Origin of the sequence: Sphingomonas sp. ACRSK (genome assembly GCF_022346685.1) — a bacterium.
Lineage (GTDB): Bacteria > Pseudomonadota > Alphaproteobacteria > Sphingomonadales > Sphingomonadaceae > Sphingomonas > Sphingomonas molluscorum.
On sequence record NZ_JAKRNR010000018.1, the window covers coordinates 1 to 55,720 of the forward strand.

Annotated in this window: 50 protein-coding genes and 1 pseudogene (1 of these 51 cut by a window edge); 19 read left to right on the plus strand and 32 right to left on the minus strand. The window is 70.5% G+C overall.

Features of this window, described 5'->3' with window-relative positions:
• Positions 1-602: 602 nt before the first annotated feature.
• Entirely contained in the window at positions 603-2,084 is a 1,482-nt protein-coding gene (locus MHZ35_RS10890) for a M23 family metallopeptidase (protein ID WP_239435616.1), read from the plus strand.
• A 251-nt stretch (positions 2,085-2,335) separates the two neighbouring features.
• On the opposite strand, the gene MHZ35_RS10895 is transcribed toward MHZ35_RS10890, so the two are convergent.
• The 7 genes from MHZ35_RS10895 to MHZ35_RS10925 form a co-directional block, all read right to left on the minus strand.
• Complete coding sequence (locus MHZ35_RS10895) at positions 2,336-3,985, minus strand: ATP-binding protein (RefSeq protein ID WP_446741044.1); 1,650 nt, start codon at positions 3,983-3,985, stop codon at positions 2,336-2,338.
• Between the two features lie 80 nt (positions 3,986-4,065).
• Positions 4,066-4,830 (minus strand): TIGR02186 family protein, encoded by a 765-nt coding sequence (locus MHZ35_RS10900; protein WP_239435617.1) that lies wholly within the window; start codon positions 4,828-4,830, stop codon positions 4,066-4,068.
• Complete coding sequence (locus tag MHZ35_RS10905; protein ID WP_239435618.1) at positions 4,827-5,741, minus strand: sulfite exporter TauE/SafE family protein; 915 nt, start codon at positions 5,739-5,741, stop codon at positions 4,827-4,829. The genes MHZ35_RS10900 and MHZ35_RS10905 overlap by 4 nt, the downstream gene beginning before the upstream one ends.
• A 40-nt stretch (positions 5,742-5,781) precedes the next feature.
• Positions 5,782-6,795 carry a hypothetical protein gene (locus tag MHZ35_RS10910; protein ID WP_239435619.1) on the minus strand — a complete coding sequence of 338 codons (1,014 nt, stop codon included), beginning with the start codon at positions 6,793-6,795 and terminating at the stop codon, positions 5,782-5,784.
• Entirely contained in the window at positions 6,792-8,180 is a 1,389-nt protein-coding gene (locus tag MHZ35_RS10915) for a glycosyl transferase family protein (protein ID WP_239435620.1), read from the minus strand. The genes MHZ35_RS10910 and MHZ35_RS10915 overlap by 4 nt, the downstream gene beginning before the upstream one ends.
• Positions 8,181-8,514: 334 nt before the next feature.
• Complete coding sequence (locus MHZ35_RS10920) at positions 8,515-9,003, minus strand: RcnB family protein (protein WP_239435621.1); 489 nt, start codon at positions 9,001-9,003, stop codon at positions 8,515-8,517.
• A gap of 125 nt (positions 9,004-9,128) precedes the next feature.
• On the minus strand, positions 9,129-9,620 hold the full coding sequence (locus MHZ35_RS10925; RefSeq protein ID WP_125959084.1) for an outer membrane protein assembly factor BamE: 492 nt from the start codon (positions 9,618-9,620) through the stop codon (positions 9,129-9,131).
• Between the two features lie 113 nt (positions 9,621-9,733).
• On the opposite strand from MHZ35_RS10925, the gene MHZ35_RS10930 reads away from it, so the two are divergent.
• From MHZ35_RS10930 to MHZ35_RS10950, 5 genes and pseudogenes are all read left to right on the plus strand, one after another.
• A complete protein-coding gene (locus MHZ35_RS10930) occupies positions 9,734-10,243 on the plus strand; it encodes a ubiquinol-cytochrome C chaperone family protein (RefSeq protein ID WP_125959083.1) in 510 nt (169 codons plus the stop codon).
• Entirely contained in the window at positions 10,240-10,761 is a 522-nt protein-coding gene (locus tag MHZ35_RS10935) for a YceD family protein (RefSeq protein ID WP_239435622.1), read from the plus strand. Before MHZ35_RS10930 ends, MHZ35_RS10935 begins: the two co-directional genes overlap by 4 nt.
• Positions 10,762-10,813: 52 nt before the next feature.
• Positions 10,814-11,849: pseudogene (locus MHZ35_RS10940) on the plus strand (spinster family MFS transporter).
• Positions 11,850-11,919: 70 nt separating this feature from the next.
• Complete coding sequence (locus MHZ35_RS10945; protein ID WP_239435623.1) at positions 11,920-13,113, plus strand: acetyl-CoA C-acyltransferase; 1,194 nt, start codon at positions 11,920-11,922, stop codon at positions 13,111-13,113.
• 22 nt (positions 13,114-13,135) lie between these two features.
• A complete protein-coding gene (locus tag MHZ35_RS10950; protein ID WP_239435624.1) occupies positions 13,136-14,146 on the plus strand; it encodes an SMP-30/gluconolactonase/LRE family protein in 1,011 nt (336 codons plus the stop codon).
• A gap of 318 nt (positions 14,147-14,464) precedes the next feature.
• On the opposite strand, the gene MHZ35_RS10955 is transcribed toward MHZ35_RS10950, so the two are convergent.
• Positions 14,465-15,244: an SDR family oxidoreductase gene (locus MHZ35_RS10955; RefSeq protein WP_239435625.1), complete on the minus strand. Its 780-nt coding sequence runs from the start codon at positions 15,242-15,244 to the stop codon at positions 14,465-14,467.
• A 106-nt stretch (positions 15,245-15,350) separates the two neighbouring features.
• Here MHZ35_RS10955 and MHZ35_RS10960 point away from each other — a divergent pair, with 106 nt between their 5' ends.
• Positions 15,351-17,510, plus strand: a complete 2,160-nt coding sequence (locus MHZ35_RS10960) for a histidine kinase dimerization/phosphoacceptor domain -containing protein (protein WP_239435626.1) — start codon at positions 15,351-15,353, stop codon at positions 17,508-17,510.
• On the opposite strand, the gene MHZ35_RS10965 is transcribed toward MHZ35_RS10960, so the two are convergent.
• The 15 genes from MHZ35_RS10965 to MHZ35_RS11035 form a co-directional block, all read right to left on the minus strand.
• On the minus strand, positions 17,507-18,025 hold the full coding sequence (locus tag MHZ35_RS10965; protein WP_239435627.1) for a biliverdin-producing heme oxygenase: 519 nt from the start codon (positions 18,023-18,025) through the stop codon (positions 17,507-17,509). The two genes, MHZ35_RS10960 and MHZ35_RS10965, sit on opposite strands and share 4 nt — an antisense overlap.
• 249 nt (positions 18,026-18,274) lie before the next feature.
• Positions 18,275-19,672: a UdgX family uracil-DNA binding protein gene (locus tag MHZ35_RS10970; protein ID WP_239435628.1), complete on the minus strand. Its 1,398-nt coding sequence runs from the start codon at positions 19,670-19,672 to the stop codon at positions 18,275-18,277.
• Position 19,673: 1 nt separating this feature from the next.
• Positions 19,674-20,159 (minus strand): hemerythrin domain-containing protein, encoded by a 486-nt coding sequence (locus tag MHZ35_RS10975; RefSeq protein ID WP_125959072.1) that lies wholly within the window; start codon positions 20,157-20,159, stop codon positions 19,674-19,676.
• Positions 20,160-20,226: 67 nt separating this feature from the next.
• A complete protein-coding gene (locus tag MHZ35_RS10980) occupies positions 20,227-21,474 on the minus strand; it encodes a putative DNA modification/repair radical SAM protein (protein ID WP_239435629.1) in 1,248 nt (415 codons plus the stop codon).
• A 162-nt stretch (positions 21,475-21,636) separates the two neighbouring features.
• The gene (locus tag MHZ35_RS10985) at positions 21,637-23,127 is read right to left on the minus strand and encodes a hypothetical protein (protein WP_239435630.1); all 1,491 of its coding nucleotides are present in this window, start codon (positions 23,125-23,127) and stop codon (positions 21,637-21,639) included.
• A 75-nt stretch (positions 23,128-23,202) separates the two neighbouring features.
• Positions 23,203-23,607: a hypothetical protein gene (locus MHZ35_RS10990; RefSeq protein WP_125959068.1), complete on the minus strand. Its 405-nt coding sequence runs from the start codon at positions 23,605-23,607 to the stop codon at positions 23,203-23,205.
• A 40-nt stretch (positions 23,608-23,647) separates the two neighbouring features.
• On the minus strand, positions 23,648-24,184 hold the full coding sequence (locus tag MHZ35_RS10995) for a demethoxyubiquinone hydroxylase family protein (RefSeq protein WP_239435631.1): 537 nt from the start codon (positions 24,182-24,184) through the stop codon (positions 23,648-23,650).
• A complete protein-coding gene (locus MHZ35_RS11000; protein ID WP_239435632.1) occupies positions 24,181-24,657 on the minus strand; it encodes a disulfide bond formation protein B in 477 nt (158 codons plus the stop codon). The genes MHZ35_RS10995 and MHZ35_RS11000 overlap by 4 nt, the downstream gene beginning before the upstream one ends.
• Position 24,658: 1 nt before the next feature.
• Positions 24,659-25,996: a S41 family peptidase gene (locus MHZ35_RS11005; protein ID WP_239435633.1), complete on the minus strand. Its 1,338-nt coding sequence runs from the start codon at positions 25,994-25,996 to the stop codon at positions 24,659-24,661.
• Positions 25,997-26,077: 81 nt separating this feature from the next.
• On the minus strand, positions 26,078-27,259 hold the full coding sequence (locus MHZ35_RS11010; protein ID WP_239435634.1) for a murein hydrolase activator EnvC family protein: 1,182 nt from the start codon (positions 27,257-27,259) through the stop codon (positions 26,078-26,080).
• Positions 27,259-27,681: a 23S rRNA (pseudouridine(1915)-N(3))-methyltransferase RlmH gene (locus tag MHZ35_RS11015; RefSeq protein ID WP_239435635.1), complete on the minus strand. Its 423-nt coding sequence runs from the start codon at positions 27,679-27,681 to the stop codon at positions 27,259-27,261. Before MHZ35_RS11015 ends, MHZ35_RS11010 begins: the two co-directional genes overlap by 1 nt.
• A gap of 12 nt (positions 27,682-27,693) precedes the next feature.
• Entirely contained in the window at positions 27,694-28,098 is a 405-nt protein-coding gene (gene rsfS / locus MHZ35_RS11020) for a ribosome silencing factor (protein WP_125959062.1), read from the minus strand.
• An 8-nt stretch (positions 28,099-28,106) separates the two neighbouring features.
• On the minus strand, positions 28,107-28,802 hold the full coding sequence (locus tag MHZ35_RS11025) for a nicotinate-nucleotide adenylyltransferase (protein WP_274615876.1): 696 nt from the start codon (positions 28,800-28,802) through the stop codon (positions 28,107-28,109).
• 266 nt (positions 28,803-29,068) lie between these two features.
• Positions 29,069-30,097 (minus strand): aldo/keto reductase, encoded by a 1,029-nt coding sequence (locus MHZ35_RS11030; RefSeq protein WP_239435637.1) that lies wholly within the window; start codon positions 30,095-30,097, stop codon positions 29,069-29,071.
• A gap of 241 nt (positions 30,098-30,338) precedes the next feature.
• On the minus strand, positions 30,339-31,622 hold the full coding sequence (locus MHZ35_RS11035; protein WP_239435638.1) for a glutamate-5-semialdehyde dehydrogenase: 1,284 nt from the start codon (positions 31,620-31,622) through the stop codon (positions 30,339-30,341).
• An 84-nt stretch (positions 31,623-31,706) separates the two neighbouring features.
• Here MHZ35_RS11035 and MHZ35_RS11040 point away from each other — a divergent pair, with 84 nt between their 5' ends.
• On the plus strand, positions 31,707-32,768 hold the full coding sequence (locus MHZ35_RS11040; protein WP_239435639.1) for a DUF3667 domain-containing protein: 1,062 nt from the start codon (positions 31,707-31,709) through the stop codon (positions 32,766-32,768).
• Positions 32,769-32,971: 203 nt separating this feature from the next.
• Here MHZ35_RS11040 and MHZ35_RS11045 read toward each other — a convergent pair whose 3' ends face one another.
• The 8 genes from MHZ35_RS11045 to MHZ35_RS11080 all read right to left on the minus strand — a co-directional run bounded on the left by MHZ35_RS11045 (position 32,972) and on the right by MHZ35_RS11080 (position 42,774).
• Positions 32,972-34,147, minus strand: coding sequence for a hypothetical protein (locus MHZ35_RS11045; RefSeq protein WP_239435640.1), 1,176 nt, complete (start codon positions 34,145-34,147; stop codon positions 32,972-32,974).
• A complete protein-coding gene (locus MHZ35_RS11050; protein ID WP_239435641.1) occupies positions 34,144-34,419 on the minus strand; it encodes a PadR family transcriptional regulator in 276 nt (91 codons plus the stop codon). Before MHZ35_RS11050 ends, MHZ35_RS11045 begins: the two co-directional genes overlap by 4 nt.
• Before the next feature lie 315 nt (positions 34,420-34,734).
• Positions 34,735-36,699, minus strand: coding sequence for an ATP-dependent zinc metalloprotease FtsH (ftsH, locus tag MHZ35_RS11055; protein ID WP_132882619.1), 1,965 nt, complete (start codon positions 36,697-36,699; stop codon positions 34,735-34,737).
• Positions 36,700-36,767: 68 nt separating this feature from the next.
• Complete coding sequence (gene tilS / locus MHZ35_RS11060; protein ID WP_239435642.1) at positions 36,768-37,823, minus strand: tRNA lysidine(34) synthetase TilS; 1,056 nt, start codon at positions 37,821-37,823, stop codon at positions 36,768-36,770.
• Positions 37,795-38,748: a tetratricopeptide repeat protein gene (locus MHZ35_RS11065; protein ID WP_239435643.1), complete on the minus strand. Its 954-nt coding sequence runs from the start codon at positions 38,746-38,748 to the stop codon at positions 37,795-37,797. The genes tilS and MHZ35_RS11065 overlap by 29 nt, the downstream gene beginning before the upstream one ends.
• Positions 38,749-38,876: 128 nt before the next feature.
• Entirely contained in the window at positions 38,877-39,737 is an 861-nt protein-coding gene (locus MHZ35_RS11070) for a helix-turn-helix domain-containing protein (RefSeq protein ID WP_239435644.1), read from the minus strand.
• Between the two features lie 111 nt (positions 39,738-39,848).
• Positions 39,849-42,125, minus strand: a complete 2,277-nt coding sequence (gene ptsP, locus MHZ35_RS11075; protein WP_239435645.1) for a phosphoenolpyruvate--protein phosphotransferase — start codon at positions 42,123-42,125, stop codon at positions 39,849-39,851.
• Positions 42,126-42,210: 85 nt separating this feature from the next.
• Positions 42,211-42,774: a helix-turn-helix domain-containing protein gene (locus tag MHZ35_RS11080; protein ID WP_125959050.1), complete on the minus strand. Its 564-nt coding sequence runs from the start codon at positions 42,772-42,774 to the stop codon at positions 42,211-42,213.
• Positions 42,775-42,865: 91 nt separating this feature from the next.
• Here MHZ35_RS11080 and MHZ35_RS11085 point away from each other — a divergent pair, with 91 nt between their 5' ends.
• Positions 42,866-43,342, plus strand: coding sequence for a DUF6456 domain-containing protein (locus MHZ35_RS11085; RefSeq protein ID WP_125959048.1), 477 nt, complete (start codon positions 42,866-42,868; stop codon positions 43,340-43,342).
• Here the strand turns inward: MHZ35_RS11085 and MHZ35_RS11090 are convergent.
• The gene (locus MHZ35_RS11090) at positions 43,296-45,785 is read right to left on the minus strand and encodes a DUF2339 domain-containing protein (RefSeq protein ID WP_239435646.1); all 2,490 of its coding nucleotides are present in this window, start codon (positions 45,783-45,785) and stop codon (positions 43,296-43,298) included. The two genes, MHZ35_RS11085 and MHZ35_RS11090, sit on opposite strands and share 47 nt — an antisense overlap.
• Positions 45,786-45,901: 116 nt before the next feature.
• Between MHZ35_RS11090 and dapF the strand changes: the two genes are divergently transcribed.
• The 10 genes from dapF to MHZ35_RS11140 form a co-directional block, all read left to right on the plus strand.
• Positions 45,902-46,852 (plus strand): diaminopimelate epimerase, encoded by a 951-nt coding sequence (gene dapF / locus MHZ35_RS11095; RefSeq protein ID WP_239435647.1) that lies wholly within the window; start codon positions 45,902-45,904, stop codon positions 46,850-46,852.
• Between the two features lie 274 nt (positions 46,853-47,126).
• Positions 47,127-48,977, plus strand: coding sequence for a dihydroxy-acid dehydratase (gene ilvD, locus MHZ35_RS11100; RefSeq protein WP_239435648.1), 1,851 nt, complete (start codon positions 47,127-47,129; stop codon positions 48,975-48,977).
• A gap of 374 nt (positions 48,978-49,351) precedes the next feature.
• Positions 49,352-49,807, plus strand: coding sequence for a YbgC/FadM family acyl-CoA thioesterase (locus MHZ35_RS11105; protein WP_239435649.1), 456 nt, complete (start codon positions 49,352-49,354; stop codon positions 49,805-49,807).
• A gap of 7 nt (positions 49,808-49,814) precedes the next feature.
• Positions 49,815-50,507: a protein TolQ gene (tolQ, locus tag MHZ35_RS11110; RefSeq protein ID WP_239435650.1), complete on the plus strand. Its 693-nt coding sequence runs from the start codon at positions 49,815-49,817 to the stop codon at positions 50,505-50,507.
• A 4-nt stretch (positions 50,508-50,511) separates the two neighbouring features.
• A complete protein-coding gene (gene tolR / locus MHZ35_RS11115) occupies positions 50,512-50,952 on the plus strand; it encodes a protein TolR (RefSeq protein WP_125959043.1) in 441 nt (146 codons plus the stop codon).
• A 28-nt stretch (positions 50,953-50,980) separates the two neighbouring features.
• Entirely contained in the window at positions 50,981-51,967 is a 987-nt protein-coding gene (locus MHZ35_RS11120; RefSeq protein WP_125959042.1) for a cell envelope biogenesis protein TolA, read from the plus strand.
• Between the two features lie 11 nt (positions 51,968-51,978).
• Positions 51,979-53,322 carry a Tol-Pal system beta propeller repeat protein TolB gene (tolB, locus tag MHZ35_RS11125; protein ID WP_125959041.1) on the plus strand — a complete coding sequence of 448 codons (1,344 nt, stop codon included), beginning with the start codon at positions 51,979-51,981 and terminating at the stop codon, positions 53,320-53,322.
• Between the two features lie 104 nt (positions 53,323-53,426).
• Positions 53,427-53,948 (plus strand): peptidoglycan-associated lipoprotein Pal, encoded by a 522-nt coding sequence (pal, locus tag MHZ35_RS11130; RefSeq protein ID WP_239435651.1) that lies wholly within the window; start codon positions 53,427-53,429, stop codon positions 53,946-53,948.
• Positions 53,949-53,999: 51 nt separating this feature from the next.
• Positions 54,000-55,016: a mechanosensitive ion channel family protein gene (locus MHZ35_RS11135; RefSeq protein ID WP_239435652.1), complete on the plus strand. Its 1,017-nt coding sequence runs from the start codon at positions 54,000-54,002 to the stop codon at positions 55,014-55,016.
• A 277-nt stretch (positions 55,017-55,293) separates the two neighbouring features.
• On the plus strand, positions 55,294-55,720 hold the 5' end (the start) of the coding sequence (locus MHZ35_RS11140; protein WP_239435653.1) for an SPFH domain-containing protein. Its footprint extends 461 nt past the window's final position; 427 of the gene's 888 nt are visible here — the first part of the coding sequence; its start codon is at positions 55,294-55,296; its stop codon lies beyond the right edge, outside the window.

Sequence of the window (55,720 nt, forward strand, 5' to 3'; positions counted from 1 at the left end):
GGGGTGACCATCGTTCCGTCCTTTCGCGTGCGCCGGGCGCGGGTTGTGGCAGGTGGGCGGGCGGTAGGACAGCCTGCTTGGTTCGCGGTGGGGGCGAGGTGTCTTGGGGCATGGGGAGGTCGGCTCCTGACCTGCGCTTTTGCCTTCGCGTGACTCCGCGAAAGAGGAGCCACCGTCCATTGGCCACACTCGTATTCCTGCGCAGGCAGGAATCCAGGGCCAGGCAGACCAACGCCTTGTGGTGCTTGGGGCCCTGGGCTCCTGCCTTCGCAGGAGCACGGTCGGGGATTTGGCAAGGGGGCTTGCCTGCGCGAGAGTTCGCCAAGGGTGGCGCGGGCATCCCCGGCTTTCCTGAGGTCAGCCGATGAGGGGCGCGCGTCTCACCACCGCCTTCCCAACTGGGCCCCGGCCTTCGCCGGGGTACCGAGGTGAGCGAGTGGTTCCTTCCGGATCGCGGGTTTTTCTGCTGCTGGCCGTTTGCGCGCCACGGCTGGCCGCGGAGCGGGGCGCGCCGGACGGCCGTTAGTTTGACTTTAAGGGTCTGGTTGCACAGGGGAATGGCTCGACCGGGTCGGGCGGTCGACACAAGGGGCGCGCCTTTCTTGTTCTTGCGCAGCGATCACGAACTGCAATTCGCCGGCGGCGCCAGCGCGCGCTCGTTCGGACGCATGGAGGCGCCGGCGCGCGCCGCGACGCTGGGCGATCGGCTGCAGCTGCGCTTCCCCCATTTCGAACTGGCGCCGGACCTGGGGTCGCAGATCGGCTCGCGCGAATGGTGGCGGGGCGCCGCCACCTGTGCCGCGCTGCTGGCGGTCGGCTGGATGCTGTCGCCGGGGATCGGGCGGCCGATCCGGGCGGCGGTTCCTGCCGCCCTCGACGGCCGCGACTGGGAAGAGGCGCGGGCGCAGGCGTTCGGTGCGCGGGCGCTGGGCGCCACCAGCGGCATGCGGATGGCGGCGACCACAGGCGTGCGGCCGCTCGCCGATACGCCGGAGCGGCCGATCCTGGAGCTGACCGCGACGCTGGGGAACGGCGGCGGGCTGGCGGGCGTGCTCAAGCGATCGGGCGTCGGGGCCGAGGATGCGGTGCGCGCGGTGGCGCTGATCGGCAGCCGGGTGAGCCCGGGCGAGCTCAACCCGGGCACGCGCCTGGACATCACGCTGGGGCGGCGCGAGAGCAAGGCGCAGCCGCGGCCGCTGGAGAAGTTGGCGTTCCGGGCGCGCTTCGACCTGGCGCTGGAGCTGGCGCGGGCCGAGGGCGGGCTTGCGCTCAAGCCCATTCCGATCGCGATCGACCACACGCCGCTGCGCGTCCAGGGCCGGGTGGGGAGCAGCCTCTACCACGCTGCCCGTGCTGCCGGCGCGCCGGCCAAGGCGGTCGAGGCCTATATCAAGTCGCTTTCCACCCGCGTGCCGATGGGCCGGGTAGGGGGCAACGACCGGTTCGACATCATCATCGAGCGCCAGCGCGCGGAGACGGGCGAGGTCCAGCTCGGCAAGCTGCTCTACGCCGGGCTGGACCAGGGCAAGCGATCGGTGCGGCTGCTGCGCTGGGAAGAGGGCAGCAAGGTCCAGTGGTACGACCCCAAGGGGATCGGCCAGCGCCGCGGCGGCATGACCATGCCGATCAACGGGCGGCTGACCTCCAACTTCGGCTGGCGCGTGCACCCGCTGCTGCGCTTCCGCCGGCTGCACAAGGGGCTCGACATCGCCGCACCGACCGGCACCCCGATCCGGGCGGCGGCGGACGGCGTGGTGGCGCGCGCGGGGCGGGCCGGCGGCTACGGCAATTTCGTGAAGCTCAACCACAGCGGCGGGCTCGCCACCGGCTATGGCCACATGAGCCGGATCGCGGTGCGTGCGGGCCAGCGCGTGCGGCAGGGCTCGGTGATCGGCTATGTCGGGTCGACCGGCATCTCGACGGGGCCGCACCTCCATTACGAGCTGTGGAAGAACGGCGCGGCGGTGAATCCGCGCTCCGTGTCGCTGGCGAGCGTGCAGCAGCTGAGCGGCGAGGACCTGCGCCGGTTCAAGGCGACCTATGCGCGGCTGATGGCGGTGCCGACGGGGGCTGCGAAGGACTGAGGGCCGTACCGGCGTGACGCCGTGCTCCTGCGCAGGCAGGAGCCCAGAGCCAGGAACGGTGTCGCTTGGTACCCTCGGCTCCTGCCTTCGCAGGAGCACGGCAGTGTTTTGGGCGCGCTGCGGGGATCTCCTTTTCGTACCCCGGCGGAGGCCGGGGCCCAGGTGCGGTGGTCCCTAAGGTCGTGAACACCAACTGCGGCCATCCCAACTGGGCCCCGGCCTTCGCCGGGGTACGCTGCGGGTAGCTTCCGCTACCGCCCTGCGCGCCAGCGGCGGATGGTGCGTTCGAGGATGGCTTCCTCGCCGCCCGTCTCCCGCCAGAGCTGGGAGAAGAGCGGGTCGCCCGAGGCGGGGCGCTGGGCCTCGTCGAGCGAGTCGAAGCGGACGCGCACGGGGGTGGTGACGCCTTCGCCCGAGATGATGCACTCGCGGTTGCGCAGCGCCGGGATGGTATCGAGGAAGCCGCGCGCGCCCTCCGGCATCGCCGCCCGCACGAACGCCTGGTCGCGATCGTTGTTGAGGCGCATCGAGAGGATGGTGCCGCATTGCGACAGCACGCCTTCGGCCAAGTCCGATGGCCGCTGGGTGATGAGGCCGAGCGACACGCCGTACTTGCGGCCTTCCTTGGCGATGCGGCTGAGGATGCGGCCGACCGAGGAGGCGTCGGCGTTGCGCTCGTTGGGGACGTAGCGATGCGCTTCCTCGCACACGAGCAGGATCGGGCGCTGCGGCTCGTTGCGCGACCAGATGGCGAAGTCGAACACCATGCGGCTCAGCACCGCGACCACCACCGAGGTGATCTCGCTCGGCACGCCCGAGACGTCGATGATCGAGATCGGCTTGCCGTCGGAGGGCAGGCGGAAGACGCGCGACAGGAACGAGGCCATCGTGTCCGCGACCAGCATGCCGGAGAACATGAAGGCGTAGCGGGGATCGGCCTTGATCTCGTCGATCTTGCCCTTGAGCCGAAGGTACGGCGCGGTGTCGCCTGCGCGGTCCATCTTGCCCATTTCCTGGGCGAGGATGTTGGTGAGGTCCGACAGCAGGTACGGGATCGGCGCGTCGACGGTGAGCTTGCCGATCTCCTGCGCCAGCCGGTTCTTGGAACGGGCGGCGAGCAGGCATTTGGCGAGGATGTCGGCATCCACCTGCCGCTCGGAGCCGGAGGTGGTGAGCAGCACCTCGCAGTGCTCCTCGAAGTTCATCAGCCAATAGGGCATCTGCAGGTTGGACACGTCGTAGAGGGCACCGATCCCCTCAAACGCGGCGGAATATTCGCCGTGGGGGTCGATCATCACGATGTGCCCTTCCGGGCTGAGATCGCAGATGCGGTGGAGGATCAGCGCGGCGGCGGTCGACTTGCCGGTGCCGGTGGAGCCCAGCAGCGCGAAATGCTTGCCGAGCATGGCGTCAACCTGGAGCGCGGCGCGGATGTTGTCGGTGGGGTAGACGGTGCCGATCTCGATGTGCGCGCGCTCGTCGGCGGCGTACATCTGGTGGAGGTCGGCGGTGGCGAGCGGATAGACGGGCGTGCCCGGCATCGGATAGCGGGTGACGCCGCGGCGAAAGCCGTGGAGGCCGCCGGTGGTGCGGTCCTCGTCCGCCTCGCCCAGGAAGTCGATGGTGGCGAGCGCCTGGCGCTCCTCTTCGGGCGCGGCGCGGATCGCGCGGACGTTGGCGATCAGCCAGTTGCCGCCGGCGCGGATCTTCACCTGGCTGCCGATCTGGCCGGCGGCGGCGATGGCCGGATCGGGATCGTTGGTGAGGGTGTTCACCGTTTCCAGGTTGAGCAGGATCTGGCTGGCCGATCCGGCGATCTCCGTCACCGCGCCGATCGCGCGCAGCGGCGCTGCCCGTGCGGCGGCATCATGGAAGGATCGCGCACCCGTGGCTTCTGTCACCTGCAACTCCTCGGTCTTTGGGTCGAGCGATGCGCGGGCGATGGTAAAGAATGCGTTCCCTTGAGGCGCGCAGTGCGCCGTCAGAAGCGCCGCCACAAGGAGCCGGCGGCCCAGCCGAACAACACCGACAGCGCGACCGCGACCAGGCCGTAGGCGAGCGAGTCGTGCTCGGCGGCCTGCTCGACGAAGCGTTCGAAGCCCGACTTGCGGATGTCGATCTCGCGCACCGCGGCGGCCAGCACGCGGCCGTCGCGGATCAGGAAGGTCTCGGCGGTGAAGCGGCCGACCGGCACGCGCGCGGGGATGTCGACGGCCGCGCGGTAGAGGACGCCGTCGGTGATCTCCACCGCGCCCGGCGCCTCGTAATAGAGGCCCTGGCGGCGCTGGAGGTCGACCAGGCCGGCGGCGAAGCGCGCCTGTTCCTCCGCCGTGGCGCCCGAGGCGGGGGAAAGCTGGAGGCTGTCGAGCCCGAGTTCGTAGATGGCGCGGGTGCGGTCGTCGACCAGCTGCCCAATCGGCTTCGAGGAGGCGATGGCGTAGAAGGACGGAGCCGAGCGGAAGCGGGTGCGCGCGGCGTTCACCCAGATGCCGGCGACCTTTTCCTTTTCCCGCATGACGATCGACTGGGCGGGGCCCTTCACCACCACCACCACGTCGGCGGGGTGATCGGCATCGGGCTCGCGGCCGCCGGGATAGAGGATCGCGCCGAACAGCAGCAGCTCGGCGCCGGTGAAGCTGTAGGCGATCTGGATGTCGCGGCGCGACACGTCCGGGACGAGCACGGGCTTCGCCGCGGTGGCGCCCAGCAGCAGCGGCGCCAGCAGCAGGGCGAGCGCGCGCCTCACGACAGCTCGATCGTGTAGATCTCGTCGGGCCGCCAACCGAGCCCGAGCGCCATGCGGAAGGCGACCGCCAGCACCATCAGCGCCAGGATCAGGCGCAGATATTCGGGCTTCATCACCTGGGCGAACCGGGCGCCGATCTGGGCGCCGGTGACGGAGCCGATCAGCAGCAGCACGGCGAGCACGATGTCGACCGCCTTGGTGGTCATCGCATGCACCAGGGTCGCCGCGGCGGTCACGAACAGGATCTGGAACAGCGAGGTGCCGACCACCACGCGCGTGCCCATGCCGAGCAGGTAGAGCATGGCGGGCACCAGGACGAAGCCGCCGCCGACGCCCAGCAGCACCGTCAGAATGCCGACGCCGAAGCCCAGCAGCAGCGGCGCGAGCGGCGAGATGTAGAGGCCCGAGGCATAGAAGCGCCAGCGCAAGGGGAGCGCGGCCACGAACGGGTGGTGGCGGCGACGGGCGGCGGGCGGAGCCTTTGCACCGCGCAGCACGCGGATGCTGCCGACCGCCTCCTTCAGCATCAGCCCGCCGATCGAGCCCAAGAGCAGCACATAGATGAGCGCGATCACCGTATCGATCTGGCCGCTCGCCTGGAGCAGCCGGAAGATGCCGGCGCCCGCGATCGAGCCCATGACGCCGCCGACCGTCAGCACCGCGCCCATGCGCACGTCGACGCCGCCGCGGCGGAAGTGCGCGAAGACGCCCGACACACTGGCGCCGGTCACCTGGCTGGCGGCCGAGGCAGCGGCGACCGTGGGCGGGATGCCGTAGAAGATCAGCAGCGGGGTGGTGAGAAACCCGCCGCCGACCCCGAACATGCCCGACAGGAACCCCACGCCGCCGCCGAGCAGCACGATCACGAGCGCGTTGACCGACAGGTTCGCGACGGGGAGGTAGAGGTCCATTGTCCTGTCGATAGCCGTTTGGCCGGGCGGGACAAAGCCTTCAGAAATCCGTGCCGAGGGTCAGCGCCGGGCCGGAGCCCGGGGCCGCGTTGCCGGCAACGCGCTGGCGCCATTCGGCGGCGAGCCGCAGCTTCGGCCCGCCGGTGGGCACGGTGGCGACGAGCGAGGGGCCGATGTCGAGCCGGTTGGCGCCGCGCTGGGCGCCGCCCCAGGCGCCGGCGCCGAGCGCCAGCTGGAGGCGCTTGCCGCTAGAAACCGGGTGGAGCAGCCGGACGGCACCGTCGGCATAGGGCTCCCGCCGCGCGCGCAGAACGACGCCGGCTTGGCCATAGCCCTCCACCTGCAACCTGCCGAAGACCGGGGTGGGGTTGATGCCCGCGATCGCGCCGAGGCCGGTCCCGTCCGGGCCGGAGTCGAGCGCGATCCGCCGTTCGAGCAGGATCGAGACCGGGAGCGGAAGCTTGAGCGGCTGCCATTCGACGCCGAGTCCGGCCTCCTTGCCGACGCCGCGCAATGGGCTGGAGAGGCGGCCGGAAAGCGCGAGCGTGCGGGTGAGCGCATAGCGGATGCGGGCGCCGGCCTGGCTGCCGCCGAGCTGGGCCGGGCCGAACGCACCGTCGCCCGCCATGCTGCCGCCGCGCGCGACCAGCCAGGCGCTCGCCGACCAGCGGCGCGGCGCCTGGGGCTGGGTAACCAGCGCCAGAGCAGGTTCGGGTGAGGTGGCGACCTGCGGCGTGCGCGTCGCGCCCGGAGCCGACTCGGGGATGGACGAGATCGTGGCCGCAGCCGAGTGGAAGACAAGCGAGACGCCGGGGTCGCGCAGACTGGGCAGCACGCGTTCCGGCGACATCGCGTCGACGAAGCGCGGGTGCGCGGACGGCTGGGGAAAGGCAAACAGCGGCGCTGCGGGCATGGGGCTGAGCCCGGCGGGCGTCTCCGAGGCTTCCGCGACGGCGGCGAGTTCGGCGCCCGGCCACAGCAGCGTCGCGCGCGCGCCGGTCCAGCCGACCAGCACGAGCAGCAGGAACTTGATCGGCCTTCCCGCGCCCGTCATGCGGCGGCTTCGCCGGCAAGGCTGGGGAAATGGTGCGCGGTCTTGTCCCAGCGCAGCTCGGCGCCGCGCAGCATGGCGAGATAGCGAAAGATCGCGCGGCGGGCGGCGAGCAGCGCCACCAGATTGGCGATGATGGCGCGCGGGACCGAGCGGGCCCCCTCCTTCCAGCCGCAGCGCCTGCCGACGAAATGGGCGCGCATCGCGATCCGCCAGAGCAGCAGCGCGCTGTTGAGCATCAGCAGCAGCCGCATCGCGGGCGTGGCGTCGGCGCGGCTGGTGCCGATCAGCCAGTGGATGCTCTCCGAAATGCCCCAGCAGACCAGCGCCACATAGGCGGCGGCGAGCACCGGCACGGCCAGGATCGTGCGCCGGTCGCGCATCCGCATCCAGTGATCGGTCGCGCGGCCGCGCGCCGCCCAGCCGATCCGGTCCCAGCCGGCGAGCGCGATGCCGATCATCCAGCGCGCCTTTTGCCGCACGGCGGCGTCGAGCGTGGCGGGGAAATAGGCGCGCACCCCCACCGGCTGGTCGCCGCCGGTCTCCCGCACGTTCAGGAACAGCCCGCGCCCGCCGAGCATCGCGATGGTGAGGCCGAGCTCATAATCCTCGGTGAGGCTCGCCTCGTCGAACGGCACGCCGCCACGGGCGATGGCGATGCGCGCGAGCATCGGCACGGCGATCGCACAGCCGGTGCCGGCAAGCGGCAGCCCGGCGCCGAGTGCCTGGCGCACCGGCATCAGCTTGCCATGCGCCTCCGCAAATTCGTCGATGTAGTGGCCGGAAATCCAGCGCGAGCGGGGGTCGGCGAGCGGCAGCACCGGCAGCTGCACGGTGGTGGCATGGTCTAATCCCTGGTCGAGCAGCCGGAGCTCCTCGGGGTGGACGAGGTCCTCGGCATCGTGGAGCACCACGCCCTTGAACGGATGCCCTTCCGCGCGCTGGTCCGCCAGCAGCGCATGCCACAGCGCGTTCAGGCAGTCGGCCTTGGTGGTCGGGCCGGCGCGCGGGCAGACCACCAGGCGGACGCGCGGGTCCTCCTGCGCGACGGCCTGCACGGCGGCGACAGTCGCCGGGTCGTTGGGATAGGTGCCGGCATAGATGCGGTAGTCGGGATGGTCGAAGCGGGCGAGCGCGCTGCGCAGCATCAGCCCGATGACGGCCGCCTCGTCCCAGGCGGGGACGAACACCGCCAGCCGTCCCGGGGTGTAGGCACCTGGAGGCGTGGGCTCGGCGGCCTTGCGCCTGGGGCGCAGGCGACGCCCGAAATGGACCAAATCGGTCGCCAGATCGTCGGCACCGCCGATGAGAAAGCTGAACGCTGCGAACAGCACGACTTCGTGCAGCACGCCATCGAGCACTCCGATTGCCGTCGCCAGGCCCCCCACAGCGAACTCCCCCGATTCGGATGCGGTGACTATGTAGTAAACGCGAGGTTAGGCAAGTTGGTACGTAGTAGTAGGTGTTTACGTACTTCGCGCTTCGGGGAAGTACGTGCTTTCCTTCAGGTGCGACTTGAGAAGTCCTGGTAAAAATAGGTGCCGCATCTTTGGAGTTGCCCGCACCTGAACTATGGCCTCCGCCGGACTACGGCGAGCGCGGAGGCTGTTGGGGGCAGTGTTCCGCAGGGCGGAATAGTTCGTCCAGGCTGCGCCTGTGCGCCCGCGAAGGCGCCGGCGGCGAGGCGGGGCAGGCATCGCAGCCTGCCCCGGGCGGTGCGCGTTACCAGTAGAAGTTGCGGATCACGTCCACCACGCGGCCGCGGCGATAATCGACCAGCAGCACGTCGTCATAGTGGCGCACCCAGCGCAGGCCCGGGCGGGCCGGCGGCAGGCGGTAGCGCCACGGATCGGCGATCACATAGCGGCCGCCGTAATAGGGCGGGGCGATGCGGCCGCCGACGCGGAAGCTGGAATAGCGGAACGGCGCCTGCCAGGGGCCGCGGGCGTAGAGCCGCCGGTTGCCGTTGCGGTACGCGCGCCAGTCGTCGCGGCCCCAGCGATGATCGCGGGCATAGCGGGGCGGCGCCGGCCGCACGCCCGGACGGACGTCGTGGCGGTCGTAGCGGCCGCGGGTCTCGTGGCGGCGGTCGTCGCGATGATCCCGGCGATCCCAGTGCTCGCTGCGGGGCTGGGCGCTGGCGGCAACCGGGGCGACCACGCCGGACAGGACGGTCGTGGCGGCAAGGGCTGCAAGGATAAGGCTACGCATGGGGGCTCCTCTACACTGCGGGCATTGCCCGATGTGGAGGGGATAGCGCCCCGTCGCTGAACGGCCCGCAAACCGGTTCGTCAGGGAAACGAAAGCTGCGCGTCCGCCGCGCAGCCCCCGAAAGCTTACTGGTTCGGGTTGCCGCCGCCCGGGCCGCCGCCCATGCCGGCCGCGCCCACGCTGCCGATGTTGCCGAACAGATCCTGGAAGAAGCTCTGATGGCGACCAAGCGTCGGCGTCTTCTTGCCCGACGGGCTGATCGAGGCGACCTGTTCGATGCCGGTGCGATCGATCGACTGGACGGTGCCGTTCTGGTCGAAGCGGACGCGGATCGTGGTCTGCTCCTTTGGGTTCGGGCGATTGAAGGCCAGGTTGCGGCTGTCGCGCGACAGATAATACCATTCGGTGTTGCCGCTGCCGAACTGGCCGGTGAAGGTCGGGTGGCCGAGTGTGCTGGTCACCGACTCGCGATTGTCGACGCCCGGCTGGACGGCGTTCACGAGATCGGCGTCGATCACATAGCCCTGGTGCGTGCGCACGCGCGTGCAGCCCCCCAGGCCCAGCGCGGCCAGCGCCACGGCGGCAACGGCAATGCCGTGGTGCGCAAACAGCTTCATCGACTTCCTCCAGCAAACCCGGCGGGCGATTGCATCACGCGCCGATCGCCTCAATATGCGGGCCGGCGGTGCGCGACAAGGCCGCCCTCCGTTTCCGTCTTTCGAAAGCCGTCATGCGCCTGCTCGACCTGTTCCGTTCCCCGCCGCCCGATCCGCTCGCCCCCCTGTACGACGCCGTGATCGCGCGGGCGCGCCAGCCGCACTGGTATGTCGAGGGCGCGGTGCCCGACACCACCGACGGCCGGTTCGACATGCTGGCGGCGGTGCTGTCGATGGTGCTGCTGCGCCTGGAGGACACGCCCGAGGGGGCGATGCCGGCGGTGCGGCTGGCCGAGCGGTTCGTCGACGACATGGACGGGCAGCTGCGCCAGTCCGGCATCGGCGACATCGTGGTCGGCAAGCACATCGGGAAGATGATGGCGATGCTGGGCGGAAGGCTGGGCGCCTATCGCGAAGGGCTGGCGACGGGCGCGCTCGCGCCGGCAGTGCTGCGCAACCTCTATCGCGGCGAGGACCCGGGTGCTGCCCCGCTCGCGCATGTGGCGGGCGGGCTGGAGGCGCTGCACCGCGCGCTCGGAGAGACCGCGATCGACACATTGCTTGCTGGAAGGCTTCCCGAATGACCCCGACCCCTGAATTCAGCCGGCCGCACCGGCTCGACCGCATCGGCACGGGCGACAGCGACGTGCGGGTCGAGGCGAGCCCGGAGGAGCGGGCGGCGCTCGCCAAGCGCTTCCGCCTCGTGTCGATCGACGTGCTGGCGGCGGACTTCACGCTGCGCCGGGATGCGGCGGGCGTGGTGGCGCGCGGCACGCTCAAGGGCGCGGTGGTGCAGAGCTGCGTCGCGACCGCCGAGCCGGTGCCGGCGACGATCGACGAGAGCTTCGCGCTGCGCTTCCTGCCCGAAGGCACGCCCGAGGGCGACGAGATCGAGCTGTCGTCCGAGGAATGCGACACCATGTTCTTCGAGGGCGGCGCGATCGACCTGGGCGAGGCGGCGGCGGAGACGCTGGCGCTGGCGCTCGATCCGTTCCCGCGCGCGCCCAACGCCGATGCGATCCTGCGCGAGGCGGGCGTGGTGGGCGAGGACGAGGTGCAGCCGTTCACGGCCTTTTCGGTGCTCAAGGACAAGCTGAAATAGGGTGCCCGGGACCGCCGGTTCGTCGCCCCGCCGCCCGGGCGTGGTGCTGGCGATGCTGCTGCTCGTCTACAGCTTCAACTTCCTCGACCGGCAGATCCTGAGCATCCTGGCGATGCCGGTGAAGGCGGACCTGAAGCTCTCCGACTCGCAGCTAGGGATGCTGGGCGGGCTGGCGTTTGCGACGCTCTACTGCACGCTCGCGATTCCGCTGGCGATGCTGGCCGACCGGACGAGCCGCAGCTGGGTGATCACCGTGAGTCTCGCGGTGTGGAGCGGGTTCACGGCGCTGTGCGGGACGGCGCAGGGCTTTGCGCAGATGTTCCTGTTCCGGGTCGGCGTGGGCGTGGGCGAGGCGGGGGGCGTGGCGCCCTCCTACGCGCTGATCGCCGACACCTTTCCCCCCGGCAGGCGCGCGCGGGCGCTGGCGATCTATGGGCTGGGCATCCCGATCGGATCGGCCGTCGGCGTGCTGCTGGGCGGCGCGATCGCGGCGGCGGTCGAATGGCGCACGGCGTTCGTAGTGATGGGGGTGGCGGGGCTGCTCACCGCGCCGGTGTTCCGGTTGCTGGTGCGCGATCCGCCGCGCACGCGTACCGGACAGGCGCCGCTGCTGCCGGTGTTCGGGATGCTGGCGCGCAAGCCGAGCTTCTGGCTGCTCTCGCTGGGCGGGGCGGCAGGATCGGTTGCGGGCTATGGCATCGCCTTCTGGATGCCGAGCCTGATGATGCGCAGCTTCGGGCTCGACCTGGCGGAGACGGGGCGGTTCGTGGGTCGCGGCCTTCGCGCTGTTCCTCCTGCCGCAGGCGCTGGTCTATGCCTGGCCCGGGCCGCTGCTGACGGCGGTGCAGCAGCTGGTGCCCGCCGCGATGCGCAGCACCGCCAGCGCGTGCTTCCTGCTCATCAACAACCTGATCGGGCTGGGGCTGGGATCGTGGCTGGTGGGCGCGCTGTCGAAGGCGCTGACGCCGCAGCTGGGCGACGAGGCGCTGCGCTATGCGATGCTGGCGGCGCTCGGCTGCTACCTGATCGCGGGCGCGTTGATGGCGGCGGCGGCGCGGGTGCTGCCGGGCGACTGGGTCGACGAGTAGCGACAGCGGGGGCGCGGCGCCCTATATCGGCCGGGCCGGCGCAACGACGCCGTGCACGCAGGAGAGATGTATGACCGCCGCCGACCCGACCGTGATCCTGTCCTATGCCCGCACGCCGATGGGCGGGTTCCAGGGGGCGCTCGCGGCCGTTCCCGCCACCCGATTGGGCGCTACCGCGATCCGCGCGGCCGTGGAGCGCGCCGGCGTCGCCCCGGAAGACATCGAGCGCGCCTATATGGGCTGCGTGCTGTCGGCAGGGCTGGGCCAGGCGCCGGCGCGGCAGGCGGCGCTCCATGCCGGGCTGCCGCAGTCGGTCGAGGCGACCACGGTCAACAAGATGTGCGGATCGGGCATGAAGGCGGCGATGATGGCCGCCGACGCGCTGGCGGCCGGGTCGTGCGACCTGATCGTGGCGGGCGGCATGGAGAGCATGTCCAACGCGCCGTACCTGATGACCAAGCATCGCGCCGGCGCGCGCATCGGCCATGACACGATCTACGACCATATGATGCTCGACGGGCTGGAGGACGCCTATGAGCCCGGCCGCGCGATGGGCACCTTTGCCGAGGACAGTGCCCGCGAATACCAGTTCACGCGGGAAGCGCAGGACGCGTTCGCGATCGAATCGCTCACGCGCGCGCAGGCGGCGCAGACGTCGGGCGCGTTCGACCGGGAGATCGTTCCGGTCGAGGTGGTCGGCCGCAAGGGCAGCGTCACCGTGACCGCCGACGAGCAGCCGGCGAAGGGCGACGTGGCGCGCATCCCCACGTTGAAGGCCGCCTTTGCGAAGGAAGGCACGATCACCGCGGCCAATGCGTCGTCAATCTCCGACGGGGCGGCGGCGCTGGTGCTGGCGCGCCAGTCGGTGGCGGAGGCGCGTGGGTTGAAGCCGATCGCGCGCATCGTCGCGCATGCCGCGCATGCGCGTGCGCCTGCGCAGTTCACCACCGCGCCGGTGGGGGCCGTGCAGCGCGTGCTCGACAAGGCGGGCTGGTCGGTGGCCGACGTCGACCTGTTCGAGATCAACGAGGCGTTTGCGTGCGTGGCGATGATCGCGATGCAGGATTTGGGGATCGCGCATGACCAGGTGAACGTGCACGGCGGCGCCACCGCGCTGGGGCACCCGATCGGCGCGTCGGGCGCGCGGGTGCTGGCGACGCTGTTGTCGGCGATGGAAGCGCGCGGCGCCCGGCGCGGGGTCGCCACGCTGTGCATCGGTGGGGGCGAGGCGACCGCGATGGCGGTCGAGCGGATCGATTCATGATTGCTGGGGGGAGGAACTGCCGATGCGTCGTCGCGACCTGTTGGGGGCCGGCATGGCCCTGCCGCTAGCTTCCAGCGCGCTTGCGGCGCCTGCACCGGCGCTCCCCAGGGGCATCCGGCGGCTGTCGCCCAAGCTCGACGCGATCCTGGATGCCAACGCGCCGGTGGAGATACTGGGCGGTGGCTATCAATGGTCGGAGGGGCCGGTGTGGGTGCCGCGCGGCGGCGGCATGCTGCTGTTCTCCGACGTTCCGGCCAATCGCATGTGGCGCTGGCGGCGGGACAAGGGCTTCGACCTGTTCCTGGAGCCGTCGGGGCTGGTGGGGCCGATCCCCAAGTCGATCCGGGAGGCGGGATCGAACGGGCTGGCGCTCGACGGGCGCGGGCGGCTGCTGATCGCGGACAGCGGCAGCCGCCTGGTGGCGCGGCTCGACTTCGCCACCAAGCGCAAGACGACGGTGGTCGACCGGTTCGAGGGCAAGCGCTTCAACAGCCCCAACGACGTGATCTGCGCCAGCGACGGCGCGCTCTATTTCACCGATCCGCCCTATGGACTGGCGGACGAGGGCGAGTCGCCATTGCGCGAGCTCGACTTCTGCGGCGTGTATCGGCTGGCGCCGGACGGGCGGCTGGAGGTGCTGGACCGCAGCCTCACGCGGCCGAACGGCATCGCGCTCTCGCCCGACGAGGGCACGCTCTACGTCGCGGTGTCGGACCCGAAGGGGCCGGTGCTGGTCGCCTACACGCTCGACGCGCGCGGCATGCCGACCGCCAAGCGCGTGCTGGTCGACTTCGCCGCCGATGTGGCGGCCGGCCTGCCGGGGCTGCCGGACGGCATGAAGGTCGCGGCGGAGGGGCATCTGTTCGCGAGCGGCCCCGGCGGCATGCACGTGCTGAGCCCGGAGGGCGAGCGGCTGGGGCTGATCCAGAGCGGCGACGTCATATCCAACTGCACGATCGGCGAGGGCGGGGCGGCGCTGTACATGTCGTCCAACCATGCGATCGCGCGGGTCTCGCTGAAGCCGCGGGGGTAGGTGGGGGACGGGGGTGACCTCAACTTGTACCCCGGCGGAGGCCGGGGCCCAGTTAGCGTGGCCTCTGAGGTTGGCCGCTCCCCTTCGCCGCTTTCCCACCTGGGCCCCGGCCTTCGCCGGGGTACGAGGGGAGGGGGGATGGGATGGCGTCGTTTCGCTTTTTCGTGCTCCCGCGCAGGCGGGAGCCCAGGGTGTCGATCGCGGGCGGTGGTTTGCTTGGCCCTGGATCCCCGCCTTCGCGGGAATACGGTGGGGGCGCGTCGTCCGCCCAAAGGCGAGAAGGGGTAACCGGGCCCTCGCCGCGAGGCAGAGCGCGAGTCAGAGGATGCCCGGGAAGGTGCCGCCGTCGATCAGCAGGCTCTGGCCGGTGATGTAGCCGGCGTGGGTGGAGCAGAGAAAGGCGCAGGTGGCGCCGAACTCGGCCGGGGTGCCGAGCCGCCTGGCGGGGATCGAGGCTTCGCGCTTGGCGCGCTCCTCGGCCTCGCTCGCACCGGACTTGGCCGCGGCCTGCGCGACGATGCTGGCGATACGGTCGGTGTCGAAGGAGCCCGGCAGCAGGTTGTTGATCGTCACATTAGCGTGGGCGACCGAGCGGGCGACGCCGGCGACCAGGCCGGTGAGCCCGGCGCGCGCCCCGCTCGACAGGTCGAGGCCGGGGAGCGGCATCTTCACCGAGCCCGACGTGATGTTGACGATCCGGCCGAAGCGCCGCTCGACCATGCCGGGCAAGAGCGCGTGGATCAGCAGCGTCGGGGTGACGAGGTTGCTTTCCAGCCCGGCGCGGATCTTGTCGGCGTCGAGGTCCTCGAACGGGCGGAGCGGCGGGCCGGCATTGTTGTTGACCAGGATGTCGGCATCCGGCGCGGCGGCGAGCAGCGCCTGGCGCCCTTCTTCGGTGCCGACGTCGGCCGCCACCGCGATCACCTCCGCGCGCGTCGACTGCCGGATCACCGCGGCCGTCGCCTCGAGCTTTTCGGCGTTGCGGCCGTTGAGGATGATGCGCGCGCCCGCCTGGGCCAGCGCCTCCGCGCAGCCGCGGCCGAGCCCGGCGCTGGAGGCACAAAGGATGGCGGTGCGGCCGGCGATGCCCAGGTCCATGGTCTTGCTCCTTTTTCCGCGCGCCTGTCCGTTCCCGTTGGCGGCGGATTTGCGTTGAAACCGCGCATGGTCCATTTTGGGGCCCGGACAAAGGGTTGAGTGGCGCGTGACGACGGTAGAGCAACTGCAGGAAAGCGCGCCGATCGGCCATGACCTTTCGGCCTGCGATCGGGAGCCCATCCACCTCTCCGGGGCGATCCAGCCGCACGGGCTGCTGCTGATCGTCGATGCCGCGACGCTCAGGACCGTCGCCGGTGCGGGCGACCTGGAGGCGCGGCTTGCGCCCGACTGGCTCGACCGCCCGATCGCGGAGCTGATCGGCCAGGACATCGCCGCGCTGCTGCGATCGGCCGACATGGGACCGGGCGGCACGCTGCGCCTGGCGCCGGTGGCCGGCACCGAGGGACCGCTGGAGGCGAGCCTTCACCGTTCGGGCGACATGCTGATCGTCGAGCTGGAGCCGCAGCCGGAGCCGGTGCGACCGGCGATCGAGGTGCTGGTCGGCCTGGAGCGCGCGGCCGCGACCTTCGAGCGGGCGGCCGACCTGGTCCAGCTGTGCGAGCGTGCGGCGGTCGCCTTTCGCCAGCTCACCGGCTTCGACCGGGTGATGCTCTATCGCTTCCTGGACGATGGCGCCGGGGTCGTGCTGGCGGAGGACCGGGCGCCGGGGCTCGACAGCTTCCTCAACCATCATTTTCCCGCCTCCGACATCCCGCGCCAGGCGCGCGCGCTCTATGTGCGCAACCGCGTCCGCGTGATCCCGGACGCGCACTATACGCCCGCGCCGATCCGGCCGGAATCGGCGAACCAGGGCGGGATCGACCTGTCGGACGTGGCGCTGCGCAGCGTCTCGCCGATCCACCTCCAGTATCTGCGCAACATGGGGGTGGAGGCGTCGGCGTCGATCTCGATCGTGCGCGACGGCGTGCTGTGGGGGCTGGTCGCCTGCCATCACGACAGCCCGCGCCGGATGGATCCGGAACTGCGCGCCGCCGCCCGCGCGCTGGCGAGCGGCCTCGCCCGCCAGATCCGCGCGCAGGAGGAAGCCGAAAGCTATCGCGAGCGGCTGCGGCTGCATGCGGGCGAGGACCTGGTCACCGCGCGGCTGGGCGGCGAGCAGCCGATCCGGGTGCAGCTGGCCCAGTGCGGCAAGGAGCTGGCGGAGCTGCTGGATGCCGACGGCTTTGCGCTGGTGTGCGGCGATACCGTGTCGCGCGAGGGGCACTGCCCAGACGATGCGGACCTGCTGCGGCTGGCCGAGTGGGTCGACGGGCAGGGCGGCGGGCTGGTGGTCAGCCGGGAGCTTTCGACGTTGTTCCCGCCGGCAGAAGGCTATGCCGGCGTCGGCAGCGGGCTGCTGGGCATGCCGATCGACGGCACCGAATGCATGGCGCTGTGGTTCCGGATGGAGGAGGTCGAGCGCGTCAACTGGGCCGGCAACCCGCACAAGGCGGTGGAGGTGGAGCCCGGCGCGGTGCTGACGCCGCGCGCCTCGTTCGAAAGCTGGTCGCAGATCGTGCGCGGACGCGCGCGCCGCTGGACGCTGGAGGAGGTCAAGGCCGCGCACCGACTGCGCGGCGTGCTGCACGACCTGCGCCAGCGGGTGCGGCTGCGCGAGCTCAACGGGCAGCTGTCGGCGGCGAACCGCGAGCAGGAGCTGCTGCTGCGCCAGAAGGACGTGCTGATGCACGAGGTGAACCACCGCGTGCAGAACAGCCTGCAGCTGGTTTCCGCCTTCCTGGGCATGCAGGCGCGCGCGGTTGGCGATGCCGACCTGACGAGCCACCTGACCGAGGCGCAGGCGCGGCTGTCCGCCGTGGCGCTGGTCCACCGCCGCCTCTATCGCGACGACCAGGTCGAGGCGGTGGAGCTCAGCCGATACCTGGACGAGCTGATGACCGACATGCGGGCGTCGCTGGGGGCGGACTGGGGATCGGCGCTGCGCGTCTATCTCGCGCCGGTGCTGGTGCCGACGGGCCGCGCGGTGGACATCGGGCTGATCACGACCGAGCTGGTCATCAACGCGACCAAATACGCCTATCCGGGCACCACCGGCCCGATCACGGTGATGCTGGAGCAGCACCGCGCCAACCTGCGGCTGATCGTCGAGGACCAGGGCCGCGGCAAGAGCGGCGCCGGCGAGGGCTTCGGCAGCCGGATGATGAAGGCGCTCGTCGGCCGGCTGGGCGGCGAACTGGCGTTCGAGGACAATGCGCCCGGACTGCGCGTGATCCTGACCGCACCGATCGAGGAAAGCGGCCGCTAGGCGGCTTCGGCCGCCTGCTGGTAGAGCGCGAAGCCGGCGGCGGCCCCGGCAAGCGCAGCCTCGATCCAGCCGGGGCCGCCGGCCTCGCCCGCCTGGTCGAGCCAGGCGAGGAAGGCGCGCCATTCGCCCTTCCCATGCGCGGCGGAGAGGTAGCGCGCGGGGAGCCCCGCGCCGACCTGCCGCGCGAGATAGACGCCGCCGAGGCGCGATCCCTCGACCACATAGGCGAGGCCGGCGATTGCAGCGTCACTTTCCGGCAGCGCGAGCGGCAGTTCGGGCGGCAGCGGCCGGCCGAGGTCTGCGAGGTCCTCGGCCAGCAGCGGGGTGCGCGGGCGCCAACGGAAAAGCGCCGGGGCCGCTGCCATCGCCGCCTCCGCCACCGGCAGCGCGCGGGCGTGGGCGACCAGCATCGCGGCATAGCTGTCGCGGTCGGCGAGATCGAAGCGTGCGAAGGCGGCGTCGACGCGCTCGTGCGCGGCGCGGGTGGTCTCGCGAAGAAGGGCGCTGGCGTGCATCGCGGCGGCTGTAGCGCCGGGGCCGCACCGGGTCGAGCCTGCGGGTCGCGTGGCCCAGTGCGTGCGCTTGCGGCCTACGGCTTCGTGCTCCCGCGTAGGCGGGAGCCCAGGGTAGCGGGAACAGGCGGGGGTTGTTTTGCTTGGCCCTGGATCCCCGCCTGCGCGGGGACACGGGGTGCGCTTTGCTTCCGGGGACGTTCCAACTGGGCCCCGGCCTTCGCCGGGGTACGGAGGAGAAGGGGGCTGCCCCTAGGCCAGCCGGGCGGCGGCGGTGCGGAGGTCTTCGACGAAGCGGGCGTATTCGTCTTCGGCCTCGGCCCGGTCGGGGATGCGCAGGAGGTAGCTGGGGTGGACGGTGATCCAGGCTTCGCCGCCGCTGGGGAGCGCGATCGCCTGGCCACGTTCGCGGCCGATGGTGACGGTGCGGCCGAGCAGCGAGCGCGCGGCGGTGGCACCGAGCGCGACCGTGACCTCCGGCTTCACCAGCGCGGTCTCCTGCTCAATCCACCAGCGGCAGGCGTCGATCTCGCCGGCATCCGGCTTGCTGTGGATGCGGCGCTTGCCGCGCGGCTCGAACTTGAAATGCTTGACCGAATTGGTGACGTAGACGGTGCTGCGGTCGACACCGGCTTGGGCGAGCGCGCGGTCGAACATTTGGCCGGCGGGGCCGACGAAGGGCTTGCCGGCCAGGTCCTCCTGGTCGCCGGGCTGTTCGCCGACGAACATCAGCCGCGCGTCGACGGGGCCTTCGCCGAACACCGTCTGGGTCGCGGGCTTCCAGAGGTGGCAGCGCTTGCAGCCCAGCGCCTCCTCGCGCAGCGCCTCCCAGGCGGCCTGGATGTTGCCGCCGACCTGGGTGCGGGCCTTGTCGATCATGCCAGCCTCTCGTGCCTGGGCGCCCGCGATCAGCTGTCCGACCAGCGCGGTCTCGGGCATGTTCTTCCAATATTTGCGCGGCATCTCCTTGAGCATCGCGCCCTTCTTGAGCCGCGCCGGGTTGAAGATGGAGGCGTAATAGGTCTTCCATACCTCCTCGACCGGATCGCCCTCCGGCGCGTCGGCGCGGGTGGCGCCGGGGCCTTCGGTGAGCAACTCGCCGTCCCAGTGCAGCGACACCTCCGGCGTCAGGATCGACCAGCGCATGCTGGCGAAGCGGTTGACGAAGAAGGCGGCGTTGGCGCGCACGATATGGTGCTCGGGCTCGAACCAGGCGACGTAGCGGCTGGTGCCGTCCTCCTCCGCCACTTCGCGAAAGCGCAGGAAGGCGCGCATCTTGTGGATGTCGCGGCGAACTTCCTTGGTGAGCCCTTCCAGCTTGCGGACGAGCGGGTCGGCCCGGTCCTCGATCAGCCGGGGCTGGGTGCGCAGGCGACACAGCAGCGTGTAGAGCAGCGCGAAGCGATCGGGCGCCGAGGACATCACCACGTCGCGGGCGAGGTCGAGAAAGGCGCGCGGGACCGAGAAGCCGGGACCGGCGGCGGACGCTGTTGGTGCAGCTTCGGGAGCGGTCTGCGCGAACAGGTCCGCGACGCCGTCGCCGGTGCGCCACACCACCTGGTCGGGCGCCACCCCCTCGGCCGCGAGCCCGCGCGCGACGTCGCGCCACGCGTCGAAATCGTCGGGGGCCGGGAGGGTGACGCCGCGCACGTTATTCGCGCTCGTCGCTACCGGGCGGGTTGTCGCGGGCTTCCTCCAGCTCCTTGGGCTTGCGGTCCTCGTAGATGTCGGCGAGCTTTTCCTCGGTCGCGTCGTCGAGCTCCTCGGCGGCGGCGGGGAACATCTCTTCCTCCTCCTCGTCGATGTGGTGCTCGTAGCGGCGGCGCATGTGGAAGAACTTCTCCTTCCACTCGTCGGAGTCGAACTCGAGGTTCATGAGCTCGCCGAGCACATCGTCGACTTCCTTGTGCTCGGAGACGGAGTGGCGGGCGTCGTCGCGAAGCTCCGGGTCGCCGAGCATGGTCGCGTAAAGCGATTCCTCCTCGGCCGCGGCGTGGCTCTGCAGCTCGAGCCGGAACTCCTCGAACAGCTGCTGGCGCTCTTCGGCAGGCGTGGAGAAATCGGCCAGTCGCGCGAGCATGCCGCGCTGCTTGTCGTGGTCGCGCTTCAGGTCCTGGTAGATGCGGGCGTCCGCCATGATGGTCCTCCCTGGGTTCGAGGGGACAACCGGCGGCAAGGCGCGGCGTTTCACCCGCGAATCACTCTCAGGCGGCGAACAGCTCCAGCTGCTGCTTCTTGGGGGCGACCAGCGGCTTTAGCTCGGCGCGATCGGCGAGCGCGAGCGGGCGCCAGTCGTCCGCGATCAGGAAGGGGCGGAGCTTCTTGATAGAGACGGTGAGGCGCGCGACGTCATCGAGGCGCAGGCGGCGCCAGCGGCGGGCGGAGAGGATCGCGTTGACCGCCTTTACGCCCAGCCCGGGCACGCGCAGCAGCGCCTCACGCGGCGCGCGGTTGACGTCGACGGGGAAGTTGTCGCGGAATTTGAGCGCCCAGGCGAGCTTGGGATCGATGTCGAGCGGCAGCATGCCGGTGGCGTCATCGGCGGCGGCGCGCACCTCGTCGGGCTTATAATCGTAAAATCGCATCAGCCAGTCGGACTGGTAGAGCCGGTGCTCGCGCATCAGCGGCGGGCGCTGGAGCGGCAACACCGCCGACGCTTCCGGGATGGGGCTGAAGGCGGAGTAATAGACGCGGCGCAGCTCGAACCGGTCGTAGAGCGTGGCCGCGCGGCCGACGATGTCGCGGTCGGTCGCGGCATCGGCGCCGACAATCATCTGGGTGGACTGGCCGGCCGGCGCGAAGCGGGGGGCGCTGCGATAGCGCTTGCGCGCATCGGTGCCGTCGGTGATCGCGGTGCGCATGCCGGCCATCGCGCCCTCGATCTGGGTCTCTGACTTTTCGGGGGCGAGGCGCTTCAGGCCGCTGGTGGTGGGCAGCTCCACGTTGATCGAGACGCGGTCGGCGTGGAGCCCGGCCTGATGGATCAGCTCGGGATCCGCGTCGGGAATGGTCTTCAGGTGGATGTAGCCGCGGAAATCATGGTCTTCGCGCAGGGAGCGGGCGACCTCGACCAGCTGCTCCATCGTGTAGTTGGAGGAGCGGATGATCCCGGAGGAGAGGAACAGCCCCTCGATATAGTTGCGGCGGTAGAAGCTGAGGGTCAGGCGCACGACTTCCTCGGCGGTGAAGCGGGCGCGGCGGACGTTCGAGCTCTTGCGGTTGATGCAGTAGTGGCAGTCGAAGATGCAGCTGTTGGTCAGCAGGATCTTGAGCAGCGAGATGCAGCGGCCGTCGGGCGCATAGGCGTGGCAGATGCCCATGCCCTCGGTCGAGCCCAGGCCCTTGCCGTCGCGCGAGTTGCGCTTGGCCGTGCCGGACGAGGCGCAGGAGGCGTCGTACTTCGCAGCGTCCGCGAGGATCGCCAGCTTTTCGCGGGTGTCGAGCTGCGCCATTTGTTCTATCTATGTTCGAACGGGTGGAGGCGCAAGGCTGGAAGATCAGCGGGTTACGGCACAATTTCCCCGAGCCGTTCACCCTGAGTAGCCGTTGAGCGAAGTCGAAAGGGCGTATCGAAGGGCGGGTGCTTCGATACGGGTCTTCGACAAGCTCAGCCCCTACTCAGCACGAACGGGGGAGGGGGCACGGTGCTGCGCGGTAGACCCGCCGTCCGCGCGCCATGCCAGCCACGCGACGACCCCCAGCAGCGGCAGTGCGACCAGTGCCCAGATGCCCAGGCCCTCCCAGGGGGTGAAGCCGAGCCATTCGTCGGCGACGGTGCGGAGGTAGCCCGGCGCGAACCGCTCCAGAAGGACTGCGCGCCAGACCGCGTAGTCGAAGAAATCGGGGGCGGCGATTTCCGCCGAGGCGATCATCAGGTTGATGGCCATGGAGATCGCCAGCAGCTGGGCGGCGAGGAGCTTGCCTACGGCCGTGCGCAGCAGTGTCCAGAAGCCGGCGAGGCCGAGCCCCAGGAAGCCCAACGCGGGAACCGCGTGGCGGGGGCCGGTCGAGTGGCCGCCGTCCCAGTAATAATAGGCGGCGTTGTAGAGGAAGGGCAGGATGCTCAACACGATCGCGAGCACGGCCAGGTCGCGGTGGCGGCGATCCCAGAGCAGCCAGGCGAGGCCGATCGGCGCCAGCACCAGCACGGGCGAGACCCACAGGATGCCGCGCCGCGGGCCGAACACGATCTCCCACAGCACGTGCGGCTTGGGATAGGTGAGGCCGAAGAAGCCCTGCTGCATGCCGGCGAAGTCGGTGACCCCGGCATAGCCCGACTGGAAGGGCGAACCAAAGGCGAAGGCGTTGTAGGCGAACAGCGGCAGCACCGCGACGAGGGCGACGCCGGCGGCGGCGAGCATCACCGGCAGCCGCTGTGCCCAGGCCCAGCCCCGCATCCGCCACAGCGCCCACAAGCCGATCGGCAGCGCCTCCAGCACCGAAGGCGGCTCGATCACCGCGCCCCAGCCGAGTGCCAGGCCGGCGATCGCGGCATAGCCGATGCTGGCGCGGGTGCCACCGGGCGTGCGGGTGCCGCGCCACACCGCCCAGACGGCGATCACCAGCATCGCGCCCGAGGCGGCATGGCCGAAGATGGTGGTAGCCCAGCCCCAGGCGATCGAGCCCAGCGCATAGCCGAGCGCCCCGAACAGGCCGGCCGCAGGGCTGCCGGTGACCCCGCGGCCGAGGTCGAACAGCATCATCGCAGCGATGGCGACGAACAATGCGGAGGTGAAGACGGCGGTCAGGCGCACCCGGATCTTGATGAAGCGGTTGAAGCCGGGGTCCTCGTTGCGGATGCGGTGGAACTCGGCATCGTCGCCGGTGACGGCATCGGCGAGCGCGACGAAGGGCACCGCCATGAGCGTCATGCCCGGTGCCTTGTCGGTGTAGAAATGGTCGCCGAACTGCGCGCGATCGATCGTCAGCGCGGCATATTCATCGATGGTGGCATCGCCCTGCTCGACCAGCGAGACGGCGGCGTACATGCGGGTGGCGTTGTTGGGATTGAACTCCCAGGAGCCGAACCAGCCGCAGGAGAACCAGACGAGCGCGAACAGCAACCAGGCGATCGGATCGCGTCTCAGTCCCGTCTGTGCCGTCATGCCGCCGCCGCCGTTCCCCGTTCAAAGAGGCGTGCGGCTACGACGGCAGGGACTTGGACGCAACGTCCGGCGCGATCAGGGAACGCTGCGTTCGGCCTCTGCCTTGGCGGCGCGGCGTTCCGCCTTCCAGCGGTTGGCGTTCTGGACGAAGCAGCCCGACTGGCCGCTGGCACCCACGGTGCTGCAGCTGCCGACGCCGGTGGCGCCTGCCTCCAGCCCGGACTGCTGGCGCACGGCCCAGCTCTGCTGGTCGGGCGACGCCTCGGTGGTGCGCAGCTCCTTGGGGATGCGGAAGCGCTCTTCCTCGCCGCGGCGCACGCACACCACGATTTCCTCGCCATTGGCGTTGGTGGGGCATTTGTCGTTGCCGTAGATCACCAGCACGCCGTTCTGGGCGGCATTCTGGGCGACCGCGGGGGCGGAGAGGCCCAGCACCGGCGCGGCCAGCCCGATCGCTGCCATCAGCATCCACTTTGCCATCGGTCGTCCTCCTGTTGCCGCCATCCTAACGCGGCAAGCCTCATATGCGTTTCGATGCGGCGATTGCCACCCGGCAGCCGAGCCGGATCACGGCGGACAGCACCGGATAGCCGATCGCCTGTTCGGCGCCGTGGGCAATCGCGGCTTCCTTGTGCTCCAGCTCCTCGGCCTGGAACTCGAGCACCGCGGCCGAAAGCTCCGGCTCCTCGTCGCGAAGCTCGGCGAGCTGCTGGTCGTAATGCTTGTCGATCTCGGTCTCGACCGCGGCGGTGCAGGCCATCGCAGCCTCCGGCCCGATCGCGGCGGTGACGGCGCCGAGCGCGAAGCCGGCGACGCTCCAGAAGGGCTGGAGCAGGGTCGGGCGGACGCCGCGTTCGGCGATCATGCCGTCGAACCAGGCGCGGTGGCGTTCCTCCTGCTTGGCCATGCCGACGATCTCGCGCGCGAGCGGGACGCGATCGCCCATCACCGCGAGCTGCCCCGCATAGATGCGGGTCGCGCCATATTCGCCCGCCTGATCCACCCGGATCATCTGGGAGACCGGTTCCCGCCGATCGCCGGGTCGCCACCGCTTCATGCGCGTTTTCCTGCCAGCACAAAGATCCCCAACGCGCCGGCGAACGAAAAGATCGCATTGAAGCCGGCGAGCGAAATGCCGGCGAGCGTCCATTGCGGCACGTCGCAGCGGATCACCGGCGCCTTCATGATCGCGTCGAGCATGTTGCCGCCGCCGCCCGAGAAGGGCGTCGCGCAGCCGGTGATGCCCTGCCACCAGCCATATTCGACGCCCGCGTGGAAGACGCCGATCGCCCCGCTGGCAGCGATGGCGACGCCAGCGAGCAGCACCAGCGCGACGCGGGCGGAGGTGCGCGGCACCAGGAAGCTGAGCATCGCCAGCACGATGGCGGCATAATGCGGCCAGCGCTGCCAGTGGCACATTTCGCACGGGTAGAGCCCGCCCAGATATTGCGATCCGAGCGCGCCCAGTATCAGCACTGCGGGGACGAGCAGCGCGAGCCAGCGCGCCGCCTGGAGATTGCCGCCGCGCATGTCAGCGCTTCTTTGCCGGCGTCGCCGTCGCCACCGCGCGCGGCGCAGGACCCAGGCGGCCGAGCGTCTGCAGGGCATAGTGGAGCTGGAAATCCTCGATGCCGCGCTTCTTGAGCGCCTCGGCACTCTCGGTGAAGCGCGGATCGGGCTTGCCGTCATCCTCCAGCACCGAATTGTCGACCTTGGCCTCGTTGATGAGGTGGCGGCGCAGGTCCGCCTCCCGGAACACCGGGCGATCCTTGTAGTCGGGGTCGGAGATCTGCGGCACCTTGAGGTCGGGTTCGATGCCGCCCTCCTGCACCGAGCGACCCGAGGGCGTGTAGTAGCGCGCGGTGGTGAGGCGGAGCGCCGTCTCCGGCCCGAGCGGCAGCAGCGTCTGCACCGATCCCTTGCCGAAGGTCCGCTCGCCCATGACGATCGCGCGGTGGTAGTCCTGGAGCGCGCCGGCGACGATTTCCGAGGCGGAGGCGGTGCCGGCATCGACCAGCACGATGATCGGCAGGCCCTGGGTCAGGTCGCCGGCCTCGGCATAATAGCGTTCGATGTCGGTCTTTTCGCGGCCGCGCTGGGACACGATCTCGCCGTGGTCGAGGAACACGTCCGACACCTCGATCGCCTCGTTCAGCAGGCCGCCGCCATTCTCACGCAGGTCAACGATGTAGCCGAGCGGCTTGTGGCCGAGCGCCTTGTCGATCGCGGCGACCGCGGCGCGGGTGTCGGCGCCGGTCTGGGCGGAGAAGGTGTTGATGTTGATGATGCCGATGCCGTCCTTCACCTCCCACTTCACGGGCTTCTGGACGATGATCTCGCGCGTCATGGTGGCGGTGATCGGCTTTTCCTGACCCGGGCGCACCAGCGTCAGCGTGACCTTGGTGTTGGCGGGCCCGCGCATCTGCGAGATCGCCTCGTCCAGCGAGCCGCCGTAGATCAGCTTGCCGTCGATGTGGGTGATGTAGTCGCCGGCCTTGATGCCCGCGCGCGCGGCGGGCGTGTCCTCGGTCGGGGCGATGACCTTGATCGCGCCGTCGATCATGGTGACGGTGAGGCCGAGGCCGCCGTAGTTGCCCTCGGTCGCGATGCGCATGTTGTCGAAATCGAGCGCGTCCACGTACGAGCTGTGCGGATCGAGTGCCGCGAGCATGCCCTGGATCGCGCCCTTCACCAGCACCTTGTCGTCGACCTTGTCGACGTAGGAGGCGCGGACGCGATTGTAGACGTCCATGAAGGTGTCGAGCTCGCGATAGCTGTCGCTGTCGACCTGCGCCATCGCGCCGTTGGCGATCGGGACCAGCGCCAGCGCGCCCACGATCGCAGTGGCCTGGAGGAGCGGGCGAACCATGCGGGGAACCTTATGAACGGACATGCTGCACCGGAATAGCGCCAAAGCGTGGCCGCGTAAAAGGAACTCTGGCGGACCGCCTCAGCCGAGCATCGTCGCGAGGTCGATGGCCGCGCCGTGGCGGCGCAGCTCGACGGTGACCTGGGGCGCGTCGCCGCCGGGAGCGAGGCCGAGCGGCGTGCCGGCGGCCACCTCGGTCCCGCGGCGCACGGTGGCGCGGCCGAGCCCGGTCACGAGCGTCGTCCAGCCGTTGCCGTGATCGAGCAGGATGATGGTGCCGTAGCTGCGGAAGGGGCGGGCGAGCAGGACGCGGCCCACCAGCGGCGCGACCACGCGCGCGCCGGGCGCCACCGCGAGCGTCAGGCCGCGCGACCGTACGCCCGCGTCCGAAATCTCGCCGAAGCCGGTCACCACCGCGCCCGTCACCGGCAGGCGATAGGGCGAGCGGTGGACGGGGGTGCCGTCCGAGCCCGGACGCAGCAGCGGGCCGGACAGGCTGGTGAGCTCGCCCAGCGTCACCGCGGCGAGCTGCGTCTCCTGCATCTGGTCGACGATGTCGCGCGCGCGTTCGCCCAGCGCGATCGCGCGGTCCGACTCGACCAGCGCGGTGCGGCCGAGATCCTGCGAGCGCAGCCGCTGCGCCGCCTCCAGCCGCACCAGTTGCAGGCGTTCGTCCTCCAGCCGCCGCCGGCTGCTGCCGAGTGCCTGCACCGCGAGTGCCGCCTGGCGCCGCGTGCGCTGCACCTCTGCGACTTCCGCGCGGACGGCGCTGGTGCGCTGGCGGACGGCGGGCAGCACGGTCGCGAGTACGGCGCGGACGTGGACGGCATCGGCAGTGGAGCCGGGCTGGGCGACCGCCGCCACGGCGGGGCGGCGGGCGAGCGACTGGAGCGCCGCCATCAGCCGCACGATCGGGTCGCGGCGGCGGGCAAGCTCCTCACGCCGATCGGCGAGCAGGCGGCCGACGACCGCCACGCGGGCTTCGGCGGCGCGGTGCTCCGCCTCGGCCGCGGCGATGCGGGCGGTCATGCTGCGCTGCCGGGCAGCGGCGCGATCGGCGGCGGTGCGGGCGGCGGCGGCCTGGCGCTCCAGCGCCTGCGCGCGTGCCTGGGCACGATCCGCCTCGATCCGGGCGGCGCGCAGCCGCTCGCGCTGCTGGTCGAGCGGCGGGGGGGCGGCGATGCCGATGGTGGCGGCGCCCAGTGCCGCGCCCCCGGTGGCCAGCACCAGCAGGGCGGCCGCGACTTTGCCGCCACGGCGCATCAGCCCTCGCGGTGATAGGGGTGGTTGGCGAGGATGCTGGCGGCGCGCCACAGCTGCTCGGCAAGCATGGCGCGGGCCATCATGTGCGGCCAGGTGAGGCGGCCGAACGAGATCAGCAGGTCCGCCTCGCGCCGATCGGCATCGTCGAAGCCGTCGGCCGCACCGATCAGGAAGCGCGCCTCGCGCACCCCGTCGTCGCGCCAGTTCCCCAGGATCTGTGCGAACTGGCGGGACGGCATGTCGCGGCCGGTTTCGTCGAGCATCACGATGCGGGTGCCGGGTTCGCGCGGCGGCACCTTGCCGCCCTTGTCGGGCAGCTCGGTGACGCGGGTCGGCCAGGTGACGCGCTTGAGATAGCGATCGACCAGCTCGGCCTCGGGACTGCGCCCGATGCGCCCGCGCGCGACGATATGCAGCAGCACGGGCGCGAAGGGTCAGGCGGAGGCGGGCGGGTTGCCGGTCGACCCCATCGTCGGCGTGTCGCCGAACGCCCACATCCGCTCCAGGTTGTAGAAGGTGCGGACTTCGGGGCGGAACAAGTGGACGATCACGTCGCCCGCGTCGATCAGCACCCAATCGGCGGTCGGCAGACCCTCGACCCGGGGGCTGCGGCCGAACTCGGCCTTCACCTTCTCGGCGATCTTGGTCGCCATGGAGGCGACCTGACGGCTCGAACGGCCGGAGGCGACGACCATATAGTCGGCGATGCTGGACTTGCCGGCGAGCGGGATCGAGACGGTTTCGACCGCCTGATCGTCATCCAGCGAGGTGAGGACGAGGCGGTGCAGCGCCTCGACGTCGTCGGTACCGCCTTCGCGTGCGGAAGAGGGGTTGGGCAACTTGTCTCCTAGCCTTTCATGGCCGTGCGCGTGGGGATGTGGTTCGGCGTCGGGTGCCGGTGCCAGGCGGGATCGGCGGCTCGAATGCCGGTCGCCGAGGTCGGATCGGGGCGGAAGCGCAGCAACACGAGTGCCGGCAAACTCCAATTCGTCCATCGTTTCGCCTGGCCTGCGGGCCGCGCATAGCGCCGCAGCCAGCCCATCGCGACACTTGCGCGGGCCCGTCGATCATACCCCGGACGCGCGATAACCGCAATCGGCATGGTGCGCGCGATTTCGCGCCACCCGCGCCAGCGGTGGAACTGGGCGAGATTGTCGGCGCCCATCACCCAGATGAAGTCGTGATCGGGAAAGCGGGCGCGCAGCTTGCGCAGCGTGTCGAGGGTGTAGCGCGTGCCGAGCCGCCGTTCGATGTCGGTCGCGCGGATGCGCGAGTGGCGCGCCATGCGGGTGGCGGACGCGAGGCGCGCGGCAAAGGGCGCCATGTCCGACGCATGGTCCTTGAGCGGATTGCCTGGGGACACCAGCCACCAGAGCTCGTCGAGCTCGAGCGCGCGGATCGCCTGGAGCGAAATGCCGCGATGACCGCGATGCGCCGGATTGAAGGAGCCGCCGAGGAGGCCGATGCGGGACATGGCCCGGCGATGCCAGTGTTGCGCGGCGGGTGCAACGGCGTGGGGGCACTGCCACCGGGTGCGTCGCATAACCTTTCAGTACCCCGGCGGAGGCCGGGGTCCAGGTGGAAAGGCGGCTGCGGAGTGCCCCGAACCCCCTTCGCCGCAACTGGGGCCCGGCCTTCGCCGGGGTACGAAGCGCGTTCGAGGTGCGGCAGCGCGACCCTCTACGTCGCGCCCTCCGTGCTCCTGCGCAGGCAGGAGCCCAGGGTTTCGGGCGATATCGGGCGTTGCTTTGCTGGGCCCTGGACCCCGCCTGCGCGGGGGTACGGTTGCGGGTGTGGTTGGCGTTAGCGCTAGCGGACGGAGGCGAGCGCCGGGGCGCGGTATTCGGACTGCCGTTCGATCATCCAGCCGGGGTATTCCGGCGCCAGCTTGCTGGCCGCATCGAGCGACGCGAGCTGCTCCGCCGTCAGCGCCGCGTCGACCGCAGCGAGATTGTCCTCCAGCTGGTCGACGCGCTTGGCGCCGACGATGACGCTGGTCACCACCTTCTGGTGGAGCAGCCAGGCGAGCGCGATGCGGGCGACCGAGACGCCGTGCGCCTCGGCGATCGGGTCCATGGCGGAGAGCACCGCTTCGCCGCGGGTCTGGTCGACGGGCGGGAAGTTGAAGTTGGTGCGGCGGCCGTCGCTGTCGCCGGCGCGGTACTTGCCCGACAGATAGCCGCCGGCGAGCGGGCTCCACACCATCAGGCCGAGCCCTTCCGATTCCATCATCGGCGCCAGCTCGCGCTCCAGGTCCCGACCTGCGAGCGTGTAGTAGGACTGCACCGTCTCGAACCGGGCGAAGCCGCGGCGTTCGGAGATGCCGAGCGCCTTGGCGATCTGCCACGCCGCCCAGTTGGAGACGCCGATGTAGCGGACATGACCCTGGCTCACGAGATCGTCGAGCGCGCGCAGCGTCTCCTCGATCGGGGTCACCGAATCCCAGCCGTGGATCTGGTAGAGGTCGATATGGTCGGTGCCGAGCCGCTGGAGGCTGGCCTTCACCTGGTCGAGCAGGTGCCCGCGCGAGGCGCCGCGATCATTGTGGCCCGGCCCCATCGGCCCGAACGCCTTGGTGGCGAGCACCACGTCTTCACGGCGCAACCCCAGGTTGCGGATCGCCTGGCCGGTGATCTCCTCCGACAGGCCGTTGGAATAGACGTTGGCGGTGTCGATGAAGTTGACGCCCGCGTCGACTGCGGTGCGGAGCAGCGCGTCGGCGTCCGCCTGCTGCACCTGGCCCACCGCCTTGAACATGCCCTCTCCGCCAAAGGTCATGGTGCCGAGGCAGAGTTCGGACACGAACAGGCCGGTGCGGCCGAGCTGGTTGTAGTGCATGGAGCCTCCTGAGCGATGCGCGCCCGGCAGATGGGGAGGCTTTTCCCCCGCGCAACCGATCGGTACGAAAAACGCCGCTGTTCGCGTCGATCCTTGCGTAATCGCGCACCGTGCTCCTGCGCAGGCAGGAGCCCAGGGTTTCGGGGCGCTAACGGTCGTTGCTTGGCTTGTCCCTGGATCCCTGCCTGCGCAGCGATACGGCAGAAATGGCGGGTCTGTTGCGTCCTGGGAAAAGGTGGCGTCAGGGGCGGGTCTGGCCGGTGCCGGTGACGGTCCATTTATAGGTGGTGAGGCCTTCGAGCGCGACGGGGCCGCGCGCGTGGAGGCGGCCGGTGGAGATGCCGATCTCCCCGCCCAGCCCGAACTCGCCGCCGTCGGCGAACTGGGTGGAGGCGTTCCACATCACGATCGCCGAATCGACCCCGTTGAGGAAGCGTTCGGCCGTGGCCGCGTCCTCCGTCACGATCGCGTCAGTGTGGCCGGAGCTGTGCTGGGCGATATGGGTCAGTGCGCCTTCCACGCCGTCGACCCGCTTCACCGAGAGGATCGCGTCGAGATATTCGGTGTCCCAGTCCTCGGGCGCGGCGGGGCGCACGCGCGGGTCGATCGCCCGGACGTCCGCGTCGCCGCGCACTTCGCAGCCGCCGTCGATCAGGGCGGCGAGGAGCGGCGCGGGATCGGCAAAGGCGCGGTCGATCAGCAGCGTCTCGGTCGCGCCGCAGATGCCGGTGCGGCGGAGCTTGGCGTTGACCACCAGGGTGCGCGCCATGTCCGGGTCGGCGGCGCCGTCGACATAGCTGTGGTTGATGCCGTCGAGGTGGGCGAGCACGGGCACGCGCGCCTCCGCCTGGACGCGGGCGACCAGACTCTTGCCGCCGCGCGGCACGACCATGTCGATCAGCCCCTCGGCGGCGAGCATCGCGCCCACGGCGGCGCGATCGGTGGTGGGGACGAGCTGGATCGCATCGGCGGGCACGCCCCCGGCGACGAACCCGCGCTGCATGGCGGCGTGGAGCGCGCGGTTGCTCTCGATCGCCTCCGACCCGCCGCGCAGGATGGCGGCGTTGCCCGCCATGACGCAGAGCGCGCCGGCGTCGGCGGTGACGTTGGGGCGGCTTTCGTAGATGATGCCGATGACGCCGATCGGCACGCGCACGCGGCGCAGCACCAGGCCGTTGGGGCGACGATCCTCCGAAACGAGCGCGCCGACCGGGTCGGGCAGGCCGGCGATCGCCTCCACGCCGGCGGCGGCGGCTTCGAGGCGGGCGGCGTCGAGGTGAAGGCGGTCGAGCAGCGCCGCGCTCAGGCCCCGCGCTTCGCCGGCCGCGACGTCGCGCACGTTGGCGGCGAGGATCGCGGACGCATCGGCGCGGATCGCGGCGGCGGCGGCGCGCAGGGCGGCGGCCTTGGTGGCGGTCGGAAGCGCAGCCAAGGCGCGGGCAGCAGTGCGGGCGCGGGCGCCCATCGCACGCACGAGGGCGACGGGGTCTTCGGACGCGGCGGCAGTGGCGAGGCTAGCGGGCATGATCCCACGCTAGCATGGCCGCGCACCCCTCCCAAAGCCCCTCGACAGGGTGCGAGGACGTGATAGCTTTTGGTCATGGGGGAAATGGAAACAGGGGGCGACATCGTCGCCGGGGGGCTGTTCGCGCGCGCGATCGAGCCGAGTGCAGGTGAGGGCCGGGGGCATCGGTCCGGGCATGGGGCGGGCCACGCGCATGGCCTGTGCCTCAACTGCGGGACCGCGCTGATCGGGGCGCATTGCCACCGCTGCGGCCAAGCGGGGCACATCCACCGCACGCTCCATTCGGTCGGCCACGACCTGCTGCACGGGGTGTTCCATTTCGAGGGCAAGATCTGGGACACGCTGCCGATGCTGGTGCTGCGCCCCGGCGCGCTCACCCGGCGCTATGTGGAGGGCGAGCGGGCGCGTTTCGTATCGCCGCTGGCGCTGTTCCTCTTCACCATGTTCCTGATGTTCGCGGTGTTCGGCTGGGCCGGCGTCGGCAGCTGGATGCAGGAGGAGACGTTTCCGGAGCACATCGTCAAGGTCGATGCCGGGGATGCCGAGCGCCTGCAGGCCCGCATTGCGGCGCTCGATCGCGAGATCGCCCGCGGCGATACCAAGGGGCAGGCGGCGCGTGGGCTGCAGATCGAACGCTATGCGGTGGAGCAGGAGCTTGCGGTCGTGCAGGGGCACAGCGGCATCCCCGCGATGCTGCGCCGGCTGGGCGTGCAGCTGGAGGGCAACGGCTACAAGAAGCTCGGCCACAAGCTCCAGAACCCGGAGCTGCTGCTCTACAAGATCAAGTCGAGCAGCTATAAATACAGCTGGGCGCTGATCCCCTTGTCGCTACCGTTCATGTGGATGCTGTTCGCCTGGCGCCGGCAGTATCGCATGTACGACCACGCGATCTTCGTGATCTATTCGATCAGCTTCATGAACCTGCTGTTCGTGGTCATGGCGCTGTTCAGTCTCTCGCCCCTGCTGTCGTGGCTGGACGCATGGCTGCTGCTGGTGCCGCCGATCCACATGTTCGCGCAGCTGAAGGGCGCGTACCGGCTGCGGACGTTCAGCGCCGCCTGGCGGACGGTGGCGCTGCTGTTCGTGACGGCGGTGGTGCTGTCGATCTTCGTGTCGCTGCTGGTGACGCTGGGGGTGATGGGGTGAGGGGCGCTGCTGCGACGGCTGCCGGGAACGTCCGGTTGCGGACCGATAGCTAAACGACCTTAGCGACCGACAGCAGCCATTTACCTCGTGCTTTCCTATCCTTGAACCGGAGCGACATTTCGAGCCATGTCCGGGCGACATCGGGTGGGGACCTCTCAGCAAAGGTCCTAGTGTTTGGCTAGCGCCCGGGTGCCGACAAGCGCTCAGACCAGTCCGACCCGCAAGTGCCGGTCGGGTACTATCGCGCCTAGTTCGTAGCCTGTCTGCGCACCCGCCCGAGCATGCACCCCAACCGCCCTTGGCAGCCCCAAGAGGCTCAGGGCATAGCCGATGATGGCGCTGCCCCCGTAGCCGACGACGGGGGTAGGATAGTTACCAAGCGCGGCCGCCACGATCGTGGCGAGCCAGAGAGCGCCGAACACGGCGTATGTCGCCCGATTCTCCGCGTCATGACGCCAACCGACAATCGCCGGGATCAGGAGAAGGGCCAGTCCTCCCCATACTGCGATGCCGGCAGAGGCGTGAATGTCGAAAGACGAATATAGGATTTGGTCGACATAGGGGGCCGCCATCAGCGTGTCGGCCTGTGCCAGCGTCGCCGCAAAGCCTGCAACACTTGCTACCAGTGCGACGATGACGTTCCGATCGCGGCTGATTATCGCAAGCGTGGCGAGACTCAGGGCAAGGATGCCGGCCATCGCGCGGTCAGGTTGCAGGGCGACGGCAGCAACGGCAGCGACGATGCCGGCGGTCGCAAGCACGGTGCGGATTCGCGAAAAGGCGACGAGCATCAGCGGCACCAGGATCGAGCTGGGTTGGATCGCCAATCCGCCTAGGCTCACCCAACGCGCGGCGCCATCGGCCCTGGCACCGATCAGCGCCGTCGCCAGCAATGCCGCTGCCATGGCCGCGATTGCGGCGCCGGTCGCGGCTCGCCCCGCCGCGACGGTGCGTCCGAGCAGCACCAGCATTGTCAAACCGATCACCAAGGCACCGGCGTTGATCGCCAGGTAGCGCGTCGGGGCAGCGGTGATCGCCATATAGGCAAGGCCGAGCCCGACGGCGCCGATCGCGCAAGCGACGCCGATCGTGCGAGGGCGACGGATCATGGCGTAAATGGTCATGCTGTTCGATCCTTTGCAGAACAGAGCGTCCTCGCCGATTAACAAGGCGACCAGTTGAAGAAGATGCGAAGCGATGGCACGCGGCATGAGTCCACACAGGCTATCGAGCGTAAATAGAAGCGCCTCGGTAGGGTCCGGGATACTCGCCGCCTCGTAACGGACCGCCCATGCCCACGGCTGCAATGAGGCTGGCAGTGTCGACTGCAAGGCACGACAAGCGAGGTCGATCAGGCCACGACGAAAGCCAGCGCTCATATGGTTGCCTCCCGGCGTCGCGCGGTCGGGGTTGCCGTGCCGCCCGGAGGATTGGCGCGGGCGATCTGCACGCCGCTCGCCGTCAGCCGGTAGACGTGGCGAGGTGGCCGTCCCCCTTCGGCCGGCTGCTGCCATTCTGCTTCCAGATACCCTTGGGCTTCCAAACGAATTAGGAGCGGATACAGGGTGCCGGATTTCACTTGGGCAAGGCGTGCGAGTTCATAGCCGTGTGACCATTGGCGCCCGGCATCGAGCAAGACCGCGAGGACCATCCGGGCATGAGGTGAGAGCGCGCGTGTTCGAGACATGCACTATAACTCTACCTAGGTAGAGTTATAGTCAAGCGGGAACCGAGTGATCGAACGGCGTGGCCGCGCAACCTTTCACAACCCAGTCGTGAGTGTCGTTGCGCAGGCTGCTGAAGGGGGGGGGCTCTCCAGCCCAGGGCACCGCAACTGGGCCCCGGCCTTCGCCGGGGTACGGGTTTCTTTTCGGGACGGGCGTCCCACCCGATCCCCGGGCGGGCGCAAAGAAAAACCCCTCCGCGAGGCTGTCGCGGAGGGGTTTTCTGTTCGTCCCGAACCGGATCAGGCGCCGGCGGGGCTGGGGTTACCGAAGGGACCCTGGGGGCGCCGCGTGCGCGGGATCGAGGTGCCGGCGGCGGCGACCGGGCGGGTCGGGCCGTCGGTCGGGCGGCCGAGGTCCTCGCCGGCGATCAGGCGCTTGATCTCGTCGCCGCTCAGCGTCTCATACTCGAGCAGGGCGCCGGCCAGCGTGTGGAGCTGGTCGACATGCTCGGTCAGCACGTCGCGCGCGCGGGTGAGGCCGCCTTCGACGATGCGCTTGATCTCGCTGTCGATCAGTTCCGCGGTCTTGTTCGACATGCGGGCCGGGGCCGACTGCGAATAGCCGAGGAAGCTCTCGCCCTGCGGCTCGGCGTACTCGACCGGGCCGACGGCATCGGACATGCCCCAGCGGGTGACCATGTCGCGCGCCAGGCTCGTCGCCTGCTGGATGTCGCCCGAGGCGCCCGAAGACACCTTGTCGTAGCCGAAGATGATCTCCTCGGCGACGCGACCGCCCATCGCCACCGCCAGGTTCGCGTACATCTTGTCGCGATGGTAGCTGTAGCTGTCCCGCTCCGGCAGGCGCATCACCATGCCGAGCGCACGGCCGCGCGGGATGATCGTCGCCTTGTGGATCGGGTCCGACGCGGGCTCGTGGATCGAGACGATGGCGTGGCCGGCCTCGTGATAGGCGGTCATGCGCTTTTCGTCGTCGGTCATCACCATCGAGCGCCGCTCGGCACCCATCATGACCTTGTCCTTGGCCTCTTCGAACTCGAGGTTGGCGACCAGGCGCTTGCCCTTGCGCGCCGCCATCAACGCGGCCTCGTTGACGAGGTTGGCGAGGTCCGCGCCCGAGAAGCCGGGGGTGCCGCGCGCGATCGTGCGGGCATCCACGTCGGGCGCCAGCGGCACCTTCTTCATGTGGACCTGCAGGATCTTGATGCGGCCCTCGATGTCGGGGCGCGGCACCACGACCTGGCGGTCGAAGCGGCCCGGACGCAGCAGCGCGGGGTCGAGCACGTCGGGGCGGTTGGTCGCCGCGATGATGATGATGCCCTCGTTCGCCTCGAAGCCGTCCATTTCGACCAGCAGCTGGTTGAGCGTCTGCTCGCGCTCGTCGTTGCCGTTGCCGAGACCCGCGCCGCGATGGCGGCCGACGGCGTCGATCTCGTCGATGAAGACGATGCACGGGGCCGACTTCTTGGCCTGTTCGAACATGTCACGGACACGGCTCGCGCCGACGCCCACGAACATCTCGACGAAGTCCGAGCCGGAGATGGTGAAGAACGGCACGCCCGCCTCACCCGCGATCGCGCGGGCGAGCAGCGTCTTGCCGGTGCCGGGCGAGCCGACCAGCAGTGCGCCCTTGGGGATCTTGCCGCCCAGGCGCGCGAACTTGGTCGGGTCCTTCAGGAACTCGACGATCTCCTGCAGCTCCTCGCGCGCCTCGTCGATGCCGGCGACGTCGTCGAAGGTGACCTTGCCTTCCTTCTGGGTCAGCATGCGGGCACGCGACTTGCCGAAGCCCATCGCGCCGTTCGCGCCGCCGCCCTTCTGCATCTGGCGCACCACGAAGAAGGCGATGCCGAGGAACAGCAGGAAGGGAAGCGCCTGGACCAGCATGTACTGCCAGATCGACGGGCCTTCCTCCGGACGCGCGGTGATGCTGACGCCGGCCTTGCGCAGGCGCTCGGTCAGCTGCGGGTCGTCCATCGCATAGGTGCGGAACTTCTCGCCGTTCGACTGAGTGCCGGTGATGACGTTCTTGGTGACGTTGACGTCCTTGACCGACCCTTCCTCGACGCGGTCGAGGAACGCGGAATAGGGGATCGACGTACCGGCGTTCTGCGCCCCGCCGCTGGGGAACAGCGACACGAACAGCGCCAGGGCCATGAGGATGCCCACCCAGATGAGCAGGCTCTTCATCCAGGGGTTGCCGTTGCCGCCGTTCTCGGGGCCGGGCTGCTTGTCGTTGTCGTTCATGAAAGCGCGTACCTCTTCGTCCCTGCAAGATAGGCTGCGGGGGATGAATGGCAATGGAACAACATCGATCAGGCTGATCGACGCGGCGGTGCGGGCCGGAAATGCCACCGGTCCCCCCGCGCAGAGGCGGCGACGCCTGCCTGGGTGGCGCCGTTGCCGGCCTCCAGCGCATCTAGCAGCGGCTCGACGTTGGCGGAGTCGGACCAGCTTCCCTCGGCCGCGGGCGCGTGGTGGCGGACGTGGTGGATGGCGCGGCGGACGAGGCGGCGACGCAGTTCGCGGGGCAGGCCGGCCATGTCCAGCGCGCGTTCCCCGGCGGGCGCCGGGCACAGCCGCTCGCGCTCGATCCAGGTGACGGTCTCGGCAATTGCTGCATCCGTTTCGGCGCAATGCTGCGCAGCACGGGCGAGCCCCTCGATATCGAGCGCGGGCGACCCGGCCAGCAGCGCGCGGACCCCGGTGCGGTCGTGGCGGGGATCGGTATTGGAGGGATCGTCGACGAAGGGGAGGGCAGCTTCCTCCGCCAGCGCGCGCAGGGTCGCGCGTCGCCAGCCGAGCAGCGGGCGGACGACCGGGAGGCCGCGCGCCTCGCCCGCGCCGGTGCCCTCCCAGCGTTCGGGGTGCCAGGTCCAATAGCGGCGGATGCCGGCAAGCCCCGCGGGGCCCGAGCCGCGCACGGCGCGCATCAGGAAGGTCTCGGCCTGGTCGTCGGCGTGATGGGCCGTGAGCAGCGCGGCCGCTTCCTCGTCGAGCGCCCATCGGCCGAGCAACTGGTAGCGTAGCTGCCGCGCCTGTGCCTGGATGCTGGCGCCCTGGGGCGGCCGGTCCGGGGCGAGCGTGGCGTGCGGGATGCCGGCATCGCGGCACCAGCGGGCGACGCATGCGGCCTCGTCGGCGGCATCGGGGCGGAGGCGGTGGTCGACGGTGGCGGCGATGACCCGGCCGGGGTGTGCGGCATGCGCCAGCGCCAGCATCGCCATGGAGTCGGGGCCGCCCGAGACGGCGAGCGCGATCGGGCCGGCGGGTGGGGCGCCGATCGCGGCGGCGAGGTCGTGCGCGAACCGCGCGACCGCCGCCGGATCGAGGATCACCGGATCAGCTGCACTTGGCGGCGGTGCGTCCACGCTGGATATCCGCCTTCATCGTCGCCGAGATGCGATCGGCATAAACGTCGGACAGCTCGGCATAGACCTCGCACGCGTCCTTCGGCTTCTTGAGCTGCACCAGCGCGTCGGCGAGATAGAAGAGGCTGTCGGGGGCGCGCTCGCCGTCCGGCATCTTCTTGTAATTGTCGTAAAAGGCGATCGAGGCGAGGCTGGGCTTGCCGTCGTCGAGATAGGACCGGCCGATCAGGTTCTGGGCCCAGCTGGCGCGGCGGTGCTTGGGATATTTGTCGACCACGGTCTTGAGCTGGGCCGCGGCCTCCGAATAGCGCTTCGCCGACCACAGGCGATAGCCGTAGACATAGGCGTCCTCGGCAGGATCGCCGCTGGGCGCGGGCTTTTCGACGGCAGCGCCGGCCCCCGCAGGAGTGGCAGCAGCGGGGGCGGCTGGCTTGGCCCCGGCATTGCCCGGAAGCGTCAGCACGCCGCCGCCGTTGCCGGGGCCGCGGGCCGGGGCAGGGGAAGCGGCCGGGGCGCTGTCCGGCTCGCCACCCTGCGCGGCCGGAGCGGCAGCCCCGCCGCCTTCCAGCGCGGTGAGCCGGCCATCGTTGGCGCGGCGATAGGCCTCGAACGCCTCCTCCATCTGGCGCAGCTTGTACTGCGCCTGCTCGACCTGGCCGGTTAGCGTCATCTGCTGCGATTCGAGCGCGGCGACGCGCGCCTCAAGATTGGCGATGGGGCTGCCCGCGGGCGTGCCCGGCGCCTCGATCGGCGCCTGGGGCGCGGTGATCTCCGGCTCGACGTGGGCCTGGGCGCCGCCCGGGAACACCTTGCGCTGGACGGCGCGCATCTCGCGCTCGAGCTTGTTCACCCGGCCTTCGATCGCGGTCTGCGCGGTCGCGGGGACGGAAACTGCAAGGCCGGCCGCCAGAAGCGGAAGCGTCATGAGGATACGCATGTCGTGACACCCCCCGGTGGGAATTGGGAAAACTAGGGGGACCCTAATGGTCCGGCGATGCTGTCGCCAGCCTTAAGCACGCGCGGATAAACCCGGGCGTGCCCAAGGCGGACGCATCAGCCCTGGGGCGCGGCCGGCGCGGGGGCGGCCCCGGTGCCGGCAGCGGCAGGCGCCGGGGTGCCGCCGCCGTCGCGGGCACGCAGCGCCTGGGCGCTGACGCCGATGTCCTTGATCGGGCGGGCGCCGCTGCCGAGCGGGGCCACTGACGATCCGTTGATGGTGACTGCCAGCTTGTCCGGGCGGCCGACGTTGATCATCGGGCCGTTGGCATCGACGGGCACGTCGTAGCGCTCGCCCGCGGTCATCGTCTTCTGCATCAGCGTCTTGCCGGCGGCGTCATAGACGCGGACCCACACTTCGTCGGTGGCGGTGAGCGTCACCTGACTGCCGGTCACGGGCGCGGCCGGTGCGGCAACGGCCGGGGAGGCGGCGGGCACCGGCATCACGCCGAGCTCGCTCTCCGCCGTCGCCTGCTGCGCGGGCGGCGCGTCCCCGCCGGTGAGCAGGGTGGTGCCGAACCAGATGGCGAGCAGAAGCAGGATCAGGGCACCCGCGATCAACCCGCCGGTGGCGAGCCCGCGCGAGGGAAGCCGCGGGGGAGCATGGGGCTGAAGGTCGGGCTTGGGCTCGCGCCGCTGGTAGCTGGCATCGAGCTCGCGGCGCAGATCGCGGGCGAGCGCCACCTCGTCCACGCCCACCGCCCGTGCGTAGGAGCGGCCGAAGCCCATCGCATAGGTGGTGGAGGGCAGTTGGGAGAAGTTCGACGTCTCGATCGCCTCCAGATGCCGCTGCGGGATCCGAGTACGCGCCGCCACCTCGGCGAGGTCGAGGCCCTGGGCCTCGCGCGCCTGCCGCAACCGTTCGCCTGCCGTCATCGCTGCCGGGCTCCGATCCACGGCGCCCTCGCCCTCACCCATTCCAGTCTCCACGCGGGGAATATTCACCAAGGTCGCGCCCCCGTCTTCGGGGCAGGTTTCGGACACGCATAAACCTGTGTCAACGTCAGGAGGCGCGTATCCGCCGCCGTTTCACGCCAGTTCAACCCCATTGTCGGTCGCCCAGGCGGTCAGTGCGGCCCGCATGTCGGCCGGCGGGGCCGCCAGCAGCCGCTCCATGGTGGCGGTGATGGCGGCGCGATCGAGCGAATGGATCATCGCCTTGATCGGGCCAACCGCGGCCGGCGTGATCGACAGCCGGTCGATGCCGAGGCCGAGCAGCGCCATCGCCTCGAGCGACCGCCCGCCCATCTCGCCGCACACGGTGACCGGGACGCCGGCATCGCGGGTGGCACGCACCACCCGGCGCAGGAAGCGCAGGATCGCCGGGCTCAGCCAGTCGTAGCGCAGCGCCAGCTGCGGGTGTGCGCGATCGGCCGCGAACAGGAACTGGGTGAGATCGTTGGTGCCGATCGACAGGAAATCGAGGCGCGGGAACAGCAGGTCGAGCGTCTCGGCAAGGGCCGGCACCTCCAGCATCGCGCCATAGAGGATCTCCAGCGGCAGCTTGCGCCCGCGCGAGGCGACCCAGTCGCGCTGGCGCTCGAACAGCTCTCGCGCCTGCTCGAACTCCCAGGGTTCGGACACCATCGGGAACATGACGCGCAGCGTGCGGCCGGCTGCCGCCTCGATCAGCGCGCGCGCCTGCGCCTTCATCAGCCCCTCGCGGGTCAGCGCCAGGCGCAGCGCCCGCCAGCCCATCGCCGGGTTCTCTTCCTCATGGTCGCCGGTCGCGAGATAGGGCAGCGCCTTGTCGCCGCCGATGTCGACGGTGCGGAACACGACCGGGCGATCGCCGGCGACGTCGAGCACCTCGCGATAGAGCCGCTGCTGGCGCTCGCGCGAGGGGAGGGTGGAGGAGACCAGGAACTGGAATTCGGTGCGGAACAGGCCGATGCCGTCCGCGCCGGTGAGGTCCAGCGCGGCGGCGTCGTCGCGAAGGCCGGCGTTGACCAGCAGGGTGATGCGGTCGCCGTCGCGGGTGACGGGCGGCTCGCTGCGCAGCGCGGCGAAGGCGGCGCGGCGGCGCTGCGAATAGAGCAGCTTGGCCTCGAACGCCTCCTCCAGGTCGGCGGTGGGGCGGATGACGCAATAGTCTTCGGAGGCGTTGAGCAGCAGCCGGTCGCCTTCCGAGATCAGCCGGCGCACGTCGCGCACGCGGCCGAGGACCGGCACGCCCATCGCGCGGGCGACGATGGTCACGTGCGCGGTGAGCGAGCCTTCCTCCAGCACCACGCCCTTGAGGCGCCGGCGGTCGTATTCGAGCAACTCGGCCGGCCCCAGGTTGCGCGCGATCAGGATCGTGTCCTGGCGAAGGCCCAGCTGGGCTGCGGTGCCGAGCTGGCCCGAGACGATGCGCAGCAGCCGGTTGGAGAGATCCTCCAGGTCGTGCATGCGATCGGCGAGCAGCGGGTCGGAAATCTCGCGCATGCGCATGCGGGTGCGCTGCTGGACGCGCTCGATCGCGGCCTCTGCGGTGAGGCCGGAGTCGATCGCCTCGTTGATGCGGCGCGACCAGCCCTCGTCATAGGCGAACATCTTGTAGGTCGCGATGACCTCTTCATGCTCGCCGCCGACGCCGAACTCGGCCTGGCTGGTGATGCGGTCGATCTGCTCGCGCATCTTGTCGAACGCGGCATAGACGCGGTGGCGCTCCGCCTCGGTATCCTCGGCCACCGTATGCTCGACGGTGATGCGCGGCTGGTGGAAGACGGCGACCCCGGCGCCCATGCCCTCGACCAGCTTGAAGCCGTTGATGCGGGCGGTGCCGGTCGCCTGGGGGCGGCTGGCGGCGGCGGGGCCGGCCGCGTCGATCAGGTCGGCGTTGGCGATCAGTTCGGACAGCACCATGGCGACGGTCTGCAGCGCCTCGATCTCGACGTCGTCGTAGCGGCGCGGCTCGGTATGCTGGACCGCGAGCACGCCCACCGCCCGCTCGCGCCGGATGATCGGCACGCCCGCAAAGCTGTGGAAGCGCTCCTCGCCGGTTTCGGGGCGATAGGCGAAGTCCGGGTGGCTCGCCGCCTCGGCCAGGTTCAGCGTCTCGACATTGGCGGCGATGGTGCCGACCAGACCCTCGCCCGGCGCCAGCTTGGTGACGTGCACCGCCTCTTCGGCGAGGCCGACGGTGGCGAAGAGTTCGAACACGCCCTCCCGCAGCAGGTAGATCGAGCAAACCTCGCTATCGAGCGTTTCCCCGATGATGTTGACCACGCTGTTGAGCTTGGCCTGGGCGGGGCTGCGCGACGCCATCACGTCGTGGAGGCGGGTGAGGATCTCTCGGGCGGAAGCGGCGGCCGATGCGGGCATGGGGCTGGCTACCATGCCGTTGCGGCCGACGCCATCGCGCGGCCGGAAACTTCGGTAACGAAGTGTGCAAGCGGAGCGTGCGGCATCACAGCGTCCGCACCAGGCGCACGGCCATGGCGAGCCAGGCGGGTTCGGGCACCACCTGCTGGCGGGCGCCGGCTCCGGGCGGCAGCAGATGGAGCTTGCCGTCGCTGCGGGCGAGCAGCCGGCCGAACACGAAGCGGCCGGCGGGGCGGGGGACCAGCACGTCGCGGTTCATGGCGCTGCCGAACGCGTCGGGGGCGAGGCGGGCGCACCAAATTTCGTCGCCCGCCCGATAGTCTCCGACGCCACCGGAGACGGTGACGGCGACCAGGCTGGGATCAATCCGGGGTGCGGCGACGGTGGCGGCGCGGCGGGGCGCGGTGGCGCCACCGGCGTCGAGGATGGCGGCCACGGCAACGTCGGGACGGTCGGGCAGCTTCACCAGATCGGCGGAATCGACGCCCAGCGCCTCTGCGATGCGGTTGAGCCAGCCGATCGAGACGGTGCGCGTGCCCGTCTCCAGCCGGCCGATCGTCTGGGCGGTGGTGGCGGGGCGGCAGCGCAGCGCCACCTCCTCCAGCGTCAGCCCCTTCGCACGGCGCACTTCGCGAATGGCGGTGATCATCTCCGGCTCCCGCAGAAAACCATATCGGTTTGTCACTGTCCTACAAACAAGCCGATGTGGCAAGGGCGAGTCGCAACGATGGAGAGGCACGATGCGCGAACTGGCCGAACGCGGACTGGAGGGCGAACGGGTGGCGAGCACCCCGCCGGCGCGGGGGCGGCGCAGCGTGACGGTCAACCTGGCCGAATCGCCGCTGTCGTGGCTGCGCGCCCGCGGGTTGGTGAGCCCCCGCCAGTTCGATGCGGGCGAGCAGCTGCGCGAGGATTACGAGCGGGCATCGCTGGGGCCGCGGGTGACGATGCGTTGGGATGCGGGGCCACGCGGCAGCGGCAGCCGGGGTGCGCCCTCCGCAGGCACGCCGGGCGGGCCGCAGCTGTCGGCCAAGCGCCGCTTCGACGCGGCGATCGCGGCGGCGGGGCCGGGGCTTGCCGATGTGCTGTGGCGGGTGGTGTGTGCGGGTGAGGGCTTGCCGGCGGCGGAAAAGGCGCTGGGCTGGCCGGCGCGTGCGGGGCGGCTGGTGCTTACGCTGGCGCTCGATCGGCTGGCGGAGCACTACCGGCTTCCGTGAGGAAGCGGCGATAGGCCCAGCCGATGCCGATGAGCGCGAAGCCGAGGCCCAGGAAGGAGAGGATGCGCAGCACGCCTTCGAGCGCGGCGGCGTCGACCAGGAACACCTTCAAGGTGGTAGCGGTGAGCAGCAGCAGGCCGAGCAGCCGCAGGTCGGACGCCTTAGCGGTGATGCCGCGCCACAGCCAGAACAGCGACAGGCCGAGCATGGCGGCCGAATAGCCCCAGTTCTCGCCCGTCCCGAGCGGGCCGGTGAGGATGCTGCCGTGGGTTGCCTGGCGCACCGTGGCGACGAGTGCCAGCAGGGTGAGCGCGGCGGCGACCGGGCGGGTGCGGCGGCGGGGCGGCAGCGTCCAGAACAGCGCGGCGGCGAGCGCGAAGTGCAGCGTGGCGGCGTTGAGCAGCGGGACCGCGCCGACCGCGTGGGTCACGCCGGCGGGGTTGAACACCATCAGGTCGAACCAGACGATCCGGGCGACGCCGAGCGCGAGCAGCAGGCTTGCGACGCGCGGGAGGCGGCGGTTGCGCACCAGCGCCCAGCCGGCGAGGAGCAGCGCCTGGGTGATGACCGCGCGTTCGACAAAGCCAACGGCGGCAAAGGCCGGGGGCTCGGCGATGGCAAGGGGCTGCTTGAGCAGGAGATAGGCGAGCAGCGGCACCGCGCCGCCGCCGACGGCAAGGGCAATGCGGCGGGCGCGGCCGAAGCTTTGCCGGTCGGCGAACAGGATCGAGACCAGCACGGCGGTGGGGAGGCCAAGGAAGCGCAGGATGTCCCGCAGCGGCGGCAGCAGGCGATAGGGCAGCATCTCGCCGAACAGCGAGCGGCCGAACGCTTCCGCCACCTGGGCGAGCGGGATCAGCGCCAGCACCAGCAGCCCGAGCAGCGGCAGGAGGGTCAGACGGCGCACCGAAGCGTCGCCGGTGGTACGGCCCCAGCCGGCGAGCGCGGCCATCGCGGCGGCGAGCGGCAGGGCGACCAGCGCGCCGGGCACGATCTGCTGGAGGCCGGCCGAGAGCAACACCGCGGCGGCGAGCCCACCGCCGACGAGGCCGGTGTCCTGCGCGTCGGCGCGGTCGCGGTGGCGCCAGCTCAGCCACGCGCAAGCGCCGGCGAGCAACAGGTCGAGCAGGCACCAGAAGGAGGGGGCGAGCAGCCGGGTGGCGGCGAGCTGGGCGACGAGCACCGGTCCCGCGGTGCCGACGACGCCGAGCAGCGCCCAGCCGCGGCCCGTGCGCGACAGCAGATGGCCGGGGATGGCGAAGAGCAGCGTGGCGAGGATGGCGGCGGTCGCGGTCACGCCGGGGACGGGGCGCATCAGGCCGACGCCGAGCAGCACCAGCACGAGGCCGAGCGCGGCGACGGGCGCGGGCATCAGCTTGGCGTCTCGCCATGCCAGGAACAGCGCGGCCGCCGAGAGGACGAGATAGAAGCCCCAGGCGAGCGGGCCGAAGTCGAGCAGGGGCGCGGCAAGCAGCAGCTGTGCGAGTCCGGCGACCATCGGTGCGGCGCGTAGCCACGGGCGCCGGATGCCGGCGGAGGGGAGCGCAAGGGTGACGCCGAGCGCGAGCGCGACGATGAAGGCGGCGACCCCGGCGACTTCGTCCGCGCGGACGGCGGCGAGCAGGAACCCGGCCCAGCCGAAGGCGGAGGCGCCGGCTGCGAGCGCCAGCCACATCCAGCCGCGCGCGACCGCCAGCCACAGCAGCGCCGCCACGAACAGGCCGAGATAGACGAGCAGCGGGCCGATGCCGGCCGCGTCGAAGCCGGCGACGAGCGGCGCGGCGAACCCACCCGCCAGCGCCATGACCGCGGTGGGCGGGCCGTGGCGAAGCGCCAGCCCCAGCGCGACGCCGGTGATCGCGAGCATGATCGCGAACCCCGCGATCGGGCTCACCAGATCGTAGAGCGCGGCGGCGAGATAGAGGGTGGCATAGGCGCTGGCGATGCCGGCGCCGGCGAGCACCTGGGCGATGCGCGGGTCATCGCGGGTGGCGGGCAGGCGGCGGGCGACTTCGCCGCCGGCGAGCAGCAGCAGTGCGAACAGCCCGGCGAGGACGGTGCGGATGCCGGGGGTGAGCAGGCCGCTCTCGATCGACAGGCGCACCAGGAAGACGCCGGCGAGCACCAGCGCGGCGCCGCCGACCCACACCGGCAGGCGGCCGCCGACCAGCGCCTCGAAGCTCGGCATCTCGAAGCGCGGCTTGGGCGGGGCGACGGGTTCGAGCGGGGCGGAGAGGGGTGCGGCAGGCGCAGCGGGGCGGCGGACGACGGCCGGCTCATCGCGGCGTTCGACCGCTGGCGGGGTGGCGATCGGCTGGGCCGGTGCCTCGAACCGCGCCTCGGCCAGCGCCTCGCGGAGATGCTCCACCTCACGCTCGACCGCCGTCAGCCGGCGCCACATCAGGACGAGCGCGGCGACGATGCCGGCGAACAGAAGCGTCATGAACAGGTCCACGCCCCGTGTTGTGGCACAGCTGTGCGCGCAAGTCCGCACGCAATCGCGTGGACGCGGGCAGCGGCTCGCTTATATGCGCGGGCGTCCTTCAGGAGCGCGCAGCCATGCAGATCGAGTTCGTCAAATGCCACGGGTCGGGCAACGACTTCCCGCTGGTGGACGCGCGGGCGCTGGACCTGCCGGAGGATGCCTGGGTGCGGCTGGCGCGCGGGCTCGCAGATCGCAACGGGCCGGTGGGCGGTGACGGGCTGTTGCTGCTCACCCGCGGCGATGCCACCCATGCGTTCGGGATGCGGATGTTCAACTCGGACGGGAGCGAGGCGGAGACGTGCCTCAATGGCGTGCGCTGCACCGCGCGGCTGGGGTTCGAGCGGCTGGAGATCGCGGACGCGCGGGTGCTGCTCAAGACCAGCGATGCCGAGGCGCGGCTGCAGCCGGAACTGGCGCCGGGCGTCACCACCATCCGCACGCGGGTGGGGCCGGTGTCGACGCGCGCCGCCGACGTCGGGCTGCGGATTCAGGAGCGCGAGGTGATCGATGCGCCCATCGCCGGGCTGCCGAGCGACCGTGCCTTCACCGCCGTGGCGATGCCGAACCCGCATTTGGTGACGTTCGTGGAGCAGGTCGACGAGGCGGAGCTGGTGGCGCTGGGGGACTGGTGCGAGGCGGCACCCGCGCTGCTCCCCGCGCGCGGCAACGTCAGCTTCGTGGAGGTGCGGGGGAGCGACGACGCGCCGGCCTTGTTCGTGCGCACCTATGAGCGCGGCGTGGGCCTCACCAACAGCTGCGGCAGCGCGATGGCGGCCTCCACCTATGCGGCGGCGCGGACGGGACGCATCCCCTTCGATCGCGAGACGCGGGTGTTCAACCGCGGCGGCATGGTGCGGGCGAGCGCGACCGAGGCTGCCGAGGTGACGATCGCCGGCAATGCGACGTTCGAGTGGGAAGGGCGGATCGCGTTCGATCCGGCGACCGGGGCGCTCGGTGCGCTGGAGGTGATCGCGCGGCGGCCGGCGGAGGTTGCGGCGTGGGAGGCGATGCTCGCGGGGCTCTGAACCCGCCCTATCGCCGCCGACACCGTGTTCCTGCGCAGGCAGGAACCCAGGGCCACGCAGAGCAACGCTTGGCAGCTTCCGGAACCCTGGGCTCCTGCCTTCGCAGGAGCACTGGAGGGGGGCGGCGTGCGGGTTCACCTCGGGTGCGTGAAGGCAGCGTCAGGGAAAGCGATCATTCCTGAAATTTCTTTCCGACCACTAAACACGCAATAAAATATTGCGAACGCTGGCGCTGCTGGCGTAGGGGCGGCGCGATTTCGGTAGAAAGAGTGTCATGCCCGCATATCGTTCGCGTACCACCACCCACGGCCGCAACATGGCCGGCGCCCGCGGCCTCTGGCGCGCGACGGGGATGAAGGATTCGGACTTCGGCAAGCCGATCATCGCGGTGGTGAACAGCTTCACCCAGTTCGTGCCGGGGCACGTCCACCTCAAGGACCTGGGCCAGCTGGTCGCGCGCGAGATCGAGGCGGCGGGCGGTGTCGCCAAGGAGTTCAACACCATCGCGGTCGACGACGGCATCGCCATGGGCCACGGCGGCATGCTCTATTCGCTGCCCAGCCGCGAACTGATCGCCGACAGCGTCGAGTATATGGTCAACGCCCACTGCGCGGACGCGATGGTGTGCATCTCCAACTGCGACAAGATCACGCCCGGCATGCTGATGGCGGCGCTGCGCATCAACGTGCCCGCGGTGTTCGTCTCCGGCGGGCCAATGGAGGCCGGCAAGGTCGTGGTGAAGGGCAAGAAGCGCGCGCTCGACCTGGTCGACGCGATGGTGGTGGCCGCCGACGAAAGCTACAGCGACGAGGAAGTGGCCGCGGTCGAGCGTTCGGCGTGTCCGACCTGCGGCAGCTGCTCGGGCATGTTCACCGCCAATTCGATGAACTGCCTGACGGAAGCGCTGGGGCTGTCGCTGCCGGGCAACGGATCGACGCTCGCGACCCATGCCGATCGCGAGAAGCTGTTCCGCGAGGCGGGGCACCTGATCGTCGATCTCGCCAAGCGCTGGTACGAGCAGGACGACGTGACCGCCACGCCGCGCGGCATCGCCACCATGGGCGCCTTCGAGAATGCGATGAGCCTGGACATCGCGATGGGGGGCTCGACCAACACGGTGCTTCACCTGCTGGCGGCGGCGCATGAGGCGGGCGTCGACTTCACCATGGGCGATATCGACCGGCTGTCGCGGCGCGTGCCGTGCCTGTGCAAGGTCGCACCGGCGAAGGCCGACGTGCACATGGAGGACGTCCACCGCGCGGGCGGCATCATGTCGATCCTGGGCGAGCTGGAGCGCGGCGGGCTGATCGACGCGAGCCTGCCGACCGTGCATGCGCCGACCATGGCGGACGCGCTGGCGCGCTGGGACATCGGCCGCACCAACAGCGAGGAGGTGCGCGACTTCTTCCGCGCGGCACCCGGTGGCGTGCCGACCCAGACGGCGTTCAGTCAGGCCGAGCGGTGGGAGGCCCTGGACACCGATCGCCAGAGCGGCGTGATCCGTTCGACCGAGCATCCCTTTTCCAAGGACGGGGGCCTCGCGGTGCTGTTCGGCAACCTCGCGCCCGAAGGCTGCATCGTGAAGACCGCGGGCGTGGACGATTCGATCCTGACCTTCCGCGGCCGCGCGCGCGTCTACGAGAGCCAGGACGCGGCGGTGGCGGGGATCCTGGGCAACCAGGTCGAGGCCGGCGACGTGGTCGTGATCCGCTACGAAGGGCCCAAGGGCGGGCCGGGGATGCAGGAAATGCTGTATCCGACGAGCTATCTGAAGTCGAAGGGGTTGGGCGCGGCCTGCGCGCTCATCACCGACGGGCGCTTCTCCGGCGGCACCTCCGGCCTGTCGATCGGCCATGTCTCGCCGGAAGCGGCCGAGGGCGGGCTGATCGCGCTGGTGGAGACCGGCGACCCGATCCTGATCGACATCCCCAACCGCGGCATCCGGCTGGACCTGGACGACGCGGTGCTCGCCGAGCGGCGCGCGGCAATGGAGGCGCGGGGGGCAAAGGCTTGGAAGCCGTTCGGGCGCAAGCGCGAGGTGTCGCCGGCATTGCGGGCGTATGCCGCGCTCACCACCAACGCTGCGCGCGGCGCGGTGCGCGACGTGAGCCAGGTGGAGGGGTAGGCGTTTCTTCGATCCGGCCAGCGTCTCTACCGTATCCCCGCGAAGGCGGGGATCCAGGGTCCGGCAGGACAACACCTGGCAGCGCCCGGTACCCTGGGCTCCCGCCTGCGCGGGAGCACGGAAAGAGCGAGCGCTATCCTTCGCGAGCGGCGTACCCCGGCGAAGGCCGGCGTCCAGTTGCGATGGTGCTCGATGTGTCGCGCAACCCACGGCCGCCTTCCCAACTGGGCCCCGGCCTTCGCCGGGGTACGACAGGGGGTGGATCACGTTTCGCGATCCACCGACGCGTCCGCAGGACGGAAGGGAACGGCGGTGCGCGCGCAGCTTCTCGCACACCCTTCCCCGGCCTCGCGCCCTCGGCTAGACCCGCGCGGATGACGCCACCCCTGGACTGCCCCAGCGAAGGCCGCTTCGACGGCGCCGAACACCGGTTCGCCCTGCGCGTCTATTTCGAGGACACGGACCTGTCGGGCGTGGTCTACCACGCCAACTACCTGCGCTACATGGAGCGGGCGCGCTCGGACATGCTGCGGCTGACCGGCTGCGACCAGCGTGCCGCGTTCGAGGCGGGCGAGGGGGCCTATGCGATCCGCGACCTGCACATCCGCTATGCGAGCCCTGCGCGCCTCAACGACGCGCTGTTGGTGGTCAGCCGCATGACGCAGTTGCGCGCGGCATCGGTCGTCATTCATCAACGAGTAATGCAGGGTTCGGTGTTGGTAGCCGAAGCGGAGGTCGAGGTGGCGTTCGTGGCACCATCGGGCACCCCGCGTCGGCATCCGCCGGCCTGGCGGCGCACGTTCGAGACCCTGATCTGGAAGGAAAGCTGAGAGCCTGATGGACGTTCTGGTAAATATCGACGCGGCCTCCATGTCGCCGATTGGCTTGTTCATGCAGGCGGACTGGGTTGTGAAGTTCGTGATGCTGGGGCTGTTGGCCGCCAGCATCTGGACCTGGGCGATCATCCTGACCTTCCTGGGCCGGCTGCGCCGCGTGCGCCGCGATACCGAGGCATTCGTCGAGGAGTTTGAACGGACCGAGGACATCGACGCGTTCCACAAGAAGCACGTGACCGGCAAGAGCGCCGTCGCCCACGTCTTTGCCGCGGGCGTGCGCGAATGGCGCCGCTCGACCGCCAGCACCACCATCGACCGCGACGGCACGCGCGAGCGGCTGGCGACCAGCATGGGGTCTGCGGTGGCCGAGGAAGTCGACAAGCTTTCGGACCGGCTGAACGTGCTGGCGACGATCGGCTCGGTCGCGCCCTTCGTCGGCCTGTTCGGCACGGTGTGGGGCATCATGCGCAGCTTCACCGGCATCGCCCAGGCCCAGAACACCAGCCTGGCGGTGGTGGCACCGGGCATCGCGGAGGCGCTGTTCGCGACCGCGATCGGCCTGTTCGCGGCCATCCCGGCGGTGATCGCGTACAACCGCTACAGCCACCGCATCAACCAGGTGGAGGCGCGGCTCAACCGCTTTGCCGACGCGTTCCACGCGACGCTGAGCCGCCAGTTGGAAGGCGTGGACTAAGCCCATGGCGATGCAGCTTCCGTCCAGCCGCGGCAAGGGCCGGCGCACGCCGATGGCGGAGATCAACGTGACCCCGTTGGTCGACGTGATGCTGGTGCTGCTGATCATCTTCATGGTGACGGCGCCGCTGCTCACCACCGGCGTGCCGGTGAACCTGCCCGACAGCCGCGCCAAGGGGCTGGAGCAGGAGCAGGAGCCGGTGCAGCTGTCGCTCGCCGCCGATGGCAGCATCTATCTGGGCGACACGCCGGTCAGCGAGCAGGCGTTGCCCGAGCAGCTGGCGCGCATCGTCGGCAGCCAGCCGGCCGGTGCCGAGCCGCGCCAGGTGATGCTGCGCGCCGACACCGCGCTCGACTATGGCCGGGTGATGCGGGTGATGGGCGAGCTCAACCGCGCGGGGCTGAACCGCGTGGCGCTGGTGTCGACGCAGGGGGACGCGCCCTGATCGTGCGCTTGCCAACGGAGGTGCGGCGATGAGCCGTACGGAAAAATGGGCGCTGGGCGGGGCTGCGATTGGGCATGCGCTGCTGTTCGTCGGCCTGTCGCTCGTCTGGAAGGGCGAGCAGCCCAAAGAGCTGAAGATGTCGCCGCCGATCGACGTCAGCCTGGTGGATGAGGTTGCGCTGGAATCGACCGCGCCCGCCGAGACCGAGGCGCCGGACCAATCGGTGGCACCCGAGCAGGGCGCGCCGGAAGACGCGGCGCCCCCGGAAGAGACCGCGCCCGAGCCGGAACCCCAGCCTGCGCCTGCGCCCCCGGTGCCGCAGCCCAAGCCCGAGCCCCGGCCCGAGCCGAAGCCGGCGCCCAAGCCGCAGCCGGCACCAAAGCCCGTTCCCAGGCCGCAGCCGCCCAAGCCCAAGCCGGCCCCGGCCCCCAAGCCTGCGCCCAAGGCACCGGCGAAGCCCGCGCCCAAGGCCGAGCCGAAGCCGGCGGCGAAGCCGGCCGCAAAGCCCGCCCCGGCCAAGCCCGCGGCAGCCGCGGCCAAGCCCAAGGCGGCGCCGGCGAAGGGCAGCGGCACCGACGCGGCGGCAAAGGCAGCCAAGCCGCGCGGATCGCGGCTGGGCGCCGATTTCGCCAAGAGCCTTGCCGATACGGCAGCCGAAAAGGGCAAGGGCCAGACCGCGCGTGCGGCGCAGGTCGGCGCGCAATCGCTCGCCGGCCTGGCCGCGGCGATCAGCCGCCAGGTCCAGCCCTGCGCCAACCGGATCACCAATCCGGGGCCGGGCGCCAACCGTATCCGCTCGCGCATCAACCTGCAGATGGCGAAGGACGGCAGCCTGACCGCGCGTCCCAAGCTGATGGGCCAGTCCGGCGTCGACGACGAGAACGGCCGCTATGCGCAGCGCGTGGGCGAACTCGCGGCGGCGGCAATCATCCAATGCGCCCCCTTCGAACTGCCCGATGAGCTGTACGAAGGCGGTTGGAAGAACATCACCATCAACTACAAGCTGCCCGGCTGACGGAGAGAGCCATGCGTATCCCCTTGTCCCGCCTTGCCACGCTTGCGTTGGCATCCCTCAGCTTCGGCCTTGCCGCGGCGCCCGCCCATGCCCAGGTCGAGGTCGACATCGAAGGCGGTATCTCCGATCCGATGCCGATCGCGGTGCCGGTGATGCCGACTCCAAGCGACGTCGGCACCGCCGCCGGCCAGACCAGCGCGCTCGGCCGCCAGCTGGCCGAGGTGGTGGCGAACGACCTCAAGAACTCCGGCCTGTTCACCCCACGCGGTCCACAGGGAATCGCTGCGGTGCCGTTCGCGCAGGCGGCCGCTCCTGACTTCGGCTATTGGGCCGGCACCCAGGCGCAGGCGCTGGTCCAGGGCTTCGTGCGCGCCAACGGCGACGGCACGCTGACGGTGGGCTGCTACCTCTACGACGTGTTCGCGCGCACCGAGCTGACCCGCCAGGGCTTCGTGGTGACACCGGCCGAGTGGCGGCGCGCGGCCCACAAGTGCGCCGACACCGTCTACACCCGCCTGTCGGGCGAGGGGCCGTACTTCGACAGCCGCATCGTCTATGTCTCGGAGACGGGGCCGAAGGGCAAGCGCATCAAGCGGCTGGCGATCATGGACCAGGACGGCGCCAACCACCGCTTCCTGACCAACGGCCAGTCGATCGTGCTGACGCCGCGCTTCGCGCCGAACCAGCAGTCGATCGTCTACATGAGCTATCAGAACGAGCGGCCGGCGATCTATGTCTATGACATCGCATCGGGCCAGCAGCGGCTGCTGGTGCGCAACGCCAGCCTGACCTTTGCGCCGCGCTTCTCTCCGGACGGGCGCTGGGTGATCTTCTCCATGGCGCAGGCGTCGAACACCGACATCTATCGCGTGTCGGCGTCGGGCGGCACGCCGCAGCGGCTGACCAACTCGCCCGGCATCGACACCGGCGGCAGCTATTCGCCAGACGGCAGCCGGATCGTGTTCGAGAGCGATCGTTCGGGCACGCAGCAGCTCTACGTCATGAACGCCGATGGCTCCAACCAGCAGCGCATCAGCTTCGGATCGGGCCGCTATGCGACCCCGTCGTGGAGCCCGCGCGGCGACCTGATCGCGTTCACGCGCCAGGGCGGCGGCAGCTTCCGCATCGGCGTGATGAGCCCGTCGGGCGGCGGCGAGAAGCTGCTGTCGGACGCCTGGGGCGACGAGGGGCCGAGCTGGTCGCCCAACGGCCGCGTCCTCACCTTCTTCCGCGCGTCGCAGGGCGGGGCGGGCAAGGCGGACGTGTGGTCGGTCGATCTCACCGGGCAGAACGTCCGCCGCATCCCGACGCCGCTCGACGGGTCGGATCCGAGCTGGGGGCCGCTGCGCCCCTGACGGGCGCCGGCACCCGCAGGGCGGGCGTCCCAGAACCAGGCTTTAGCACTTGCCGCCGCATCGGGTTGTGGCGGAATATACATCTGTAATCGAGGAGACAGCTGATGGCGAAACTGACGAGCAAGTTGATCGTGGCGGCGGCCCTGGTGGCGACGGCCGGCTGCGCCAAGAAGCGCCCGGAAGTGCTGCCGCCCGCCCCGGGCGAGACCGCTGCGCCGGTCGACGGCACCGGCACCGGCGGCCAGACGGGCACCGGCGTGGTCCCGGGCAGCCGCGAGGACTTCCAGCAGTCGGTCGCGGGCGACACCGTCAACTTCGCGCTCGACAGCTACGACATCGACCCGCAGGCGCGCTCGATCCTGGACAGCCAGGCATCGTGGCTGCAGCGCTACCCGAACGTGCGCATCACCATCGAGGGCCATGCCGACGAGCGCGGCACCCGCGAATACAACCTGGCGCTGGGCGATCGCCGTGCGAACGCCGCGTCCAACTATCTGGCGGCGCGCGGCATCGCTGCGGCGCGGATCACCACGATCAGCTATGGCAAGGAGCGTCCGCTGGCGCTCGGCTCGGACGAGAGCTCCTACGCGAAGAACCGCCGCGCGGTGACCGTCGTCCTCCAGTAACCACCAGCCGCCGCCGGAACCGGGCTGGTTTCGGCGGCGTTCCCCCGGGGCATGAAGCCCGTCCAACCGCCTGCGATCCGCGATCCGGTCGACCTCGTCACCGCCAAGCTGCACGCCTGGGTCAACGGCTTCTTCCTCCAGCTCCCCAACATCGTCGCCGCGATCGTGCTGCTGCTGGTGGCATGGGGCGTCGGCAAGGCGATCGCCTGGGGCATCCGCCGGGTCGGGCGACGGCGCCACCGGCTGGACTTGAGTGCGGTGCTCGGGTCGCTGGCCTTCGGCGCCGTCATGGTGGCCGCGCTGCTGCTGGCGGCGACCATCGTCTTTCCCAGCGTCAAGCCGGCGGACGTGCTCGCGACGCTCGGCATCGGCTCGGTCGCGATCGGCTTTGCCTTCAAGGAAATCCTGCAGAACCTGTTTGCGGGCCTGTTGCTGCTGATGCGGCGGCCGTTCCGGCGCGGCGACCAGATCGTCATCAAGGACTATGAGGGCACGGTCGAGCACATCCAGAGCCGCGCGACCCTGATCAAGACCTATGACGGCAGGCGCGTCATCATCCCCAATGCGGACCTCTATATCTCGCCGGTGATGGTCAACACGGCCTTTCCGGTGCGGCGCGAGCAGTTCGACGTCGGCATCGGCTATGGCGACAAGCCGTCCCATGCCGCCGAGCTGTTCCTGGAGGCGATCCGCAAGGTGGAGGGCGTGGTCGCGGACCCGCCGCCCGAGGTGCTGCCCTGGGGCCTGGACGACAACTACATCACCCTGCGCGCGCGCTGGTGGACGGAATCGAAGCGTACCAGCGTGGTCCACATCCGGTCGCGCGTGGTGCTGGCGCTGTACGAGACGGCGATCGCGCACGGCATCGACCTGCCGTTTCCGACCCAGATGGTGCTGTTCCACGACCAGACCGAGGAGGCCGACGGCGACCGTGCCCGGCAGCGCGAGGGCTGGCCTGCGGGTGGACGGCCGCCCCACGCGCGGCGGCTTCGGCGGCGGGAAGGTCCCTCCGACGAGGGGGCGCAGGAAGAGCGCGTCGTCGCAGAGGGCGCGCGGGAGGAGCGCTGAGCGCTGCGTCTCTGCGTACCCCCGGCGGAGGCCGGGGCCCAGTTGCGGCGCCGTTTCGGTTTCGCGCACCCACACCGCCTTCCCAACTGGGCCCCGGCCTCCGCCGGGGTACGGTGTCGTGCGGGGCGGGGCGTTCTTAGTATCTCGCGGGTGGGAATGGGCTGAGCAACGCAGGAGCCCAGGGTTGCTCGCGCTCCCCTTGTTGTCCCGCACCAATCCCGCTTGCGTTCCTGCCGACCTGATATAAAAGTGATATCACATTAACAGGGAGGCGGAGATGGGATCGGATCGGGTGTTGCGGCAGAGCCTGGAGCGGCCGGCGACGACGTACAACGGCTTCGTGATGCTGCTGGTCGGGCTCGGATTGATCGTGCTGGGTGCCGTGGGGGCGCTCAACGCGCCGGTGCATCCCTGGGGCATCGTCCTCCTGATCGTGGCCGGGGTTGCGCTGCTGCTGGTGGCGTGCGGCTTCTACCTGCTCCAGCCCAACCAGGCGGCGGCGATCCTGCTGTTCGGCGACTATCGCGGCACCGATCGCACGACGGGCCTGCGCTGGAACTGGCCGTGGCTCACCAAGTCCAAGATCTCGGTGCGCATCCACAACATCACGTCCGAGCGGCTGAAGGTGAACGACCTGCGCGGCAACCCGATCGAGATCGCGTCCAACGTCGTGTGGCGCGTTGCCGACACCGCGCAGGCGCTGT

Bases quoted from the DNA above. Each gene is read 5' to 3' on its own strand.
- MHZ35_RS10905 (WP_239435618.1), bottom strand. From the start codon at position 5,741: ATGGACCTCTACCTCCCCGTCGCGAACCTGTCGGTCAACGCGCTCGTG.
- MHZ35_RS10910 (WP_239435619.1), bottom strand. From the start codon at position 6,795: ATGACGGGCGCGGGAAGGCCGATCAAGTTCCTGCTGCTCGTGCTGGTC.
- MHZ35_RS10920 (WP_239435621.1), bottom strand. From the start codon at position 9,003: ATGCGTAGCCTTATCCTTGCAGCCCTTGCCGCCACGACCGTCCTGTCC.
- MHZ35_RS10925 (WP_125959084.1), bottom strand. From the start codon at position 9,620: ATGAAGCTGTTTGCGCACCACGGCATTGCCGTTGCCGCCGTGGCGCTG.
- MHZ35_RS10930 (WP_125959083.1), top strand. From the start codon at position 9,734: ATGCGCCTGCTCGACCTGTTCCGTTCCCCGCCGCCCGATCCGCTCGCC.
- MHZ35_RS10935 (WP_239435622.1), top strand. From the start codon at position 10,240: ATGACCCCGACCCCTGAATTCAGCCGGCCGCACCGGCTCGACCGCATC.
- MHZ35_RS10945 (WP_239435623.1), top strand. From the start codon at position 11,920: ATGACCGCCGCCGACCCGACCGTGATCCTGTCCTATGCCCGCACGCCG.
- MHZ35_RS10950 (WP_239435624.1), top strand. From the start codon at position 13,136: ATGCGTCGTCGCGACCTGTTGGGGGCCGGCATGGCCCTGCCGCTAGCT.
- MHZ35_RS10955 (WP_239435625.1), bottom strand. From the start codon at position 15,244: ATGGACCTGGGCATCGCCGGCCGCACCGCCATCCTTTGTGCCTCCAGC.
- MHZ35_RS10965 (WP_239435627.1), bottom strand. From the start codon at position 18,025: ATGCACGCCAGCGCCCTTCTTCGCGAGACCACCCGCGCCGCGCACGAG.
- MHZ35_RS10975 (WP_125959072.1), bottom strand. From the start codon at position 20,159: ATGGCGGACGCCCGCATCTACCAGGACCTGAAGCGCGACCACGACAAG.
- MHZ35_RS10980 (WP_239435629.1), bottom strand. From the start codon at position 21,474: ATGGCGCAGCTCGACACCCGCGAAAAGCTGGCGATCCTCGCGGACGCT.
- MHZ35_RS10985 (WP_239435630.1), bottom strand. From the start codon at position 23,127: ATGACGGCACAGACGGGACTGAGACGCGATCCGATCGCCTGGTTGCTG.
- MHZ35_RS10990 (WP_125959068.1), bottom strand. From the start codon at position 23,607: ATGGCAAAGTGGATGCTGATGGCAGCGATCGGGCTGGCCGCGCCGGTG.
- MHZ35_RS10995 (WP_239435631.1), bottom strand. From the start codon at position 24,184: ATGAAGCGGTGGCGACCCGGCGATCGGCGGGAACCGGTCTCCCAGATG.
- MHZ35_RS11000 (WP_239435632.1), bottom strand. From the start codon at position 24,657: ATGCGCGGCGGCAATCTCCAGGCGGCGCGCTGGCTCGCGCTGCTCGTC.
- MHZ35_RS11005 (WP_239435633.1), bottom strand. From the start codon at position 25,996: ATGGTTCGCCCGCTCCTCCAGGCCACTGCGATCGTGGGCGCGCTGGCG.
- MHZ35_RS11010 (WP_239435634.1), bottom strand. From the start codon at position 27,259: ATGCGCCGTGGCGGCAAAGTCGCGGCCGCCCTGCTGGTGCTGGCCACC.
- MHZ35_RS11025 (WP_274615876.1), bottom strand. From the start codon at position 28,802: ATGCGACGCACCCGGTGGCAGTGCCCCCACGCCGTTGCACCCGCCGCG.
- MHZ35_RS11030 (WP_239435637.1), bottom strand. From the start codon at position 30,097: ATGCACTACAACCAGCTCGGCCGCACCGGCCTGTTCGTGTCCGAACTC.
- MHZ35_RS11035 (WP_239435638.1), bottom strand. From the start codon at position 31,622: ATGCCCGCTAGCCTCGCCACTGCCGCCGCGTCCGAAGACCCCGTCGCC.
- MHZ35_RS11040 (WP_239435639.1), top strand. From the start codon at position 31,707: ATGGAAACAGGGGGCGACATCGTCGCCGGGGGGCTGTTCGCGCGCGCG.
- MHZ35_RS11045 (WP_239435640.1), bottom strand. From the start codon at position 34,147: ATGAGCGCTGGCTTTCGTCGTGGCCTGATCGACCTCGCTTGTCGTGCC.
- MHZ35_RS11050 (WP_239435641.1), bottom strand. From the start codon at position 34,419: ATGGTCCTCGCGGTCTTGCTCGATGCCGGGCGCCAATGGTCACACGGC.
- ftsH (WP_132882619.1), bottom strand. From the start codon at position 36,699: ATGAACGACAACGACAAGCAGCCCGGCCCCGAGAACGGCGGCAACGGC.
- MHZ35_RS11065 (WP_239435643.1), bottom strand. From the start codon at position 38,748: ATGACGCTTCCGCTTCTGGCGGCCGGCCTTGCAGTTTCCGTCCCCGCG.
- MHZ35_RS11070 (WP_239435644.1), bottom strand. From the start codon at position 39,737: ATGGGTGAGGGCGAGGGCGCCGTGGATCGGAGCCCGGCAGCGATGACG.
- ptsP (WP_239435645.1), bottom strand. From the start codon at position 42,125: ATGCCCGCATCGGCCGCCGCTTCCGCCCGAGAGATCCTCACCCGCCTC.
- MHZ35_RS11080 (WP_125959050.1), bottom strand. From the start codon at position 42,774: ATGATCACCGCCATTCGCGAAGTGCGCCGTGCGAAGGGGCTGACGCTG.
- MHZ35_RS11085 (WP_125959048.1), top strand. From the start codon at position 42,866: ATGCGCGAACTGGCCGAACGCGGACTGGAGGGCGAACGGGTGGCGAGC.
- MHZ35_RS11090 (WP_239435646.1), bottom strand. From the start codon at position 45,785: ATGACGCTTCTGTTCGCCGGCATCGTCGCCGCGCTCGTCCTGATGTGG.
- dapF (WP_239435647.1), top strand. From the start codon at position 45,902: ATGCAGATCGAGTTCGTCAAATGCCACGGGTCGGGCAACGACTTCCCG.
- ilvD (WP_239435648.1), top strand. From the start codon at position 47,127: ATGCCCGCATATCGTTCGCGTACCACCACCCACGGCCGCAACATGGCC.
- MHZ35_RS11105 (WP_239435649.1), top strand. From the start codon at position 49,352: ATGACGCCACCCCTGGACTGCCCCAGCGAAGGCCGCTTCGACGGCGCC.
- tolQ (WP_239435650.1), top strand. From the start codon at position 49,815: ATGGACGTTCTGGTAAATATCGACGCGGCCTCCATGTCGCCGATTGGC.
- tolR (WP_125959043.1), top strand. From the start codon at position 50,512: ATGGCGATGCAGCTTCCGTCCAGCCGCGGCAAGGGCCGGCGCACGCCG.
- MHZ35_RS11120 (WP_125959042.1), top strand. From the start codon at position 50,981: ATGAGCCGTACGGAAAAATGGGCGCTGGGCGGGGCTGCGATTGGGCAT.
- tolB (WP_125959041.1), top strand. From the start codon at position 51,979: ATGCGTATCCCCTTGTCCCGCCTTGCCACGCTTGCGTTGGCATCCCTC.
- pal (WP_239435651.1), top strand. From the start codon at position 53,427: ATGGCGAAACTGACGAGCAAGTTGATCGTGGCGGCGGCCCTGGTGGCG.
- MHZ35_RS11135 (WP_239435652.1), top strand. From the start codon at position 54,000: ATGAAGCCCGTCCAACCGCCTGCGATCCGCGATCCGGTCGACCTCGTC.